This is a genomic window from Vibrio sp. SCSIO 43136 (assembly GCF_023716565.1).
Lineage (GTDB): Bacteria > Pseudomonadota > Gammaproteobacteria > Enterobacterales > Vibrionaceae > Vibrio.
Genome location: NZ_CP071849.1, coordinates 1614805 through 1672475, shown reverse-complemented (window position 1 = coordinate 1672475; position 57671 = coordinate 1614805). Strand labels below are relative to the sequence as shown.

Here is a 57671-nt window from a genome sequence, read left to right as displayed (position 1 = left end):
AAAAAAGACAGGCTAATTTGTAGCTTGTCGTTGAGGCGATCCGAGTTCACCTGTTCAGGCAACTCCCACGAGGTAGGAACCACTTGCTGCACGCCAAAGGAGTATGCTTTCTTTGTCGTCAGTTCGTCATGGATACGTAAGGTGTTAAAAATCAGGCCAATATCAACAATGCCTGAGATTATCCAACTCTGAATTTGCATTGTGTCGCTGGTGACAAGCTTTAGCGACATGTGAGGGTAAGCGTTAGCAAGGTGGGCGATGATGGTGTCTAGTTTGCCCTCCATAAGACTAGAGTCTATGGCGATGGTTAGCTTGTCGGGTACGCCTTGCAAAATACTATCTACGTTGGCATCAAAAAGTGCTGCCTCTTTTAGCATCGCAACCGCAGACTTATACAGCTGCTCACCTTCTGGCGTGACCTCAAGGGAACGAGGATGACGAATAAACAGCTCTAACCCAGTATCTATCTCTAGATTATTGAGCTGCTCTCTCACTGTGGATACGTGTTTTCCAATATGTCTGGCCGCTTGGGCCATGCCTTTGTTGTCTACGGTGGCGACAAAAGCTCTGAGCTGTTCTAACGAGGCTGGCATATTTTTCCTTGGCAATTAATTCCTTTGTAGGGGTTTCCCCTATGCTCAGCGGCTTTGAAATCGCTGATTGATAGCAATAATAGACTCATTCCAAGAGTTAATCCCCCAATTAAAGAGAGTTTTATTATGAAATCATTCAAGCTTAACAAAATCGCTACTATCGCCATCGCCGCTGTTTCTATCGCAACTGTAGCTAACACGGCCAACGCATGTTCACGCTTCACATTAGATACGCCACATGGAGTATCGACCGTCCGCTCTCTAGATTGGGGTGACCAATTAGGTAACGTGACTCAAGTGAACCCAGTCGGTATTAAAAACGTTTCTGAAGCGCCGAGCTACAAAAACGCAATGCAGTGGACAACTAAGTATCATGCGATTGCTCAGATGGAGTGGGACGTGTTCCACGGCGTTGCCTCTGACGCCATCAACTCTGAAGGCCTTGCCGCATCTTTGCTTTACATGGCGGACTCGGCACAATACATCGCAGATTATGAAGATACTGGCGCACCAGCGGTGAGTTTCCTTAACGTCATTCGCTACATCACAGAAACTTACGCAACGACTGAAGAGGCGGTGAAAGCATTCAACAACAACGAATGGCAAATTGCTTGGAAAGATGGCCTACACGGCACTCAGCACGGCGTGCATATTTCAATTCAAGATAAGTCGGGCGACATTGCACTGCTCCAGCTTAATGAAGGCGGTAAAATGGTGGTTTACCGTGGCGACGTAAACTCGGATCTGCGTGTGATGGCTAACTCGCCACTGCAACAAGACCACCGTGCTTACGTTGAGAAAGTGAATTTGGATGACCTTACAGCAAAAGGTATTCCAAGCTCAATCAGCTCACTAGACCGTAACTTACGTGGCCTGTTTAACACTAAGCATGTTGAGTTCAAACAAGATGCAAGCTGGGCACAAACTCGTGGCAAACTGCTGAGCACATACAACGCAGGTAACTTGATTCCGCAAGATCTTATCGACCCAACCAACGACGAGACTTACGCCACTTGGACTCAGTTCGTCTACAACCACGAGAGCGGTGACTTCCTATTCACCAACTACGACACACGAGCTCAGATTGGTTACAACTTCAACGACACACTGGAGTTCACTGAAACAATGTGCGCGGATACTGTGAAGCAGGCTGAGCAAGGGTTGAGTAAGGCTGTGTTTGGGGCTTGTGAGGTGCGTTAGGTGTTTGGTTTGTTGTTGGTGTGCCCTGTGATGGGGTTGGTATCCCCTCGACTTTGGTCAGGGGGATTCTTGTATCTCGTTTATGGACAAAACTGTGTCAGGGCAACTACTGAATTAGCTTTATACGGATAACTTTTTGTATGGTAATTTGCTTAATGTGTTGTCCATTATTGCTGGTGCAGGTCATGCTAGTATCAGGTGTCTTTTCCGTATGATTCTTTTCTCTAACCTGTTAGATAAGTGGAGCACAAACTTGTGATGTCTTGTATTATAAATGTACAATACAGGAAGGTGATTTTATATAGAACGAATGACAATGAAAAAGACAATTGTGCTAACTCTACTTGCTGCCTCCTTTACAACTCAAGCAGAGGTTATGACACAGAAACTTTGTGTTGATACCAACAAAGGACTACAACAAACTCTTGTTCCTCAATTACCTATAGGGGGACCATTAAACTCGCTAGTAGGCGTAATGGCCCTTTGGGATGGTCATAAGTGTGTTATGACCTACACAAACGTAATTCATACAGCTGCTACTGCTAACCAGTTTGGTGTTTCTATCGGCCAGTTTGAGCAATATGCTAATAGTCAGGAATACAAGGACTGGCAGCTACAACAGATAAAAAACAGTAATATAGCGTCAAACTTTTCAAGCAACATATCGAATTTCAAGGTTCAAGTTATTAATCGTTTTGATATGGGTAACATCAAAACGCAGTACTACACTGTGCTTGAGCGCTAATACCATTCACTAACACCACCAATGCTCTCGCTATGTCGAGGGCATTTTTTATTCCACCTTTGTCACCTAGTTCGCCAACTGGCAAACAAGCCCTGCATGGTACAAGGCTCTTGGCTTCAAAAAGCTAAACCTAGGTATAGAGCAACGAAGATGGCAATCACGGTTAAAACCACAGTTAGCCCCACAATGTGCTCTTCTAGGTACTGAAATAAGCGTATATAGACCTAATCATTGATTATGGTTAGTGCGATGTCACGAAAGAGCAATGTCCAACCTCCTGTTTTATCTTCAGTTTTGATATCGATAGGTATCAGGTTAGCTTGCATATTTATCTTCGTTACGTCAGGTGAGAACTTTCGCCAGCATGTAGGCAATAGTCGGTACTTTAAAGTCCACGATTGGTAATATATAATACAAAATCGTAGTTATGGAGCTTGATACGCTCTTAATGCCTTTAAAAATTAGCAAAACACTCACATCAACGCAGATGAACAACTATTACTCACTACTCGGAATCACACCAGAAGCTGATATCAAACTCATAAAAGCAGCCTATAAGATCATGAGCAACAAGTATCACCCTGACAAATATCAAGGGGCTGATGCTACTGAAAAAATGCAGTTGATCAATGAAGCCTATGCCACATTGTCAGACACCTCAAAGAGACAAGCCTTTGATGAACAATGGGGAGAAAGTAATAATTTCAATTCAGCTGAACCCGAAGAAAATGATTGTTACGCTGAGTTTGAAAAATCTTCTGAAGCTGATTGGAGCATGGCTGTAGAGATCTATCCAGAGCTAACTGCTAAATACGATGATCTCCACAAAATTTCGCAAGCTTTAGCGACTAGCTTTAAAGTAACAATGTTGGAGCATCGTAACTTTGAGTTACTAGAACAAGTCGCTGAACAACTAAAAAACAATTTCATTACTCGATACTTCGGTAATAACATTCATGTCCAAAATCTAGCCCTCGACTACATTTCTGACGGGAATCGAGAAGCTGCGAGAGAGTTGAATAAACTGGCAGTATTTTTTGGGCAATCTATCGACTTTGATCGTGTCGAGCAAAGTGTCGTAGATAAGTTCGGTGAACCAACGTTTAAAGTTGAAGAGCAAGAAAAATATGCAGCTTTCAAAGCAGCGCAAGAGAAAGAAAAAAGTGAAATTCTTGGAATCAAAATTATTTCGCTTATAATTATGTTACTGACATTTGTTATTTTAAGTAGGTAACTTTCTCCTACATAAATATGTGTTTAAAGTTTTGGTCCATCTTGATAAGCCAACTATAATCAGTGCTGAAGTTTCTAAAAGTAATATTGTTAATAACTGCAGCGTACGACTATAAACTTTTAGATATTAGTCCCAAAAAATAGAGAGCTTATTCCTTTTAGGTCTTTTGTGGTTGTTGCTAAAGTTATGCAAAGTCACTAGGTAAATAAGGGCATTATCGCACGATAACCACAAAAAATCACCCGTATTTTGTTTTAAACTGCGATCAAACGAGCCGATATGGCAGCAACTAAGCTTTTTCCTGTGGACTTCAAGGCTGCCTTAATTTAACTTTCATTCCTTCCGCCCTAGCTGCTTTTGAGCACTCAACAAACAGCCCTTTACGAGCCCCGTCGATTACCTGAACTCGTAGCTTTGATCTATTCCAAACCACTTCACACAAATGCATATCTCGATCATTATCATTATCATTATTACCATGGTCACGTTTAGATTTAATAGGAATACGTCAGGTTAATGTATTTAATTTTACAAATGAATAACTAACTACCGTCTGACTATATTCAGGTTGTGAATTTAGTGTAGGTTCATAAAATTTGATAGATAGAGCTTCTAAACCCCTTGCCTTTTTCTGAGAGTCAGCAAGGGCTACAAAATAAAACTTGGGCGCTGGACAACGTTTAATTGCATTTTTAAGCCTGTCGTTACAGGTACCAGTATAATTATTGTTGTATGCTGAATTTTGGTGATGATCCCAACGAGCCATAAAATCACTAGATATTCCAACATATGTTCCAAACGACCCAAAGTCCAAAAGGTAGATCACAAATGGACTTTTTTGGACTTGAGATTCAGCAAACAAAGGTGATACAGATACCGAGTGTTTATTCAAACCAACCAACCTTTATATTAGTACAGAGTCAAATTTTCTGTCTAGCTTAAATAAAATAACACAGGTTTTATATTGTGCCATTTTTAATATTCAACTCAACAGCGAATAAAATCTTCTATATAAACTACGTTTGCTTTAGTGAAAGGATTGAACGTACTATACTTGAGTCGTAGTCGTAGTCGTAGTCGTAGTCGTAGTCGTAGTCGTAGTCGTAGGTGTTCGTATTAGGTTTAGTTATGATTCCATGTAGTGACCAAAGCATGCTTTGGGGCAAAAACGAGTTAGGCTGGCTGCGATTTTTGTGAGTCGGTGTAGTTTATGCGCTCGACTTAACTTCGGTGTCACCAACCCCCTTTAGCTCCCCCTTATATAAACTTCCTCGATCAATCAGTTGCATCGAACAAGGGGGAGAATCATTTCGAGAACTTTGTGGGGGATGGGCATGAAAGCAAAGCTCTGAACTAGCTTTGAGTAGGTGAGGCGTACTAGTAGATTCTTGAGATGATCTCAGGGGATAAATCACCTAAGTCGAAACAACAAAAAAGGCAGCGAAGTAAAACTCCACTGCCCTCAAACTTTGACTCTGAATCCTCACTCAAACTGTAGCAGAGTAATAAAGTTTCATACTATAATTCCTAGCTCCCCCTCTGTTATAGAGTCAAATTTGGGGGCAGGAAAAAATAAAGTATCATACTTCGCCAGTAGTTAGACTACACAACTACTGACACTTGAGTAATAAAGATTCATACTCAATCGGCAAGGTAGCTAGTGTAGTCCTCGTCACCCTCTATATTGTTGGTAGATTCAACAGCTGTGATAGAAGACGGAATTTTTACTCGTCTAATATTTTCCACTAGAGCTTTAGGTCTGTACTCATCAACAATGATAGTTCCTGAGTCCAACATCGCCCCAAACTCTGCAATATGCTTAAAAATAAACGGTCTCGCTGTTGTCTGTTTGTTCCGAATGCTACCACTCATAAACCACTCCAGAATTTCAGCACCAACTCCATCGGTCATATTACTTACGAGCTTGTAAATAACACATAACTTTTCTTTAGTATGGTCGCTACCGCTTACTCCTCGCCCTTCACCAGCGTAGTAGATCTGGGACTTAGTGGACATATTAAATCCAGAAAAGTGCATGAACAGCTCTCGGTCGCTATTACTTTTAGAATTATGCCAGTAGACACCATGCTTTTCCCCCGCTATATCTACGTAATAGCTTTCACTTATTGCCTCAAGTAAGGGCTTTTTGCACTTAAACTTTGGCTTAAGAGCCTTAGCTTCTTTTAGCTCCTCTTCGATTTCTTCAATGTCTTCTGCATAAAAAACCTTACTTTTCTTAGCTGCTTTCAATTTATCTTTTATTGGCTTAATAATGTCATTGCGAAAGATGTATTTATCGAATTCTGAGCGGCTAAAGTGGGAGTCATTATTTTCTACAAGCATCGCTTTCAAAGCAGACGTCACAGTGTTGGAGTATGTTTCAAAAGCAACGCACCTTTCGAAAAACTCTCGCTCAACCTTTGCCTTTGAGATAGCGATGGACTTCGCAGTACTGTTTTCGATCAGATCGAAATTCGGCATCGCATTCATGCTAGTTTGCACAAAAAAAATGTAGTTATGACCATCATTGGTAATAGCTAACGGGCTACGATCATTGGTGTAATTACCATTTGAATTGCGGCGACCAATCAGACGACATGCATTCTCCCCGAGGAAATCACACAAAAGATGAAGTTCTTCTCTAGAAAGGACTTTGTACTCCATACGACATTGATTCACATCACAGCGAATATACTTCCAGCGATCCTCACACTTGCACTTACCTTTACCCCTGATCTTCCCTTTGTTCCTACAATCACGATGACAAGGGCTTCTATGAGGAAGAATGAACACAGTGCCATCTTCAATATTGGGACGATCGATTAAGAATTTCCCCTTAAGAACTTCCATTTTAAATACAATGTCACCTAGGATTTTATCTAACGCAGCCTCGTTGAGTTCACCCTCAGGGAAGATGTTAGCGAGGGTCATATTCTGAGACACTAACCCCGGGTTTGCTGCCTTGAACTGCTTGTAGGGGTCAGTTTCATTAGCCTCTTCATAATGTTCTTTGGTATCGGTTATAAGGAGGAAAATATCATCTGATCCAGTTTCGTCTGGCACATCATCAACTATCTTGATGTCGAACTTAGTTTTTTTTCTAATCTGTTCAGTGATATTAGCCGGTTTAGCTTTTTCAGATTTGTTAATTAAAAATATTCTCTTCTTGGAGAGCAGACTGTTGATTTGCCTATACTCACGTTCGATTATGCCATTGAAAGCGCTACCTGCTACATTTGCATCAAATTCATGCTCAACCAGTTCGATGGTAATAATATCACCAAGTATCTTGTTGATATCTTTTACGAAGAGATAGGCTGCGCCAGCCCGAGTTACATCAGGGTCGACATTCCCTTCGTTGTCATGAGCATAACCATTCACATTACTTTTCTTGCCTGAGAACGCTTGCTGTACGTATTCACCAGAAACTTGAAGATTATTGCCGTCTAGTGTTCTGTGAATGAAGCCAACACTGGACATATCGTAGCGAGGTTTGCCTTTCAACTGATTTGGAGTTAAATGTGCAGCTTCACGGAACAACATTGAGTTGAACTTAAGGTAAGTTGTGATTTTACCACTCTTACCAGTATCAACATTCTTTCCGGTCCATAGTAACCAATCGGAGTCAGGCTCTATGTATACCGCTTTAAGTGCAATGGTTTTTTGACCAGTCTTGCTGCCATCACTGTCTTTTACATCATAAGTGAAAGAGTCAACGACCCTGCAATACCTTTCCTCATGAATAAAGCCATTACGTACTTTTCTCTCATCTGCGCTAATAAGACTTGGTACTGAATGACACAACAACTTCTCCAAAACAAAACGAAGATTCCGGGCCTTTACATCACTTGCAGAAATATATTCTAGATTGAAGCCTTCTGGCATATCTAGCGTTCTACCCTTATCTATCATGAAATATTTACCGGATAGCTCGCCACTAGGTTTATAGTGTAATGATGCCCTGACTACACCACTACTTCGAGCTGCATTGGATACTTCAATGACTCGGTCACGATAGTCCTTATTTTCATCATCAAATCCTGCGATTTTCACATAGACAAGTTCGAAACGTTTGAAATACTCCTCAATGTCCAATGTAACCTTTATAAGGTTGCTACTTGCAGTGCGAACAGCTTTCTCTTTGGTGAAATTAACAGCCACGATTACTTCCTTTTAATAAAGTTCGAAATTTCTTTGATGTGAACTACGCGATCAGTAGTTCCGCACATGATGCCTGGTACAACCATAACCGGAGCTTTAGATCTATCATGTTCAATTGTTAAAGCATCAGATTTTCTGTAATCAACCGCTTGACCTTCTTCGTAAAACATATTGAGAAAGATGAATTTCTTAATATCTGTTTGATCAGTTAGATAATTTATCTTTTTCTTAATGTAGATTTTGGGGAGTGCAGGAGCGTTCCAAAACTTCACATCTACGTATGCCCTGTTGCCATCTCTATCTGAAATGATAAAGTCAAACTTCTCTTCAAGACCAATTTCAAGTGGCTCGATCTTGAAGCCTTTCGACGCAAGGATTGCTTCACAAGCCTGTTCAGCTAAAGCGGGTCGATAGATGTTTGTAAAAATTACTGGGGCTAGCATAAATCTTCCGGTTTCCCATTCCGTAACGAAACCATTCTTTTTGAAGTGGGCTGATACATGTGGGTTAGAAAGGATTTTTTTTAGTTTCGCAACCTTTTCATTCACTTGATAACTACTCCCACCAAGACTATCAAAGAAACGATAACTAAAGGGTTTTTCAGGTTTACCAAAATAGCTATAGCTTTTGTTATTGGCCTGGTTTTCCGGAACCTCAATATAGAACCCGGAAAATAGGGATGGTTTAGATTTGGAGGTTGGCCTTTTAAGCACATAACTCCTCCAACGCTCCCACTCATCCGCAATCTCTCTTGATGCAGCAATGTGCCTGTCTCCGGCTTTATGAAGTCCTCTTGATATTCTAGCTACCGCCTCTTCATCAAATTCAAAACCTACCTTCTCCTCAATATCATTGGCTACTTTTCTCCATAAGTTAGGTTTGATGTTGTAGAGGTATTCATCAGCCGCCTTTTCTTTAGCATTCTGAACAACTTCTATTGCTTCGTGATAGTCTTCAGAAGAACTAATGCCATCAGCGACCTCCTTGAGTAGCAAGCCAGACTTAGCCTTAGTATGGCGGCTAATTTTATTAATCTCGTAAACCTTACTCATCATGTCATCAGAAGCTCGCAGGTTATCTGATGAGGCTGCCACTTTTAGGCTTTCAGACTTGGACAACCGACTTAACGGCGCTTTTGTGGCACCGCCAGTGATGCGCTCTGTTTTCTTAACCATTGCCCTATATTCATGGCTCATGAACTCTATTGGTCGATCATCTTTTCGGATAATACTAATCAGCTTGTCTTCTCCGAAGATACGAATAACTTTTCGTTTGTTAGCTGTTCGAGCAGTTCGCCCTACTGCTTGTTCAATAACACTACGAACGGCAGCTATGTAGTCAATACTGTTACCAAAAGTCAGATGATTCTCACGACTGGACATATATGCAGAATTTAGGCTCTTCATTAGTACATCCTTGGAGTCACATTCTAAGCAAGATTTTGCCCACATATATGCATGCTTGGGGGTGATCATTCCAGCTTCTTCCATAGAAATTATGCTATAAATCAGACTCATACGAAAGGGGGTGCTGATACCGATAGTGCCGTCAGAATATGAAGGGAACATGTGGGTGGGTAGTTCAACATAGACAGTGTCCACATCGGCTTTACCGCTATTTGGAATGCTGTTACCGTATTTGTCTTTATAATTATCGACACAAATGAGACGCTTAATATCAGCGCTTTGCTTAGGATTGTAATCTGGATTTTTTCCGGCCCCAAGACTTGCATATGAAGTTAAAATGATTACCTTCTTTCTGGTATTAGCCAAGATGTCATGAATCTTATCCATTTCACCAGACTTTAGTTTTGCTGCATTAAGATTACAGAAAACCTCAACATCTACTCCGACAGCATCCGCATACTTCCTACAAGCTCTTTTTAAAAACTCTTCTTCTGCCTTGAATCCACCTATGCCTCGACTAGCAAAGCAAATCATGTAACGAGCATCGAACTTTGGCACTTCAATAAACTTTTTCATAGCTTGTAGTAGTTTACTGAGCTTAGAAACTCTGTACTCAATTGTGTCAGATTCAGCGTCACCTGAAGTATCAGGTAATCGACACATTTTCAATAAATCAGTCTTCATTTCGATTTCAGAACCAAAATTCTCTCTCACAGTTTCCCGGCTGTCTTCGAAATACTCTACTCTTACCTTTACACCATTATCTTCATAGGCTCGACGATGACAGTAAAAATCATAGATCGTTTGTGCCTGAGTTTTACTTGTTTCAAGGTATTTTTTACCCAAAATCTCTCGCAGATAGTCATGATCGAAGTCATGAACTACAGTCCCAGAGTCTAGAGTGGCGGAAATACCAATAACCTCACAGCCACGCTTTACAATATTCTCAATAATACCCGTAGCACTCATTTCAAGACCATACTTCATAGTTTCAACAGTTATTGATGAAGCATTTTTGCGCGTAACATGGTAATGATTGAAACCATTTCTATGGAAACTGTTAGTCAGGGCAGGGCGCTTAGTAACATCACCGGTATCTGTTTTTGGAACACCGTTGAAAATAGTATTCAGAATATCCTCTTCAAAGCCAACCAAGCTATACTGACTCACCAAAATTTTAACAGCAGCAGGGATTGTTAGATCATAGGGAGGACTCTCACGACTGTTCTTTACTATCTCGAATACAGCCCCCTTGAGAGATTGAAGGAAAGACTTCAATGTCTCATCTAGCATCTCTATTACATTAATAAAATCCCGACTGCTAATCTCACCTTTTGGGTCTGGAACAACCTCAAACACATTGATTATGCGATCATTTTCAGTGGCTTTATTCAGGACAATAGCCTTTCTGTCCTTCTTCGATGTTGGCTTTGCATCATTGAGACCAGAACCATCAACCACAATTGCCTGTGTGTGCCCTGGAGATTGAAACAGTTGAGCTTCTTCAGAATCACCACTGCTAAAATCAAAGTCATAGCTGTATTCCAAAAGACACTTTTCTCTAGCTTCTCTTACCCTTTCAATAGCATCGGTCATGATTTCAGCCACACCATCAACAACAGGTGAGTTTTCAAGCTGATGTACCCGGCCAGCACTTATTGCTGTTTTCAGGCGTTTAATTAACATCAACTCATGAGATTGGAGCAGACGGTTTCTAATTTTCCCTGCTTGCCGATCCATTTCGTCAATAATAAGCATATGACGATTACCACTAGATGCTGATGAAAAGTTAATATCCTTGGGGAAACTCTTCACCGGCAACAGCCATTTATCTGTTGTCATATACAAAACATCGGCATCATGATTACTTAGTCTAAAGGCTGGAAATAGCTCATAAAGGTTATCAAGGATTTCAGGGGCGATACGTTCATCTTTTTTGTTCATATCCTCGACATAGCTTCTGGCCTGAACAGATATAGCTCTAAACAACTCTCTTGCAGCATCAGAAAGCTCTTTATTGTTCTTATCTGTGGGCTTCTGATTGTCGGCTTTCAGAAGTTCTATATAACTCCGAACATTACTAAAATTGCTATTCAGACGACCAAGCAAACCAGAGTCATCATCACTATGTTCATCAAGGACTTTGATTAGCGCTTTTTTAACTGACTCTGTAGCGTCTGATGTCTGGCTTACATTGTTTTTGATAAGCACTAAGCGATTCTTTATGAATAATTTTTGGTCACCTGTCAGTTGCCTATGATTCTCAATAACACCTCGGGTCTCATTAAAAATATCTTCCACAATCGTGTTTGCATCGGTCATCACGACGATTGGTAAACCAGTAGATTTAAGTACTGTTTTCTTTTGAATTAGGCTTAAAAGATCATTAACTTTTCTCATGAAGGAAGGCTCAGTGATGCCTGCCTCCAAACATTTGTTGTACAGGGAAAGAGCCTTATTATGCAAACAGGCGACAATAACTGACATGTGTTTTGAAAAGTCGATATCATCGATGTTTTTTTTGAATGAACTGGCGAAATCAATAAGCTCTGATATTCGATAACCGTCAATAGAATTACTATCAATGTTGATTACATCATCCGCCATTTGGTGCATTGCATCCGTTATTTCATCAATTGTCCCGAAACTATGGCGGGCATAACTAATAACAGAATCCGTAATCAATGCTGCAATTGAGTATGTCTTGCCAAGCCCTGTTGGACACTTAATCATTTTTAAGAAACCGTGCTCATCTTCATTTTCGACGTCAAATACAGAATCACGATATTCATACACAGACTCTCGAATAGCCTCTGACAAGGGGCTTTCGCATGTTGGAGTCGTTACATTGTTAAAGTTATATCTAGGCATTCTTACCACTCCTTAAACTCAAAACGGCCAGAAGCGAAGTTGTCAACGAACTTCAAAGAGTCATACGGCCGTGTCATAACACCTGCTTCCTTCATAGCTTTGGAGAGAACCTTCCAACTATCGAATAATTTCATGCGGTCTTCTGCAGTCATCTTTTGGATAACAGCTACAACTTCATCATGGTGCAAGTTACTTGCAATAAGGTGGTCGAACTCTATGCGATTAGTGACCACAGGGGGCGGTGTTTTTGGTTTGTTTACTTTTAGTGAGTTTGTTCGTCTTGTTGGGAAAAAACTACCATTGGAAGTTTTTTCTCTCTTGTCGTACCGAATTTTTTTAACTTTTTCGAAACTCAAAGCTTCGCCGCCATGTGAGATACCAGTACTCTTTTGAGCGATCTCAGTGGAGCTTTTGCCTGCCTTCTTCTGATCAATAATCCATTTACGTTCACCTTTTTAACTTCGTCACGAAATTCTTTAACAAAATCATAATGGTGCAATGTTTGCTCAGTACACTTGAATAGTTGAGCCCATTTTGCATACCGAAATACAAATAGTTTCTTGCCAGTTCGATCTGAGTCAGCTTTAAGAAAATCAATGTAATCCTTGATTGCTTGCTTGATATCACCTGTTCCACGGCGGCGAGAATATTCGTTGTCTGCATTAGCACTACATGAAAGCGCCGCAGCATCAGCGAAGGTACCTTTCTTCAGAATTTCAACTTCGGACTTTTCATAGCCCAATCGCGCAATGGCCTCTTTACGGTGAAATCCATCAACAATAATAAGATCACCTACATTGAAGAGAACGCCAGTTATAGGGTTAAAGTCTTCTTTCTCCAATTCAACAACTCGGATTGGCTTCTTAAGGCCATTAAGTCTTATATTTTCAGCTAGACCGTGCAGGTAGTCTTCGCTGTACTCATTGCCTTTAGTAACAACCCTGTGTTGCAAGGATGAATCAGAGATCAGCTTTGATATCGATACATCCTTTAATATTGGATACTTCATTCCCGCCTCTATGCATTCAAAAATACAGAAAGAACAACCTACCACGAATGCAAAAAATAGCAATTTTTACAACAAAACAAAGATGAGAATTACTGCAAAGCTCAAAATCCCTATAAAATCGTAAATATCCACATAAAAACAGCGAATAAATAGTCGGAAAAAGTTGCATCCATTAAATGTTGCATATGTTTTTTTATGAAAAACCTGAATAGAAATGTTACTTACCAAATAGCTCGCATAGGGTAAGCGTATTTCTTTAGATGGGGAGTTTTTTATTAAACAATTGCAGCTAACTTTACACAAAACCTGGATGCCCTCTTTGCTATCTCATCATCCGTCAGCCCACCGTTTTTTCTGGATTGCTGATGCACAATCCAACGGTGGTTTTGCATGCAAACCAATTGGTCAAGATATTCTTTACAACCAAGTTAACTATTACCTAGCTGCACCATGAACCTATCAGCCCACTTATCTAGGTCAGCAGGGTCCAACAACCCTTTGTGCTTACATGATGGGTGGGAAACACCTTTGAAGTTACCAACGTCACAGATTTCTTCAAGGTAATCAGTAGGCCAAGAGATTGACTTCTTAACGATTCGAGTAGCAAGCTCCTTGATTTTCTCTTTCAAATCACCTTGGCTACTCAGTTGCAGCACCATCGTCGATAGTGAATCTTTGGCATCAGAGGTGTCGACTTCGATGATATGAAATACACCACCTTGGTAAGCAACCTCAACAATAGCAATACATCGAGGATTCGCATCGTCGGCTAACATATGCTTTTTGCAACGTGGAAGCTTGGGTAACTTCGCTAAGGGGAAACGTTTCATATAGAGTCCATCAAGTTTTTCTAGTCTATCCATCACATCAAAGAAGCAGTCAAACTTATTCTTATAGAGATCGGCGTCATCCGTTTCATCATTCAAAATGTCGTAATCGGCATCTGGGATAGTTCCTGTAATATCGCTGTCATTAGGGGATAAGGTCGAAGAAGCCTCCCCTGGCTCATCTTCATCTGGCTTACCACTCTTAGTGTCTTTGACCTTGTTAGTGGTCTTATTGGTCTTAAATGGGGTAACAAAAGAACACTGCACAGCATCCGTACCTAATGTCACTCGCTTTTCGTTTTGGTTGGCATCTTTTGTATCGTCAAGATCATGGTCTTCAGGACGTTCTGGACGCCATTTGTAAGTTCCACCTCCTTGAGCATAAATTTTTCGCTCAAACTTAGGATGATAGAAATCGATCTCTTCTGGCATTGAAGATGGCAAATTATCAATTCGTCTGACTTCCCAAACAAAAAAGCTATTCGTACTCCAATCATTCCACCCTGAAACTTGCAGCGTTGCCCCTGTAAGCCTTGGTGGTACAAATGAGAAGTCCCATTTTTGATATTGCCCTTGTTGGTAATGCTCGCTCATCATAGTTCGATGAATACTCTCAAATGACTCTCTAGCTTCAGGGTCCATGAGTATCCAACTTAGATAGCGTCTGCACTTCTCATCATTGTAGGCGTCAAGCGGGTAACTAGACGCTAGCGTAGCGTTTATCTGCCAATGACCATCTTGTTCTTTGATATTGAAATCTGATGATAGTCTGCCATGTTCAAGGCACACTCTCGACATGTAGTTATCGTGTAAGAACAGAACCCTGGCTAACTCAAACTGTGGCAGAAAAACTACGGCTCCATCTTTCAGTTCAATTTCAAAGCACCATTGCTCTTGGTTGCGCTCTTTTATCTTCATTGAGCCAAGCGCAGGACACTCATTTAACCGCTTTCTCATTTAACCGCTTTATCTTCCACTTTTGAGCGTCCTCAATTTTAAAGGTCAAAAGCTTACCTTTAGTGGTATCTTCCAGATTGGCACTTAAGGTTTTATGCCGACGAATCAATGGAGCACCTGAAATCCGTATAGAAGGACGCTCGACTTTTTGCGAAAAAGAAAGGTTAATTCCCCAGTAAACGTTATCCCTTTTCTTAAATAACGAACCGATGCCAAGCACTATGGCACTTTCGGGGATGTGCTTATAGTTGTAGTTACCCATATACCTTCCATCAATCCTTGTAGAAAACAGCGAGTCAATGGCATTAGACGTTCTTTACTCAAACCTGAGTTCCTGAGCAAACGCCACCGTTCAATTTGAATAGGTTGTAAATGTTGAGAAATATACTCATTGGTCAGTCGGCAGATCTGATATTGTGTGACTGATTCCGAGTACTTAAAAAGAAACTGTCGAGTGAGGGGCAGCTTGCGATACTTTCTTTCAGGCATCGCACCGATCCCCAACCTTGCGAGCAAATACGTAGCTGATAGCCGTGGAGAGAAATCATCCTGTTCATGCTCTCTAAATGTTTTGAATAAACGACGAACAAGCTTTTTATCCCTATTCGTCCAATTTACACGCTTATCCTCATAGCGAATCTCTCTTCGATATCGCTTGTTGATTTTCATAAGCCACTCATAATCATGTCGATACAGCCACATATACAAACCCTGTGAGCCATTCAACCTTGCTCGTTTGCTCCCATGAGCTTTGAGTAGAGTAAGCCATTGCAACCTTTTGCTTCGGTCCACCACGAGATCCAAGCTAACTTTTTGAGTAATCGGTTGATTCGTAGGATATTGCTTAACACTTTCAATAACCGCAGAGGCATCAGGCACTTTCCCAAAGAGGCTTGAAAGAACCACCAAGTGCTGTAGGAAACTGAACGACTTTCGATGTTTTCGCAGTATGCCCTTAGCCCAACAAGTTTCCATATCTGTTATCCAAAGATGGTTCGCAGATAGCCACCCTCGACTCCAATGAACACCTATAATCTCAGCCACCTCAAAGTGGTTAATATACGCTCCTCTATGGCAACCTGCTTGAACAGCTAAGTCACGGTAATAACAGCTCCATTGGTAAGCTGTAGGGGATGTGTTAAGTGCTATTCTTAATAATTGGTTAGCCCAATTAGCAACCCACAATGACTCTTTCTTCAACGATTCAATCGGATTGTCATCGCTCGATATGTTCGCAGGATAAAACTGATGCCGCTGTTCATGGTGAAGTGGTAATGCTGATTGAAGTAACGTTGTTTGGTGTTTCAGGCACCAAGTTACACCTGGTACTAGCCAATCTCTAGTCCAATACCTTTCACCATATTGGGTGCGTTGCTCCTCAAAGCACTTAGGACAATATTGAAGGTGCTGAGCCTGCTTCACAAGAGAGGCGACAATACCAAAAACAAGATGAATAACCCCTCTAGATTGCTCAGTCATCCACTCAATACCATCTTGTCGCTTCGCTTCACTGACAAAGGGAGCATAGATAGGAAAAAGCGTATGCTGATATATCAATGACAGCGTAGTTAGATTCAATGATGGTGGATAATGACCCGATATTTGAGATAAATGACTTGGTAAATCGACAGTTGGGATCACCTTTCTATCTTCAAAAACAGTTTCTAATAGTAACTTTGGTGAGGTTATACCTGCATGAACTCCCGCTCTTGCCACAACGCTATAAATCAGCTCTTCTGTGTAAGGAACGGGGAATCCAAGCATTTAATTCACTGCTCTCAAGTCGAGTATTTGCCCTCTTTCTTTGAGCGCACTGTAAAACGATTCTGTTTTGTTTAGCTGAGAATAAATAAAGCGTAAGTCATTACTCCCTAAGCTACCCCAATCTTTATGCTTAACCAATTCAACTTGCACTGCCTTTGGCTTTTTAAACTCCTGTAACTTCGATTCTTCATACCACTCAAGTATCAGTGGCATCATATCTCGTAATGTCAGCTTTGGCTGCTCTTCAAAGATGCGCTCAATCAGCGGCACTAAAAATTCAGATTGGCAATCCATTTGAACTAGCATGTTATAAAGACGCATAGCTTGTTCATTATTGCTAAACGGGAGTTCTGGCTCATCAGGCAGTTCACTAATCTTCTGATATAAAGTAAGTGCTTTCTTATCAAAATCAGATAAGTGAAGATCGGAGTACTTATTAATTGCTGTAGAGTCTTGCCTCCTCAAAGCATCAAGCATCGCATGTACCGGTTTTAGTTCGTCCTCATACACAGATTTCATTACATCGACCGTAATACGTTCTAGCTTTGTCGCAATTGCACGTAATTGAGCTAGCACAAATAGCTTCACTATGATATCTAGAACACCTTGAGATAATTCATACCAACAGTCTCGAACCTCATCACTAAGTACTTCATCTCGCTTATTAAGCCATTGATAGCGCCAAAGCTTATTAGTAAACGCAACCCATTCATTTCTAGCTCTTGGGTCTTTGGGGTACTGCCTCATAGGTGGCCATTCAAGAGAGCCAATACCCGTTGTTCTCCTTGCAGATTGGAGTTCAATCTCAAATAGTGGTCGAGCCTTGGGAGTGCCTACTAACACAACAGGAATCCCCACTGTATTAACTAGCTCAACGAAGAACTCTAGCATTTGCTCTCGACCTACAAATTTTTTGACTCTCAAGCGTTGAATTTCATCGATGACTAAAACGCCAATCGCCCGCTCATTTGCGACCTGTCCCATTAAGTTCAGTAAATTATCTTCCCCTAAAGTAGCCGTCCTATACTGCTTTAGATATGTAGTACCCAGTCGCCGATCGACTTCTCTGAAAAAATTCAAGCACAGACTTTTCTGAGAACCATTATTAGGACACTCAATTTTTAAGTAGCTCAGTTGATAAAAGTTGTGCTTTTCGTGATAAATAACTTGAGGGTAAGTAGCAAGGATGCGTCCCAAGGTTGAGCTTTTACCACTCCCAGAACACCCAATCAATGACAAGCAAGTAGCTGTTGTTAATACATTACTGAATCGCTGGCCTTCAGGATTACCAGCCATAATCCGCTCATAGCCTTCTTGTAAACGTTCATTTAATGATCCATCAGTTATGTTTCTGCTCACATAACCTCGACGTATCATTATCGATATTTTTTCTTCCAAGAGGACATGCTGAGAGAGGGGTTGAAAGAAATCATCGAGCAAAGAGGCAACCATATGTGCTCTTTTGCGTGGTTTAGCCCTTAAATTATCCAAAGAAAAATTAACCTTCCCCTCTAACCCCTCTTTGAGTTGCTTAATCTCCATAATCGGAGTTAAAGCTTCAATGAAAGGGTTTCCATCATATGATGGGTTGCCAGTGCTTCGATAAGAAGCTCTAACGTACTCTTGTGGTAAAGTCATTCATCATCCTCATTGTAGTGGCATAGTGAATTTGGCCACCTAATTAGAGGTGTTAAGATGCACCTCGTACACAACAGGTGGAACTATGACAAAACGTACGAGAAGAACTTTCAGTCCAGAATTCAAACTTGAAGCAGCTCAACTGGTTGTTGAACAAGGCTACTCCGTTGATGAAGCTGCCAAAGCTATGAATGTGAGCAAGTCAGCTATGGATAAGTGGGTAAGGCAACTCAAACAAGAACGGAAAGGCATTACCCCAAAGGCCTCACCGTTAACGCCAGAACAGATTGAAATTCGAGAGTTAAAGAAACGGATCGCTGAGCTTGAAGAGCACAATGAAATCATAAAAAAGGCTACAGCTCTGTTGATGTCGGACTCACTGAAAAATTCTCGATAATCGATCGACTCAAACAGAGCTACAGCATCACAACGCTTTGCAATGTCTTCGGCATCCATCGAAGTAGTTATAAGTATTGGAAGCGACGACCAAGAGCGATTCCTGTATTAGAAGTTCAAACTCGAGCGCTTGTACAAGAGGCTCATAGTGCTAGCAATGGCTTTGCTGGGGCTCGAACGATTGCTGGTATCGTAACTAATGCTGGCGTTAATTTGAGTCGCTATCGAGCAACTAAAATCATGAAAAAGCTTGTGATAGTGAGTCGACAGCTACCGAAGCACCGATATAAGAAACAGTCTCCCGAGCATGTGGAGATCCCGAATCACCTTGAGCGCCAGTTCGCTGTTACGGCTCCAAATCAGGTGTGGGTTGGTGATGTGACTTATGTCTGGACAGGAAACCGCTGGGCTTATCTAGCCGTTGTACTGGACTTGTTTGCTCGTAAACCAATTGGTTGGGCGATGTCTTTTTCGCCCGATAGTCAGTTGACGGCCAAAGCCTTAAAAATGGCTTATGAAAGCCGTGGCAAGCCGAAAGGAGTTATGTTCCATAGCGATCAGGGAACACATTACACGAGCCGTAAGTTCCGTCAGATTTTATGGCGTTATCAGATTAAACAAAGCTTATCGCGTAGAGGAAACTGTTGGGATAACAGCCCGATGGAACGCTTCTTCAGAAGCCTAAAAACAGAATGGGTGCCAGCTTGTGGCTATCGAAGCTTAACGGAAGCCTGGAACAGCATTGTTGGCTACATCATCAGATATTACAGCCAAGTCAGGCCGCATCAATACAATGGTGGTCTCACACCAAATGAGTCGGAAAGACTTTACTGGGAAACTTACAAAACTGTGGCCAATTTTAGTTGACCACTACACTCGGTTATAACTCTAATGATTGAAATTTTGAACTTTAGTAGGGCTAGATATAATTGCTTGATATCAATAGGCATTTCTTGGTTCATATCACATTGTTGCATAATGTAATTGTTGTTTATTTGTTTCTTATGTAAGATTTACTCCAAGTTTTGTTGCATATGTATCTAGCGTGCAATTGATGTATGTCAAATGAGAAAATATCCAAAAGTTATAGCTAACGAAGATACTACTTTTGGGGAGTATAGAGGCAAGGAATGTCGTTCAAAAAAATAGATTCATTCGCTTTATCGCATGATGATGAGAAGATTTACGCAGGGAATTTTGCTGGTGAGTTGCTGATAATTGATGCATCATCTTTTTCAATAGAGAAAAGGATTCAACTGCATATGGGCTCAATTCATGTTGTATCGATTCATGAATCACTGCCGTATGTTGCGACGTTGGGCAAAGACGGAACTATTTGCATATTGAAGGTGACAGATGGCAAGGTGTCACTTACCCATAAGATTGTTTCACGGAATATACGCCCTGAAGGTGATCAATTCGAAATGTCCGTGACTTCGACACAAGCATTAACTTTTCATCCTAATAAGCCCCAATTGGCAAGTGCAGGCGGTACTTCAGGTTTGTTTGAGGTGACTTTTTCTGATGAGACATATGAGGTTCTCCATTGCACTCGATTCCATGGAGGTTTCGACTTTATTACGGCACGCTATTGTGGGAGTGGTGACGAACTATTAACGTGTACTAACAGAGGGCATGTATATAAAACCGATGGCGATACATTAGTTGCCTGCTGGAACGTTGGACGTGAGCTTTCTAATCAAGCCCATCATTGGTTTGAGCATATCGAAAACAATGAGTTCTTTATTGCCAGTGATGGACGATGTGTTATTCGATTTGATTCAGTGACCGGAGCCTATACAGTTGGTGAGTTGTTTGCAATAGATCATATGGAGCATGTGACCAAGTGTAAAACCACGGGTAAAATATACGCTTCGGGGTTTTGTAAGCGGATATTTGAAATCAACCCTGAAGACTTATCGGTTGTTCGAGTGGTATTTAAAGCACCATTTAAATTTCGCTGGATTAAAGTGTTGAACGACAGCCCAGATATCATGATTGCACAGAGCAGAAATGGGATTTTATATAAGCTATCCGTTTCTACTGGTGAGGTTATTGACTTAATTAAGGAAACCCCATTTGCACTTTGGTCTGCAGATGCGATGAATAAAAGTATCTATATAGGTGGTGAAGGGGCAAAACTATTTCGATTAGACCCTGAATCGCTGAATGCCTTCGATAATAAGATAAATTTTTCCGTAACTAGTACAGAATTACCTATCAATCCAGACGACTACATTAAGCGACTGAGTTGTTGTGAAGCCACAAATGAAATAGCGCTTGGACTCTCAACAGGTCAACTCCTGATCATAGAAAACGATGAAATAAAGTTTAACGTGGACCTAGGCTCAAATATAAGAGATTTGGATTTTAGTTATGACGGAAAGCTCTACATTTGTTGTGAAGATGGCTCTATCTACCGGTTTGTTCAAGGCGATCTAAGTTTGCTACTCAAAAGAGATATGCCGGCTTGGGCACTGTCTATTTCCCCAAATGGACAATACCTTGCTGTTGCAGATCGAATTAAAAATGTGTTTATTTTCAACACGCTCAGTGATGAAGTTTTCCTTGTAACTGACTCCCATCGGTTTACTCAAAGAATAAATTGGGTCGATGATGAAACGTTTCTCGCATCAAATAGCAGTAAAGTGATTCGATACAAATTAGAAAATGGACTAAACCAAATAACCCATACTCTTATTTCCGACAATTGGACGAATACAGTAGAAGACTTCGCGTGGGATAAAAACAAAAATTACTTATTCACTATAAATTATACTAAACAAAGTGAAATATACGATTTAACAACATCAGAAAACGTAGCATCTTCATCGGCTAGTTTTGATTATCTAAAAGGTGTTTATTACTTAGAACCTGAACGATTTGGTATTGCGTATACAGGCGATTTCCTAACTTTCGGACGGGATGGAGTAATTAGTTACAATCGTATTCATGATGAAACGATTGTAGTGATAGATAGGCTCAATCTATTGAATACAGATCCAAGGATCAACTCTTCTAGGGTTGAGAGAACATAAACGACAACAAAGGAGACTTAACATGAAAGTACGCGGCGATATTTAATCACTAATTTTTGGCGACACTCGTTGTCGCCAAATTAGGAGGTATGATGATTGATACATATAAAAAAGCAATAAAGATCATTCCAATAAATACAATCAAACTTTTCTTTGGCCTCACCATTGTATTTCTGGGCTTAGCATTCAAGAATTTCTACAGTTTAATACTACTGGGATTGTTTGAATTAGACATTTCTACGATCGGTTATTTCCTGTCGATTATAGGATTTGGATCCTTGGTAGGTACAATGATTTCAGGCTATATCCTAAAATTCAGCGAGCCAATCAGAGCAATACAAATTGCTGTAGTATTGTGTATTGCGTCGACTAGCTTGGTGCTCAGTAGCTCTCATTATTACGCTGCTGTATTTGGTATGTTTGTTTTCAGTACTTTTGCTTCTGGGCTTCGCCCTGCGTTACAGACTTACCTGTCAGATCTGCAGAACGAGGAAATTAAGAAGACTGCATACAGTTTATATCGAGTTTTCATTAGTATAGGTAGTGCATTGGGATTAGTCATTTGTGGTGCTCTGGCTGATTTCAGTTACACATTAACCCTGTGGTTTGTCGTGGTGTGCTTCGGTTTATCCTTATTTTATTTCGTGACTCAAGATTTTTCATTTGAAAAGACCTCAAAGCCGAAAAAAGAAAAAGTGGAAACCAAATCAACATCACCTTTGAATCTAGAAATCTTAACGACAATTGTGTGCACCTTCTTGTTCTCGTTTTCTATGTTCCAGATTTACAGCTTCTTACCAATATATTTAGTGGAACACTTGGGATTATCGAAGTCGTTTTTTGGATCCCTTTCAATACTAAATTTATTTATTGTATTGTTTTTGCAGATGAAAATTACTGAGCTATTAGCCAATAGAAGCAATGAGTTTGGAATGATGTTGGGTGGTCTAGTGATGTTTTCATCTTTTGGTATTTTGTCTTTAGGCTTTTCTTCACAAATGAGCATCATTCTACAATACTCATTGTGGTCGATCAGCATTTGTATGTTCTATCCATCAGTGCTCACCAAGCTGTCTTCATTGGCCACTCAACACAATAAACCTTCATCAAGCTTAATGATTAAGCATCAGTTTACCATCGATATAACACTGATCGTAGGGCCTGTTATCAGTGGGTTTGTAATTTCTCAATTTAGTATGATTGGTCTTTGGTACGTATGCGGCCTCGCTTGTGTTATCTCTATTTTGCTGTGTTACAGCATACTAAAAGGAGTGGAGCAAAAAAAATCAGCAAAAGAAGCTGCTTAGTTTTTAGACTTAAATGGATTTATTTAATGGTTTATGAAAATTTTCTAATCAAAACAGATTACAACGAATTCGATTCTGACTTTAAAGAAATGGAACGCAAAGTCTTGGCATTATTTCCACTTCTCGAGCGTTTTAAGTATGAGTCAGTACGTACACCTGTTCGTCAAGTAGTTAGCGGATCTAGTGGACCCGCAATATATGCAAAAATGGAAAACGAGAGCGTTAGTGGCTCAGTAAAGGGAAGAACGGCATACTGCCTAATTATCAAAGCGATTGCCTTTAGCAATTATACAAAGGACTTCCATTTATTGGAGTATAGTGGTGGAAATCTGGCCATCGCTTTGTCAAAAATTTGCAAAGCTTTGAATATTAATAATACGTTGGTGGTCAGTTCTGCATTGCCTAAGAGTGAATTCACAAAGCTACAATTAAACGGCAGTGATGTTGTATTGGTGCAGTCGGAACGTGGTTTTTGGGGAGTAATGGAAGAAGCCTTTAGGATTCATGAAGAACACCCTGAGTATTTATTTACATACCAGCATCAGGAGCGCCTCAACACTGCATTTCATCAGGCAACAACGGCACAGGAAGTAATAGATGATCTTTCATTGGATCACAGCACTCCGATTAAGTTTGTTGCTTCAGCGGGTACAGGAGGCACTTTTGCAGGGTTCTATAACGCATTGTCTTCCAGCAATGTCCCCTGTGAGTATTGGCTCAATATGCCAGAGGAGCTGAAGTACAAAGATCCCCGTCCACCTAACAGTAGCCCTAAGTTTGGCGGCTCTGGCGGGCTTGGTTGTGGAAGAGGTCAACCTCTATTAGTCGATATTCCTATCACCGGTCAATACACTGCTTCCTATTCAGAAGCCATGGCAGCGAAGCGAGCATACTTTGAGTTGACTGGGGATCTCATAGGTTCATCTGCGGCAGCGAATTGGCTGACCTCCCTTAAAATCGCTTCTGATTGTGAGCCTGATGATACTGCGAGCAAGATACTCACGGTTTTCCCATGTGGAGGAACTCGAGAGGAAAACGAGAGCGCTTTAGGTAAAGAATATGATTTGGCTTACCAAGATATATTGAACAAATTTGAAATTAAGGTGTTGGAGAGTAACTACTAATGAAATTGTGTATTGTGAGTGGAAGCCATCGAGACGGCTCTCAAAGTGCCAAGTTGGCGGCTGAAATTGAGCGCAGTAGATATGTGGCAGATAAGTTTAAGAGTGTAGAAGTACTCGATCTTTATCAACTTAGTTTACCTTTATGGAATGAAGGTGTTTGGAGTAAAACGCCAGAGTGGGAAAAGTGGGAGGTCGTTGCTTCAACAGTAAGTCAAGCTGACGCGTTTATCTTCATCACACCCGAATGGGGTGGCATGGTACCACCAGGACTGAAAAATTTTCTATTGCTTTGTGGGCTTGAAGAAGTTGGACATAAACCGGCACTCATAGTGAGCATTTCTGCTAGTAAAGGGGGGACAAACCCCGTACATGAGTTGAGGGCGACGGCATATAAGAACAACCACATTTGCTTTATTCCAGACCATGTCATTTTAAGACACATCGACAGGGAGGCCAAAACGCTCATTGATGATACAAATGACGATATTTTTGACTATCACATTTCACTCCTCTCACATTACTCAAAGGCACTTCAAGGAGTGCGAGCCAGTGGCGTTGTGTGTAGTGAAAGATTTCGATACGGCATGTCTTAAGCAAAACAAATGGTCTTGATGTAAAAGAAGGACGATATAGAGCACTTCGGGGCGGGAGGTGAACGTAAACATGGCTAACTTTGCACTGCTTTTCTTCCCCCCAATAAATCATAGAGAGTTAAAGCATGAAAATTAGACAAAGTGTAGTCATACCGATCACAAACCAAAAAATACCAGCAACTTTTTATTCTTTTGATGCCTTTGACGCTTCAAATGAGCATCTATTAATTGTGGTTAAACCGAAAAACGGTAAGGGTACCGAAGAGCCTATCCTTCGAATTCACTCAGAGTGCCTGACTGGAGATGTCTTCCAATCGAGCCGTTGTGATTGTGGTCCACAACTATATGAAGCATTAGATCTCATTGCTAGAGAGGGCGGAATAATTGCGTATCTCAGACAAGAGGGCAGAGGCATTGGTCTCTACAACAAGCTTGAGGCTTATAAACTCCAAGATCAAGGTCATGACACTTACGATGCGAATAGACTATTGGGCTTTGGAAAGGACTTAAGGTCTTTCGACATGGTTGCAGGGATGTTAAAGGCGATTAACGTCAAAAAAGTCAGGCTCTTATCTAATAACCCTAAGAAACTTAAAGCGCTATCGTCCAACGGGATAGAGGTGACAAATCGCATTTCAACATCGGTTTTCATTACGTCTGAAAACAAAGAGTATCTTCAGGCTAAAGAACTAAAAGACAACCATATTTTTTCATCTCCTATCCCTCTAAATTAAAAAGGTTTTATATGTATCATACATCACCTCTTAGCGGTATCAGTGTTTCAAAAAATGGGTATTTGGCCAGTGCCGGATATGATAATCGAGTTATCCTGTGGGATGAAAATACTCATATACCGGTGGATGTTGGATTTCATGATCATTTGGCCAACCAAGTATGCTTTTCGAATAACAGCAAGTTATTGGCATCTTCGAGTAGTGACTACTCCGCCCGTATTTGGGATATACCGTCGATGAACTTACTCGCTGTATTACATCATGACGACGATGTTGAAGGAATCAGCTTTAGTCCAAATAATCAGCAGATCGCTACAGCCTCAAGAGACAAAAAAGTGCGAGTTTTCTCAGTTCAAGGAGCACTGATTCATGAGCTTTCTGGGCATGAAGAGGATGTCCTCACGGTCGAATGGTTATCAGATACCATTGTTGTCTCGTGTGGTGATGACAGTACTTTACGCTATTGGGATATAGAGAAAGGTACACTGCTTGATACTATATCACTTGGTGGGATGGAAACGGATACTTTATGTGTGACTTCTCAAGGTCAAATCGTCTCGGGAAATGATGATGGTGAATTGGTCTACTTTGAAAAAGATGGTAGCGAGATATCGCGCATCAAAGGCCATAAATCTGGGATCAAACGTTTAGTGTTGAATCAAAAAAGAATCATAAGTTTGAGTTACGATCGAACCTTCAAGATCTGGGAAATCTCCGAGGGTAAGATTCTACATCTGACGGAAGGCCAGATCCCTAATATTGTTTGGCCCCGCTCGTGTGCGTTTATCAATAATGATCAAGTAGCCTTCGTAACATTTGGTGACCGTTACGCCATCTACTCAATAGAGCATAAGAAGTGGGACACAGCGGCTATCAAGCCGACACATGGTATCAATGGCTTATACCCAACAAGTGATGGTTGCTACACGGTAGGAGACTCAGGGATCGTAAAGCTTGGTGATAGAGTGATCAATCAAGTCCCTTCACTGTGTAATTTCATTGTTTCTAAATATGGTATGGTAATTTGTGGTGGGCAAGATGGAGCAATCTACAATGCATTGACTTCGGAGGTCATTTATCAACATCATTCACCGCTGAATTGTTGCCAACTATTTGAATTTAAAGAAGATCGATATGCAGTCGTTGGGGCATATACCGGAGAATTGATTTTCTTAAAACTCAATGAACGCAATCAATTGGTCTATTGGTGTAGTTCGACCAATCACAGTAATGCGATCAAAGATGTCATTTTTGACAATGGAAAAATTTTTACAGTCTGTGCTGATACAACTGTCTTAGTTATGGAATGTGGAAAAGACCTAAAGTTATCACCAGTTTTGGAAGGTAGACATGAAAAAATCGTTAATGGTGCTACCGCTATTTCGGGTCAGTTCGTATCAATCAGCAGGGATTTGACCATGCGTTTTTGGGGGAGTTCACCTCAAGTTATCAAAACCCCCCATAAGAATTCAATTAAGTGTATTGCCTCAGATGGAGAGTCTTGGTTAGTCACTGGCGACTATCGAGGAACAGTTTGTTGTTATAGAGTAGTGGACCAATCATGGCATAAGCAGAAAATCAGTTCTTCGGGTATATCATCAGTGGCCTATGATGAATATCAATCCGTTTTCCTTGCGGCTTCTTACGATGGTAAAGTGCACACAATCAATCCTAACAATTTAGCGAAGGTGGGATAATGGATTTCAGATCAACAGGGCTGCTCATCAATGAGATGAATTCTCGGGAAGCTATGGGGCTCCCAGATTCCTTTGTGGACACAGAGCTCGACTGTTTAAGACAAGAATACGACGTATTGAAATCACTGACGCAAGACGAGCTACTGCTCATCATTGAAGGTCCTATGTCTCCGCCTGCAGTTCGCTATGCTGCAGGACTTATCTTAGCGTTAAAGGGGGATCCGAGAATTAACAGCTTGTGTCCACAAATGATCACTGTGGAGGGTGCCACCGTGAAGCTAGGATTGCCTTACGATAAGGTTGAACGTGTTGTTGAGAAATATCAACAATATGGTGTAATTAGGGATTGGATAGAAAAGGAATGTCCGGAACATGAAGTAGAGTTGACTACTTTTGGGATTGGAAAATACTGTGTAACGAATCAGGAATATTTAGAGTATCTCAAAGATACTGGGAATAAGTTACTTCCAACCTCTTGGGCATTTGGTGTATATCCCATGCATTTGTCTAATCACCCAGTCCACACAATATCAGCCGAGCAGGCTGATGCATATTGCGTTTGGTTGAGTGAAAAAACAGGTAGAGCTTTTCGCTTGCCAACCGAAGCTGAATGGGAGTATGCGGCAGGGGGACCTGATGGATTAGAGTATCCCTGGGGAGATCAATACTTGACAGGCAAAGCCAACACTGTCGAAGAAGGTTTGCTGCGCACTACACCAATTGGCATGTATGCTAGTGGAGCTTCACCGTTTGGAGTTATGGACATGTCGGGTAATGTGGAAGAATACACGTCATCTGAATATGTACCGTATCCAAATGGGGTGATGATTGAAGATGATTTATTGATTTCAGAAGGTCAATATCGTGTTGCCAGAGGTGGTAGTTTTACTCGATTTAAGGACTTAGCAAGAACACGACGTCGGCATGGATGGTACAAGAAAGATATTTATGTTATGGGATTTCGATTGGCTGAGAGTCTTTAGGGATGGAAGGCCTCGGATATTTAAGTGATAGAGTTTCAATTTCTTCCATTGGAGTTCAAATTGAAAAGGGTTGTCAAATTCTAGCTGTCGGTAAATTCGATGGCTTTCAGAATCCGGTGTTCTCTTGTAGTGGTCAACAAAAATTGACCACAGCTTTAGAAGTTTCCCAATATAATAGCTCTGATTCATTGAGCATTAAACCACCACTGGATTGATACTTACTTCGCCTGTTGGCATATCGATAATGGTACTCCTTTAGGAAATTATTCTGAATGTTGAGTATATAGGTAACAGGGCAGATCTTGTCTTTTGACAATCATTACTTATCGTAAGGAAAACCTGTAATAACAACGTGTTAATTAACAATGTCGCTAACTTAAAATGGGGCAAAAATTCGCTAGAGAAAACAGCAAAAAGGCAGCGAGATCGAATCTTCGCTGCCTTTTGAGTATGATACTTTATTCCTTAGTATGATACTTTAATACTCAGTATGAAACTTTATTACTCTTGTACAAAACGAGCAAGCACCCGTCACCAATTACTCCACTGTTACCGCTTTAGCAAGGTTACGTGGCTGGTCAACATCCGTACCTTTAATCAGTGCTACGTAGTAAGAAAGTAGCTGCATTGGGATGGTGTAGTAGATAGCGGCTGTGATTTCGCTTACATGTGGCAGAGTGATGATCTTCATGGTCTCATCGGCTTCAAAGCCTGCGTCTGCATCGGCGAATACGTAAAGTAGGCCGCCACGTGCACGTACTTCTTCAACGTTTGATTTCAGCTTCTCTAGTAGGTCGTTGCTTGGTGCTACTACTACCACTGGCATGTCTGCATCGATAAGCGCTAGTGGGCCATGTTTAAGCTCACCTGCTGCGTATGCTTCAGCGTGGATGTAAGAGATCTCTTTTAGTTTTAGAGACGCTTCCATTGCGATTGGGTAGAACTCGCCACGGCCTAAGAATAGGGTGTGGTGTTTGTCAGCGAAATCTGGTGCTAGGGCTTCGATTTCTTTTTCGAAAGATAGTGCAGATTCGATCTGCTTAGGTAGAGCGTGCAGTGCTTCTACGATCTCTTTTTCTTTCTCTTTACTGATGCGATCTTGCTCTTTACCCATTGCTGTTACCAGCATCAGTAGCGCAGAAAGCTGAGTGGTGAATGCTTTCGTTGAAGCAACGCCAATCTCTACACCTGCGCGAGTCATGAAGGCAAAATCAGACTCACGAACCAGCGAAGAACCAGCCACGTTACAGATGGTCATTGCCGCCATGTAGCCTTTCTCTTTCGCTAGACGAAGTGCTGCTAGCGTATCCGCAGTTTCACCTGACTGAGATAGAGTGATCAGTAGGCTGTTTGGACGAGTCACAAACTTGCGGTAGCGGAACTCTGATGCGATTTCTACGTCACAGCTTACGCCTGCGATGTCTTCAAACCAGTAGCGTGCTGTCATACCTGCGTTGTATGAAGTACCACACGCAACGATTTGAACATGCTCAACTTTACCTAGGATTTCAGCAGCGTTAACACCGATAGCATCTGTGATCACAGAGTCTGCTGTGATGCGGCCTTCCATAGTGTTGATAAGCGCCGTTGGTTGCTCGTAGATCTCTTTTTGCATGAAGTGGCGGTATTGGCCTTTGTCACCCGCATCGTGTTCAGCGTTTGATTCGGTGATTTCACGCTCAACACGCTCGCCAGTTTCATCAAATACTGTCACTTCACGACGAGTGATTTCTGCTACGTCGCCTTCTTCTAGGTACATAAAGCGGCGAGTAACGTTTAGCAGGGCGAGTTGGTCAGAAGCAAGGAAGTTCTCACCCACACCGAAACCAATACAGATTGGGCTTCCAGAGCGAGCTACCACGATACGAGAGGGATCTTTACGGTCAAGCGCAACCGTACCGTAAGCACCTTCTAGCTGTTTCGCTGTTTTTTGAACTGCTTCTAGTAGCGTTTCTGAAGTGCGAAGTTCCCACTCAACCATGTGAGCGATAACTTCAGTATCTGTTTGTGAGGTGAATACGTAGCCACGAGATTGAAGCAGCTCACGCAGCTCTTCGTGGTTTTCGATGATGCCGTTGTGAACTACTGCAATATCACCAGACATGTGTGGGTGGGCGTTCGCTTCTGATGGTTCACCGTGAGTTGCCCAACGTGTGTGTGCGATACCTGTGCCACCTACAACGTTTGCTTCGTCTACTGCGTCTGCCAGCTCTTGAACTTTGCCAAGGCGACGAACACGAGTCAGGTTGGTTTCGCTATCCACCACTGCTACACCCGCTGAGTCGTATCCGCGGTATTCTAAGCGGCGAAGGCCTTCAACCAAAATTTCAGCAACGTCTCGTTGTGCTACAGCACCTACGATTCCACACATGGGTATACTCCTTAATTGTTTTGTTCTTCCCTAGCCATCTTTTCATTTAAGGCAGCAAGCAAAGGCCTTATCGGATGGGAAGTAAATATGAAACTGTCTTAGTATTCTATATTAGGCGCAAATCACGCTTACGCCATGTTGTTCAATTTGGGCTTTATGCTCAGGGTCAAGTTGTTGGTCGGTGACCAATACATCGATTTGTTCCCAAGCCAGCTCTAGATTTGGGATCTTGCGACCAACTTTGTCTGACTCGATCATGACGATCACTTCACGCGACACTTCTGCCATGACTTTGCTTAGGCCAAGTAACTCATTAAAAGAGGTGGTACCCCGCATGAGATCTACGCCATCAGCACCGATAAATAGTTGGTCAAAGTCGTAGGCGCGCAACACAGATTCGGCCACTTTGCCTTGGAAAGACTCAGAATGGGTATCCCAAGTTCCGCCCGTCATGAGCAGGGTTGGTTCACTTTCCAGTTCATTAAGTGCATTAGCGACATTGAGCGAGTTGGTCATGACTACCAAACCACGTTTGTCGTTAAGCTGCTGGATAAGCGCCGCTGTGGTGCTGCCACTGTCGATGACGATGCGGTTGTGGTCACGAATAAGCGCTGCTGCTGCTTTCGCAAGATTAACCTTTCGGTTTGAAACTTTTCCGCCAATATCTTCGTTAAAGACTTCGGTCGGGATGGCCACCGCACCACCGTAACGACGCAGCAATTGGCCGTTGTTTTCAAGCGATGCGAGATCTTTGCGAATGGTCACTTCTGAGGTTTCAAACTTTTGTGCTAGCTCGTCGACGCTCACTTCGCCTAGTTCGTTGACTAGGTTAGAAATCGCCAATCTTCTCAGTTGTGTGTTTCGTTTTGCCATCAGTGCTTCTGTTTAAGTTTCGATTTGAAAGTGATTATGGGTTAGTCGAAACATTATGTCCAATTTTTTCTTGAAGTAATTGAAGGTAAATTGAAGGAAAGTTTCGTTTTGAAAGGAAGCGGTAAGAGTTGTTCGCTTTAGCTGCCATGCGCTAGGCTTACCGATATTGTTTTTGTGTTTGGAATAGCGGATTGATCCCTACTGATAAGAGCCTACTTATGAAAAGAACAGTAAGATTTCTCATAGCCCCTTTAATTGCTACCGCCAGTTTGGTGGGGTGCAATACTAGTCAATCCGATAGCAAGGAGCGTGAGGTATCTGATAGTACCCAGTTGTCTGCGGAGACGCTGGCTTTAGGGATTACTTCGGTGCCGCCCCAGCTCACTCATACTTATAGTAAAGCGTTGAAGTTCGATCGTTACACCAAGGTCACTGCACCCAACGGAGAAGCAATTCACATTGTTTCGCAAGATGGGTTGTCAGATAACCAAATCGTGCGTGCTCGCTCGATATTGCAGCATTACTTGAAAGACTATCCGGGCTCTATGTATGGAGCCGATAAGTCTGAGGTGGCCAACAAGATGGCAGATAACGGAGCGATACTCTTACTGCTTAACGGTAAAGACGATGGCTCCAACCCTGCGGCGGAGTTAAATGGACAGCCTCTCTACCACGATGAAATTCAGGTGGAAGGCGGTGATTGGTACATCCAACAAAACTATGAACATAGAGATGCCTCTTTTGAAGAGATTTTGCATTTGGTGCACGACACTGGCATTGGTATAGATCAAGGTGGAACCGCAGGTGCTTTGCCAGCTTATCAAGCCCAAATCAGACGGGCTCAAGTCGTCGCACTGTCTAATAATCTTTGGGGGATCGGTGAAGAGAATCAAGCTTGGATAGCAGAGCTTAGCGAGGAGAACAGCCTAACTCAGGAATATCTGGCCTCGGTTATCGACGCCTATTACGGTCTGTGGGGCGCATGGAGTGAAAGCAATACCCATAGTATGTGGGGCATTTATGTGGCGAAAACTCGGGCAGAGATTTCGTCAGAGGATCGACTCGGCGCTGAGCTAATGGACCATAAGTTCTTCCATCCTTACCTCACCTATAACGCTCGCATTGATGCGAGTTTTAACGGTGACTTTAGCCTCAAGTACGACTCAGACAAGCCTTACACCCACCATTCCCAATACTTGAAAGACGTAACCCTTACTGGTGCAAACAATTCGAATGTGATCGTGAATCAGTATGACAACCACATTACGGGAAACAGCGGGGTGAATAAGGTGTTCTTCTCAGGAAAAGCCTCAGAATATTCCATCACTACAAGCGACGATGGTCAAACCACGGTGGTAGATGGAGTCGATAAGCGTGATGGGAGGAATGTGTTGGTGGGTGTTGAGCAATTAGGGTTTATTGATTCGGTTGTTTCTTTGTAGAGATGAGGAAGGAAGAACGTATCTTGTTTTTTTGAGGAAGTAGATTACTCGTAGAATTGTCAAAGCTAATCCATTGGATTACAGTTTTACTCATGCACACAATCGTCGAATTGCCGGAATATAAAAAGCGAGTAGAGAAGCTTCTTTCTGATGAGGAGAATAAGCAGATCATTACTTATCTAGCAGAACACCCCAAATCAGGGGGGTATTGATGCAAGGTACAGGAGGCGTTCGAAAGCTGAGATGGGCAAAGGATGGTAGTGGCAAAAGTGGTGGTGTTAGAATCATTTATTATTAACACAGTGATGATATTCCTTTGTTCATGCTTTCTCTTTTCGGTAAAAATGAAAAGGCGAATTTGACTAAAGCGGAATGTAATATTTTGAGTAAGTTGACAACAATGCTTGTTGATCACTGTAGGGGGCAATCATGACTAGTGCATTCGAAAGTATTCAACAGGGGCTATTAGAAGCTATTGAGTTTGCAGAAGGTGAAACTAAAGGTGCAACAGTTCATAAGTTTGCACCTGTAGATGTAAAGGCTGTCCGCAAGAACGTGGCAATGACACAAGCAGAATTTGCTTCAACTTTTGGTATAAGTTTAGGTACGCTTCGTCACTGGGAGCGTGGTGATAGAACGCCGCGAGGCCCAGCTCTAGTCTTACTTAATGTCCTAGCTAAAGATCCTCAAGCGGTAATTAAGGCGCTTTCCTAACCTGCATTCCTCTCACGAATATACTCAACAATATGTCGGATCTGGCTTATTGAGTGTCGTCTTCCCATATAATACGCAAACATGGTGCGAGTGACGGGCTGGTGGTTCGGGACTGTTAGCATTGCGACTTCTGGGTCTTTTATGAGCTCGGTGGGCAGCATGCCAATAAACTTGCCGCTTTTAACGGCGTGATATGCCAGTTCCAAATCATCGACGACCAAACTTGGCTGCGGCTCAAAGGTGATGTCTTTGTTTTGCTCGTCTTGGTATAGCCATTGGCTAGCAGGCAACGAGACCACGGCTGGCAGTGTGGAGAGCTTTTCGAAACTTAGGTTTAATGAGTTAAGTTGATGAGCATCGATAAACGCTTGGGTTGCGCACAGCGCATAGGGTATATCCCACAAACGTAGCGCAATGGCGGAGGAGTCGACCAGTGGGCCGACACGAAAGGCGAGATCAACATTTTCTTGGACTAAGTTAAGCTTGACGTTGGATAGAGAGAGTTCAAGTTGTAGCTCCTCATGCTGAGAAGCAAAATCAATTAACCAGTGACCAAGAAAATCGAGGCCTGCACGCACCGGCATTGAGACGGAAAGTGTGCCTTTAAATCGCACTTCCTCATCGATAGCGGCGTCAACTGAATCACTCAGCGAGCCTAACAGCGGAGCACAGTCTTTATATAATTGCATGCCACGGTGAGTGACTTTGACTTCACGGGTGGTGCGATGCAGCAGATGCAATTACAGAGTTTGCTCCAACGCATCAAGACGTCTGCTGACGGTACTGTGAGGGATGCCTAGATGCAATGAAGCTTGCTTGAGACTACCTTTCTCGACAACGGCGCAAAACACGCTCAGATCATCAAATACTCTTTTCATCCCTGATATCCAAAGTTGTTTCGGTGAGTGCAAGCTTAAATGATAACTGAGTGGACTTAATTCTGGTAATCCCTTGGCTGATTTAGAGTCTATCTAGCCAATCGATCACGTCTTTTAACGAGTCACAGACTGTCGTTTTGTGTCCTATTTCTGGTAGTGGCGGAAGTAAATCGGGCACCATGATGACATGGCAACCAGCGGCGTGACCCGCTTTAACACCGTTGTTCGAATCTTCAAGCACTAGACAGTGGTCTGCAGGAAGTCCGAGATGCTTGCAAGCCAGTAAGTATCCATCGGGTGCGGGTTTACCATGCTCTACATCTTCAGCGGTGATCAATAGGTCAAATTGGCTTAAGTAGGGCGTATTGGCAAAGTTGTGTTCTACATCGTCTCGCTTAGATGAGGTGATGATGGCGGTTGCTAAACCTTTGGCTTTAATTGCATTGAGTAACTGGGTAAACCCCGGTTTTAAGGCAATGCCTTGTTGACGTTGTTGGTGGAAATGGCGGTCTCGTTCAGCGGTGAATTTTGCCATGTCGATGTTGGGATGAAAGTGCTGTGCAAGCATTTGTTCGCACTCCGCATCTTTCACGCCAATAAACTGCTGATAAAAAGTATCGGTTAAGTTGAGGTTTTGCTCGGCGGCGGCGTGTTGCCAACTGAGCTTATAGATGGACTCGGTATCAAAGATCAGGCCATCCATATCGAAAAGTACGGCTTTCAACATAGGTTACAGGCTCTTGTTGGTGCCCAATCCATGGGCGTGTGGGAATTAGAATGGGCTCTCTTTGCCCAGCTCGTTGCAAATCTCAACGATGGCGAGAGATAACCCTGATTTGATGATCTGCTGCTGACGTTGCAGTTGCAGTTGGTAGAACTCTAAATCGATGTCGTCATCAGGCTCGGCGACCTCTAGCTGCACCATGCCCATCTTCTTGACTAAATTCAGTTTTTTGATTGGAGTGAGCACGTTTGGATCGGTGAATGCGTACTCTTCTACGTCACTATTTAAGTGGTGTTTGAGTTTGATGATGTCTTCGATATCGTGATAGATATCATCGGGCAAAACGCCTAATCCATACAGCAACTTCAAACGTACTGATAAATCTCCCAGTGGCCCTGAGTCATGCAAAAGCGGGCCTACAACGGATTGCACGGCGAAATCATCTTTACGGAAGATCCTTTGCACCAATCCATCGATTGCGTCGTTAAACACGTCGACAGATGCGATGAAAAAACCACGTACTGATGGTGCGCTGTTTAATCTCTCAATTATCTGGGTTTCGTTAATGTTATCTGCCATAAACTGAACACGTATTAATAATTATAAGAGGGGAGCTAAGCTCCCCTAGGTCTATCAAAGTAGGTAATAAAGTGTCTCAATCTGAGCCACTTCTACACTATCTTCAGCCAGCCCTGTATAGGTGGCTAGGGTCTTCTTCACGCCAACATCGGCAAGCGATTTTTGCAGTTCGACTGCTTGTGGGTCACTATCGCTGGTGTATTTCAATGCGGCGGCAATGCCTTTCAAAAGTGTTTTGTTTTCAGTGCCATATTCGATTGTACCGAGTAATGGCTTCACTAATCTATCGTTTGCGCCCAATTTGCGAAGTGGCTGACGGCCAACACGGTCAACTTCATCCACTAGGAATGGGTTAGCAAATCGGCCTAGGATTTTCTCGATGTATGCGTTGTGCATGTCTCGGTCGAATCCGTAGCGTCGGATCAATACTTCTCCGCTCTCCATCATTGCCTGTTTTACTTCGGCTTGGATGGCTGGGTCTTCTATCGCTTCACGAATAGTGCGGTGGCCTTTCAAGCAACCCAAGTAAGCGGTGATGCAGTGACCCGTATTCAGGGTGAACAACTTGCGCTCTACAAACGCCATTAGGTTGTTGGTTTTCTCCATCCCTTCAATTTCAGGGATCTCGCCTTTGAATTGCTGTTCATCAACAATCCACTCGCTAAAGCTTTCAACGGTGACTTCTAGTGGGTCATCGTTCGCCGCTTCTGCTGGTGGCACGATGCGGTCTACTGCTGAATCAACAAAACCTACTAGCTCGTCAGTCTTTTGGTGTAAAGACTCATCAAGATGTTTGTATACCTCACCTTTTAGGTGAGTTGTGCCTCGAACCATGTTTTCACAGGCAATGATATTCAGTGGCGCATTATTGCCCGCTTCAAAGCGCTTGGTGATGCCAGTTGCAATGGTTTTAGCAATGATATCAAGTACGTTTGGCCCAACAGCTGTAGTGACCATGTCGGTTTTTACGATACGGTCGATAACGTCTTCGCTGGCCGAGTTCACAGCCGTAACGTGGTTAACGGTATCGATATGGCATTCAGTGCCAACTACTTTAACTTTGTACTCTTGTTTATGGCTTAGCTGGTCGACGAGCGGTGCATCAACATCTGCGAATGTGACCTCAACGTCGGCATCTGCCAACAGTTTACCGATGAAGCCGCGACCAATATTGCCAGCGCCAAAATGAACTGCGTTTTTCATAACTATTACCTACCAATGTCTAAAAATGATGACTAAATGAATCTAGAATGAGGTCAACTGTATCGGGGGTGACAGCTGACCTCTATTTGCTCAGGAGCAAATTTGATGGCGTGATTAAGCCGCTTGTTGGTTGCCCAAGATGTTTAGAATGGTCTCGACATCATTGGTGCTGGTTAGCGTTTCAATCGCCTCTGGATCATCCAGTGCATTGGTAATGGTGGTGATAACTTGAATGTGTTCATCGTTTTTCGCTGCAATGCCAATCACCAATTTTGCTACGTCGTCTTCGTCTTCAGTAAACTGAATACCAGACGGGTATTGGCAGATGACAATGCCGGTTTTCTTGACGCGGTCTTTCGCTTCTACCGTGCCATGTGGTACTGCAATTGACTCACCAAGGTAGGTTGGAACTAGCTCTTCACGAGCAAACATTGCATCTACATACTCAGGTTCTGCGTAACCAAGCTCGACCAGTTTGTTGCCTGCAAAACGAATTGCTTCTTGTTTGTCCGTAGCCTTTAGGCCAAGGTGAATATTTTCTCGTTGGATTTTGAATACTGGAGCTTGCTGCTGCTCAAAACTATCGTCGTTTGCAGCCACTACAGATACTTTTACCTGTGGAGTGAGTTGGTCTTCGTTCGCTGCGGTTTGGTTTTGCGCCGCAAGCAGTTTAGTGACTAGGGTGTTGTACATTTCACTGTCTAGGAAGTTCGTCAGTGAGATGTGGTGTGCATTTGGAGCGTGTGTACGTGCACGGTCAGTCAAATCTTTATGCGTAATCACGATGTCAGCGTTCTCTGGTAGGCTGTTGATAGCAAGGTTAGTGACGTTGATTTTAAGACCTGCGTCCTGCACTTTCTTGCGCAGCATGCTAGCGCCCATTGCACTAGAGCCCATACCTGCATCACAAGCTACGATAATGCTGCCAACAGTGGCTAGGTTAACGTCGCCTTTGTTCTGGCTAGCAACAACAGCATCGTTTTTACCGCCTGATTTCATGTCTTTCATTTGTGATGTGGCTTTTTCAAGCGCTGAGCCATCACCATCTTCTTCAGTTGAGTTCTGAGTTTTCATCAGTAGAGAAGCCACTGCGAAAGAAACGGTCGCTGACGCTGCAATCGATGCTAGAACACCTACGATAGACGCTTTTTGAGTCATCAGTAGTACGGCAAAGATAGAACCAGGAGACGCTGGAGAAACAAGACCTGCATCAAATACGGTTAGTACAAACACACCTGTCATACCACCTGCGATAGCTGCAAGGATAAGACGAGGGTTCATTAGGATGTATGGGAAGTAAATCTCGTGAATACCACCGAAGAAGTGGATGATAGTCGCACCACCGGCAGTCTGACGAGCAGTACCTTTACCAAACACCATGTAAGCTAGCAAGATACCTAGACCCGGACCTGGGTTCGCTTCGATTAGGAAGAAAATCGATTGACCAAGCTCTGTTGATTGCTGAATACCTAGTGGTGAGAAGATACCGTGGTTGATCGCATTGTTTAGGAATAGGATCTTCGCAGGCTCGACAAAAATAGAAGTCAGAGGAAGAAGGTGTGCATCGACCAAGAAGTTAACGCCCGCCGCAAGACCGCCAGAAAGTACTTTAACAAATGGACCGATCAGGAAGAACGCTAGAATTGCACACACCATGCCGATGATGCCTGCTGAGAAGTTGTTAACCAACATCTCGAAGCCGCTTTTGACTTTACCATCAACGTAGTTGTCGAATTTTTTGATTGCCCAACCGCCCATAGGACCAACAATCATGGCACCCATAAACATTGGGATGTCTGTACCGACAATAACACCCATGGTAGTGATAGCACCCACGACCGCACCACGGTCACCACCGACCAATTTACCACCGGTGTAACCGATAAGTAGCGGAAGTAAGTAGGTGATCATAGGACCAACCATAGAGGCTAGTGTTTCGTTAGGTAGCCACCCGGTTGGAATGAAAAGCGCAGTGATGAAACCCCACGCAATGAAGGCGCCGATATTCGGCATAACCATATTGGATAGGAAGCGACCAAAATTTTGTATCTTGATCTTAGCATCTGGTGATATCATGTTAGTACCCCGTTTGATGTTCTGTTGAATAGTGTAGTAGTAACGGTTCGCCAAAACCGTCTGGTTGCTTAAGACACAATCAATTTACCACAGCTTTTCAATTGCGAACTGATAACGGGTTTTTCGTGACCTCAGTCCTGTTATTTGGGGCGTACAAGCACTTTTTAAGTGACCCTTCTATCATTTTGACACTGTAATTAAATTACGGAACGCCAATCCGGAATTTGTCAAATCTATTCTTGTTGATCTGCATCTGCTTTTTACAAAACTATTTTAAAAATTAATTGTGACTCAAATCACTCTTGGTTTCTTTTTGAAGTCGAAATAAATGCTCGGACAGATCAATATCACGTTTTGTGCGAGTGTCGACTTCGTGTCTAACGTGATCTTTGTCACTTGTGTATTTTTGTAACGATTTATAAATTAGTATGTAAAGGCAAATGTGTGGCTGTGTTGACCGATTTTTGAACTATTTTCGGTGTCGTTTACAGCATAAGCACTCGACCCAATTCGCACTTTTCAATGAGTTAGCTCTTTTTTCTCGTGCCACACGTATACTCTAGTAACACCTTGTTGCTGGCGAAAGGCGCTTACCTATGGATACACCACTGGTTCAATTAATTCAGGCGAATAAACTCTTTGTTGATGGTAAAGAGTCTCATACTGTTTTGAATAACCTAGACTTTTCTATCAATAGTGGCGAGACCATTGCTCTAACTGGTGCGAGTGGCAGTGGCAAAAGTACCTTACTCAACCTAGTTGCAGGATTTGAGCCTTTAACCTCTGGGTCGCTCTCCCTGCTAGGCCGTAACACTGATCACTGGCGGGACGAAGAGTGGTCTTCCTTCCGCTTTGGGCAGCTAGGAGTTGTCTTTCAACAGTTTAATCTGCTCACTCCTTTGAATGTTCGCCAAAATATTGAATTTCCGCTCAATCTTAATCGATGCCATTGGGACACTTGGTGCGATCATTTGGTGGATGCTCTAGGCATTGGTGCATTACTTGAACGCCACGTGGCCTCTTTGTCTGGCGGTCAGCAGCAAAGAGTGGCAATTGCTCGAGCCCTTGCTCACCAACCCAAGCTTTTGCTCGCCGATGAACCGACAGGAAACCTCGATGAGCAGGCAGGGCTAGAGGTCATGCAGCTACTGACAGAAATCGCGCAGCAAGGCAATACGTCGGTGCTTCTGGTGACGCATAGCCCTGATTGCGCTGCGTTTATGCAAGCACATTACCAACTGGTCGGTGGGAAGTTGCATGCGACAGACTAGTCATTTCCTTCATCATATCTGGCTGAGCTTAAAGCTGTTTGCTTGCCACTATCGTCAAGCACCGCTTCAGGCGGCTTCGATCCTTATTGGTATTGTTTTAGCCGTGACTTTGTTTGTTGCTGTGCAAGCGATAAACCTCAACGCCAAACGTAGCTATAGTGAATCGGCCGAACAGCTCAGTGCTCAAGCGGCAGCTTTGGTGATCCCTTCATCCGGTCAGCGTCATTTACCAGAGTCAGTCTATTTTGCGCTTCGACAGGCTGGAGTGAGTGGAGTGCTTGCGGTGTTGGAAGGGCGGGTACGAGATCAGACAGGACAAACTTGGTCTGTACAAGGCAGTGATTTGGTGGCTGCCGTGACGTCTCAGATCAAGTACCGCCAGAGTAACCCAAACGCTGGAAACCAAGAATCTTCTCCAGCTTTGTTTAGTGCTGAGCTACCATTGGCAAAGCTGCTTTCGGGCGATGCACTGGTGTTAATGAGCCGCTCACAATATGAATCACTCCAGCATCGGCAGGGCTTTGAATTAGATGGCATGCCAGTGGAGATCGTTGCTGTGCCCGATGCTTGGCAACTTGGCAGCCGAGTACTGATGGATATCGGCTTTGCTCAGCAACTACTGAATAAGCCTGGTCAATTGAGTTACATCGCGGTGTTTGATGCCAAGTCCCAAGCTCAGATTGAAGATTTGCTCGATGGTCGTGCTCAGTGGAGTGTCAATACTCAAAGCAGCGATCTTGGCTCTCTTACGGATAGTTTTCACCTTAACCTAACCGCAATGAGCCTATTGGCATTTTTGGTTGGGTTATTTATTGCCTATAACGGGGTCAAATACAGTTTGCTCAAGCGAAATCGTCTTTTGGTCCAAGTACAACAAGTGGGTGTCGGCGCTAAATGGTTAATGAGTGCACTGCTGATCGAGTTGGCGATATTGGTCCTGATTGGCGTCTCATTGGGGTTTGTCTTGGGTATGCAATTAAGCCATTGGTTGCACCCAACCGTGGCATTGACTCTAGAGCAGCTCTATGGCGCTACATTGTTACCTGGCAGTTGGGAGTGGCAGTGGTGGTTTCAAGCCTTGGTGTTAACGCTGCTTTCGACGTTATTGGCTTGTTGGCAGTTCTTCAAATCTCAAATCAATCAGCCGCTTTCATCTCATGGTGGTTTCTATGCTAGGCCGCAGGTGCTTAATCAAAATCGACTGTTTGTTTTAGGTTGCCTGTTCGCTGTGGTGGCTGCCATCGGGCTTATCAGCAGTGCGCATTTTCGCATTACTATGGTTTGGCTTGGGGTTTTAGTATGCGCAGTACCGCTGTTTTTGCCTAAGGTGCTGACAGTGCTTGCACTTTGGTGTGAGAGGCGGAGCCGAGCAGGTCTTATCCAATATCTTTTTGCTGAGTTAAGAGAGCTCATCGCACCGCTTAGCCTTGCCATGATGGCGCTGCTGCTAGCAGTGACAGCCAATATCGGCATGAACACTTTAGTGGGCAGTTTTGAACATACATTGAAGCAATGGCTGGAGCAGCGTCTCCATGCTGATATCTACATCAGCCCAGCTCAAGGGCAGATGATGGAAGTGATGCAAGCACTGACAAATTTTGATGGCGTAGAAGAGGTCTATACCCAATATTACTTACAAGAAAAAGTACAAGGGTTGCCAACCTTGCTTGGTACCAAAGACCCTATCACACTCGAACAGACCATGGTGTTTAAGCACCAGCTAGATAACTTTTGGCCTCGCTTTTATCAAGGAGAGCTAGCCGCAATTAGTGAGCCAATGGCAATCAAGTTAGGCTTGAACTTATCGGACTCACTTCAGACCGATGCTCTTAAAGGACATTCAATCAAGATAGGAGCGATATTCTACGATTATGGCTCGCCGAATGGTGAAATGTTAATCGCCCCTAGCTTATGGCAAAGCTTAGGTTTTACTGATGTACCGTCCAGTCTAGGGATGAAAGTGAATGCCGACCAAACGCAGGTGTATCAGCAGCTTCAAACCCATTTTGAACTCCACTCAAGTCAGCTTTATGACCAAGCAAAAATCAAAACCATTGCCTTAGAGATTTTTTCGCAAACTTTTGCTGTGACGAGTGCGCTTAATGGGGTCACCTTGATGGTGGCCGTGATTGGATTGTTTTGTGCTTGTTATATGTTGCTGGATGCGCGTAAAGCATCCGTCGGGCGTTTGTACGCTTTGGGCGTGAGTCGCAACAAGCTAATGGCACTGGTGTGTGGACAAATCACTATGCTGTTGGCGTTTACTTTGGTGATTGCGTTGCCGCTGGGTGCGGTGATCGGCTATGTGTTGACGGACATGATCACCTTGCGAGCGTTTGGCTGGAGTCTGGACTATTTGTGGAGTTGGTTAGACGCATTCACGATAGCGATGGCAACCATATTCGCCGCTGTGCTCGCCACGATTTTACCTCTGTGGAAGTTGGTTAGAAGCCCGGTAGTCTCAAGCTTACAAAGCGAGGTGTTGTGATGATTAAGCGTTTAATGGCAACAGCGATGCTGATGGCGCTTGTAGGTTGTGAGCCAGAGCCAAGCACCGGTTTTGGCTCATGGATGGGGGAGAGTGACTCCCTTTTTACCCCTGTCACTGCGGATAGGGGCTTAATCTTTCCTCAAGACCACCAAGCCCATCAAGATTTTCGCCATGAATGGTGGTATCTGACCGCCAACCTGATTGATCAAGATGGCATGCCATTGGGCATTCAGTGGACTCAGTTTCGAGTCGCCATTGCTAAGCCAACTTCGGCAAAAACTGAATGGGCTGGACAACAGATATACATGGCGCACAGCGCAATAACGACAGTAGATAAACACTACGCCGATGAAAAATGGTCCCGCCAACACCCTGAGCTGGCGGGTGTGTCCTCTTCTCCGTTCAAAGTATTTCTAGATGATTGGCAGTGGCAATCTCAATCTGAAGAGATGTTTCCCGCTACGCTTAAAGTGCAATCAGACAGCTTTGGTTATTCCCTGTCGCTCACCACTCAGTCACCGTATCAAAAACAGGGTGAGCAAGGATTTAGCTCAAAAAGTGCCAATGGAGAAGTGGCTTCTTATTACTACAGCCAGCCATTTATCCACGTGGAAGGTGAGGTGACGATTGATGGTTTAATCAAACAGGTGACAGGTGTTGGATGGATTGATCGAGAGTGGAGCTCGCAGTTTTTACTCGACTCACAACAAGGTTGGGACTGGTTTGCACTCAAACTTAATGAAGAGACTCGGCTGGTGGTGTTTCAACTTCGTGATATGACAAATTCAGCGCCTAATTACTATTACGCCAATTTGATGTTTGCCGACGGCAGCGCAAGACGCATGAGTAGTCACCAGATTGAGCTGACACCTATTGCCTTTACCGAGATAGATGGTCGAGATCATCCTACCCACTGGACATTGAACATTCCAAGCGAGGATATTGCACTAACCATCGATGCGCTCAACCCAATGGCCAAAATGCCACTTACGGTGCCTTACTGGGAGGGCCCTGTGAAGATAGAAGGGTCACATCAAGGTGTGGGGTATATGGAGTTGACGGGGTATTGAGGCGATTGAATTCCTCCCCACCTGCAATACAGGGTGGGGAGGGTTAAAGTATTTTATTTATTATCGTACGACTTAATCAGTACTGAGGTATCCATGCGCCCAAGTCCTTGTTCTTGTAGGGACTGGTATTCGCTATCTACCTGCTTGGTGAGTGGGAGGTCTAAGCCAAATTTTTGCGCTTCGTCCAGGCAAATCCCAAGATCTTTACGCATCCAATCGATGGCAAAACCAAAATCAAACTTGTCCGCTGCCATTGTCGAGGCGCGGTTTTCCATCTGCCATGAACCCGCCGCACCATGCTTAAGCACATCGACCACGTCATTAATGTCTAGCCCAGCTTTTTGCGACAGCAAGATGGCTTCGCTCAACCCTTTTAACACCCCAGCGATGCAGATTTGATTGACCATTTTGCAGCGCTGCCCTTGGCCGTGACCACCAAGCAAAGAAATTTGTCGAGCGTAGCTATCAATCACAGGAGAGGCGGCTTCAAATGCCTGCTGCTCGCCACCACACATGACGGTGAGTGCGCCATTTTCTGCGCCTGCTTGACCACCAGAGACTGGAGCATCAATAAAGTGAATGCCGAGTTCCTGACAGGCAGTAGCGAGTTCTTCTGCAAGTTCGGCTGAGGTGGTGGTATGGTCGATCAAAGTCGCTTCTTTTGCCATTCCTGCAAGTACGCCATCTTCGCCAAATACCACGCTGCGAACGTCGTTGTCATTGCCGACACAAAGACAAACAACTTGGCAATCTTGAGCCGCTTGTTTTGGTGTCTCAAAGTATTCGCCCTGAAATTCTTCACTCCATTGCTTTGCTTTTGCTACGGTGCGGTTGTATACGTGAGTTTCATAGCCTGCCTTGGATAAGTGCCCAGCCATTGGGTATCCCATGACGCCGAGGCCGATAAACGCTACCTTTTTATTCGCTTCCATGCCTATCTCCTTAATTCTTATTAATAATTGTTCGAAGCTGACTGTAACTGGCTAAAGTGCCCAATGTCAAAGCGCTATTGGGCCATACTTTTGAGGTGATCTGACCTACGATGACCGCACGGATTGGGTTGGTTGCTTTTTGAACGTTTCTCATGAAATTTGTTCATACTGATAGTGAGCAGCTTTCAATGTAAAATGATACCGATGTGTTCCACACTGCTTAGAATAAATAGACGTATGGATGTCCAAATGAAAAAGTTGGTGATTTTAGATGGTGGGATGGGAAGAGAGCTCAAGCGCATGGGCGCTCCCTTTTCGCAGCCTCTGTGGAGTGCTCAGGCATTGATTGAGTCGCCACAGCATGTATTAAAAGCGCACCACAACTTTATTCAGGCAGGTGCTGAGATCATCATCGCCAACAGTTACGCATGTGTGCCTTTTCATTTGGGTGAGCAGGGCTTTGAGCAGCAAGGTGCGACACTCGCGACACTCGCAGGTCAATTGGCTCGCCAGTCCGTAGAAGAGAGTAGCACTGCGGTAAAGGTGGCAGGTTGCATCCCTCCGGCGTTTGGTTCTTATCGACCTGATCTGTTTGATCCACAAACAGGTGAGGCGATCTTTGACACCTTATATCAAGCGCAGAAACCCTTCGTCGATCTTTGGCTTGCTGAAACGATTTCAAGTGTGGCGGAAGCTCGAAGCATTGCGAATGTGCTCAAGACGTCAGACAAGCCTTGTCACTATGCGTTTACCTTACTGGATGAACAAGAGCATGATGCTAAGTTGCGTTCTGGCGAGTCGATTAAACAAGCGTTGATGACCCTGTTAGAGACCAATGCACAAGGCATCTTCTTTAACTGCTCCGTACCAGAGGTAATGGAATCCGCCATCAGACAGACAAGATCCTTGCTCGACGAGTTGGGGCAAGACATGGATATTGGAGTTTATGCCAATAGCTTTACTCCTATTCGGTCTGACCATAAAGCGAATGAAGCGATTCAAGCATTGCGCTATTTCTCACCGCAAGAGTACTTGGATTTCGCCAAAGCATGGCATCTAGCTGGTGCAAACATCATTGGTGGATGCTGCGGAATTTCTCCCGAGCATATTGAGCGGCTTTCTCAGTGGCAACAAAGCTTAAAAGGCGATTGATTGGCATTTTGCTACCGATCTAAGTAAGAAACTTTATACGCCCCACCCTCGGATGGGGCGTTTTTTATGCTCTCAAATCGCCTATTAACACAGTTATTTGTATGATTTATGTGATTGATACGGCAATTCCGAAACTCTATAAAACGAGGTTATGGATGTTGTGATCGCGCTTGAACAACCCATTAAAGTCTCTTTTGTTTTTGTTAATGCTGGGCATACTGTATGACAATAACACAATAAATGGATTTGCTAACGATGAACAAAAAGCACCTACTTACTGGCTCTATCCTCCTTGCTCTTTCTACCACTGCATTTGCTGAAGTGGCAAATAACGGTGTTGATTACCCTGTACCTGCGGATAACTTTGATATGCGTAACTGGAAGATCACTATCCCTTCGGACATCAATGAAGATGGCAAGGTTGATGAGATCGAAGGTGTGGCGATGCTAAGCTACTCACATAAAGATTTCTTCCACCTAAACAAAGATGGCCACCTAGTTTTCCAAGTGCAAAACCAAGCCATTACGACCAAAAACTCTAAGAACGCTCGCTCTGAGCTGCGTCAAATGCCTCGTGGTGCTAACTTCGATAACATTTTGACCGATGGCAAGCTAAACCAGTGGGCACTATCAAGCCACCCGGATGCAAAAGAGTACAGCGCTGTCGGCGGTACGCTGGAAGCGACACTGAAAGTGGATCACGTCTCTATGAACGCTAAGTACCCAGAAAAAGGTCCTGCGCACTCGGTCGTTGTGGGTCAAATCCATGCGAAAAAGCATAACGACCAAATCAAAGCTAAAACGGGTTACGGCCACGGTAATGAACCAATCAAGATTTTCTATAAGAAATTCCCTGGCCACAAAATGGGTTCAGTATTCTGGAACTACGAGCGCAACCTAGCTAAGAAAGATCCAAACCGTATCGATATCTCGTACCCTGTATGGGGCAACACGTGGGAAAACCACGCAGAACCAGGTGATGCAGGTATCGCACTAGGTGAAGAGTTCAGCTACAAGATCGATGTTCAGGGCACTATGATGTACCTAACGTTTGAAACTGCTCGTCACGACACGGTGAAATACGAAATCGACCTCAGCAAAGGTCAAGACGAGCTTGATTTCCCAACAGGCTACGCAAAAGATGACTTCTACTTTAAAGCGGGTGCTTATGGTCAATGTAGTGTAGCTGACAGCCACCCAGTATGGGGAACAGGTTGTGCGGGTACTGGTGACTTTGCTACCGACAAAGCGAATGGCGACTACAACAGCGTGACATTCTCTGAGCTAAAGCTGAACGGTAAGTAATTGCTGAACTAGCTTTATCTAAGCTGATTGATATTGGCCCACCTATCCTAGGTGGGCTTTTTAGTCTCTGAGGTTTTGAGTGCTAGCGTTGACTGTTTGGTATTTGAGCTTTCAAGGGTGAATACACCCCCTGCCTCCCATTTCACAACAGGAAAAATTGACGCTAAAGCAGTGCAATGTAGAGTCATAGATAAGGTCAGCCAAATAAAGGAAAGTTTACTATGTCAAAGAGTACCAAGCTTCGTAATGAAGATAAGTTGGTTAAAAAAGCACTAGAAATTGGTTCCCAGATGGCAAAAATGCAAGGATTTAACTTGCCAACTTCACCACAACCGACGTTTGTGAAAGGCGTTTACCTGTTTCTCGTTGATGCCAAGCAAATCACTCCACTTCCTGCAGATAAACAAGATGGTGCAAACATTAAGCACCGCTTAGCAATGTGGATGCATGGCGTATTACCTGATAATGATCCATTAAAATAAGTTTAGGAGAGTCAATGGAGTTTCTCGCTGCAACGCCAGCGCATTATGAGCAAATTGGACAGTTAATTTCTTCACCGGAGGAGCTCTATAAAGTAAGCGCGGTGGCGAGCTTTCCTTGGGATGTCGTTCAGATAGCAGAGATTGCCCAGCAGCGCCTTCAGTTGACAGTCGCAATCGACGAGGGAAGGGTCGTGGCCTTTGGTAATCTTTATGATGTTAAACCCACCGAACAGGCCTTTATTGGTAACGTGATAGTCGCTGATAGCCACAAAGGTAAAGGCATAGGTAAAGCGATGATAGAAGTTTTGAGTGCCAAGTGCCGAGAACACTATCAAGTAGCACCGAGTTTATCGGTTTTTAACTACAACACTCCAGCACTTATGCTGTACCACAAGCTCGGCTTTGTGCCTTATGGCTGTGAACCTAGAGTTTCCCAGACCGGGGAAACCGTGATGCTGATTCACATGCGTCTTTCATCGTGACCTAATTTACTGGCATAGTCTTCACTGGGTAAGATCCTTTTTCTGGCAAAACTTTTTGCCACGTAATATAAACCGCTAAGTCAGACTTAGCGGTTTTTTTTGTCACAAAAGTGAGAAATCGCAACAATAACGCCAATGTTCTCTTGGACCATCAGATAGTTGTAAGTAATCGCTCACAAACACTCTATTACTAGCTGTTATATTTAATGGGTAAGTTGTAAATAAGGCGAGGGATATTTGCCAACATGAAAAAGAGTGGATTTACCCTAATCGAGTTAGTGGTTGTGATCGTGATTTTAGGGATACTCGCTGTGGTGGCAGCGCCTAAGTTTCTCAATTTGCAGCAGTCTGCGAGGGTATCAACCCTTCAAGGAGTTGCCGCAGCATTTGAAACTACCATTACTCAGGTGATTGCGAAAGCATACATAAAAGGGCTTTCTCCAGCGTCGACCAATCCCCCAGGAGGTCAGGATGATTACATCATTGATTTTGGGTTTGGTTCGGTGGAAGTGGATTGGGGCACCTTGTGCCCAGAAAGCGAAGGTGAGTCTGGGGATGCGTTAACCATGCTCGACTTCTTGACCATTGACACGACAGAAACTCTAACATCGGCACAAGGGAATCGTCATACGGTCGTGGGGTATCAGCATAGTTTTAGTCAAAGCGAACTTGATAGTACCAACATTACTACACTACCGAGCGGGTGTTACGTGATTTACGACTCTTTTGGAGGCCGAGGCAGCAGTACATGTCCAACAGAAGGGTGTGTCTGTACGGTGCGAGTAGAGTCGACAGACTGTTAAACACCAAAAGGCCTAGCATTTCGCTAGGCCCTTGGTAACTAAGCTTTCATTTGTATCAATTGGATGCTCGAATTAGAAGCTGTACTTGATACCAACGCGAGTCTTAAGCTGACGATCGTTTTCTGCTGAAGAACCGTAATCAGACGTCCATAGTTCCATGTATGGAGTGATGTCGTCGAATTGGTAGCCAAGTTTGATACCAGCATCCCATTCCCAGTTCTTGTCATTCGCTAGACGAACGTTGTCGTAGTTGTGGTTGTAGTTAGCTTCCCAGCTTAGCTTCAGGTTCTTAAGGTCATCTTTGAACTTGTAGCCACCCGTTAGAGTGATCTTACCTTGCTGGATAGTTTTGCCAGCACGTTCGATCTTATCGTCAGAACCCGCTGCAGAAGTTGTGCCAGCAGAAGAGTCAAAGTTTTGGAACTCATGACGGTAACGAAGTGCTGTAGTTAGGCCGAAGCTAGAAGTGTAACCTACGCGGAACTGAGGCTTAAACGTAGTTTTGTTTGAGCCAAATGTTACTGGCATACCTGGTTCAATGTACCAACCGTCACCTAGTTTGTATTGTACGGTTGCGCTGAACTCTGAGTCACCACGAGACACGCCGTTCCAGAAATCTTGAGAGCCATCGTCGTTTTGTTCACTTTGGAACTTTTGCTCAACACTTAGAGAAAGCTTCGCTGCGTCGTCGAAAATCTTGGTGCTGTCGCCGATTTTGATGCGGTGAGCGTAATCTTTATCTTCGTGCTTGTATTCTGCACGGTAATCAAGAGAGGCTGCAGAAGCGGCGCCAGCAAGTAGGGTAGAGGCAACTAGAGCTGCGATAGTGGTAACTGCTTTCATGAGTAAGTCCTAATCGTTTTATAGTTGTAGATACTGTGTATCCATACTTTTCACTAATGCTTTATTTAATATTGCATTAATGTATGACAAATATAATAGGTTGTTCTCGGGCTCAGTTCTGTGAGATTTGTCATAAAGCGCTTTAGGTCAATTTTGGTACTTATAAAACTGTTAACTAACTTGAAAAAATAAACGGAACCCGTGATAAAAAAGAGATTATGTTCACGCTATTTGCCTAAAAATCACCGGTTTGTGTGATATTGATATTGCGAAAACGCTCCTCTATCCCTTAAAAATTATGCGACTAACTCAAATGTCTTGATCGCGATCAAACCTTGCAGGGTAAGGGTTTGAGTGTCATGGGTGTGAAGTTGTAGGCGTTTGGGTTCAAGTAAATCCCAGCTATGGTTGTGCTCATATTCTATGTAGAGGGTGCTTTCAATATATACGATGTAAAAGAGGGCTTTTATCTCCGTATTTATTACAAACTGCTAGGTGGATAGAGGCAAAAACTAGGCTGGGGATTATTAAATAGCGAAGGCTATCGGTTTATCCGAATGTTGAAGAAACCACTTTTTAATTGTGTGATTATATTGCAATAAGTTTCGAGGCAGTGACGCTTTGAAGATTGCCCGACAATGGGAATGTCGGGCAGCACTTGGGTCAATATTCGATGCCTTTGCGTGCTTTGAATCCTTGCTGAAGTCCATGTTTGACGTTATCTAAGCGCGATACCGTATCTGCAAGTCCCTTGAGTTTTCGGTGTGCAGCTCGCCCAGTAAGGATTACTGATTGATGCTCAGGGCGATTCTCGATGGCTTTAACCATCTCATCTACACATAAATGTTTGCGTGCTACCGTATAGGTCACTTCATCGAGCAGCAGTACATCGATTGATGAGTCTTTCAGAAAGGACAAGGTCTGAGTCCACACTTCTTTTGCTCGGGTGCGTTCAAAGTCAGCACAATAGCCGTCTTTAAAGGAGCAGCCAGTATTCATGGTAATGATGGGGACATTGAGGCTCTCAAGTAGATTTCGCTCCCCACATTCTGCATCACCTTTGAGAAACTGAACTACAGCACAACGTTGTCCGTGCCCTAGCGCTCTAAAAATCATGCCAAAGCCAGAACTAGATTTTCCTTTTCCGTTACCTGTTAGGACGAGCACTCGGCCTGAATCTTCTGTTGCGAGGTCGGATTTAACGTGGACCTGCTTTTTAATTCGTTTATGTCTTGCGGTTTGAGCGGAGAGTTTTTGTTGTTCGTTGAGCATGGTTCGTTGTCTAAGAATTGGTTTGCACAAATAGTAACGACAAAGCGTTAGTTGCGAAAGCTAAAGCACTTAAACTTTGAATATAAAAAAAGCGGCTACCCTTCGGTAGCCGCTTATCTTTCAGGAAAAAACTTGGGGGAGCTTTAACCGTTTGGATTAGCTGTTAGATGCTGGTTCTAGCTTCTTTTCAACATCACCGTCGACTGCTTTAACAAGTAGCATACCGACACCACCAACGATTGCACCACACAGAACAAACACTAGGCGACCCCACATTGGGTTAGGTAGTAGTGCCATTAGACACACACCAACACCTGCTACTGCGATTAGTTTACCAAGCATTTGACGCTGTTTGTTGTCCAGTTTCTTCTGCTCTGCAGACTCAGATACAAGTGGAGTCTCTAGGTTGCCGAAGAACTTGTCTACGTCCGCTTGACGCTCTTTAGTTAGAGGCTTGTAGAACAGTGTCGATAGGATGAAGAAACCACCAGTTAGAGTAATGTGACCGATTAGACCAACTGCTACTTTAACATCAGACCACTCACGCTTAGTTAGCTCTTCTAGACCGAAGATAGAAGAGATAGTGTCTGCTGTGATTACGAAACCAACCACGTAAGATACGATACCACCCACAACTAGCGTACCCCAACCAGCCCAGTCTGGAGTCTTCTTGATGAAGAAGCCAAGGAATGCAGGGATAGTCATTGGGAAGCCGATTAGGGCACCAACATACATCATGGTATCGAACAGGCTCAGACCCTTAAGTGAGTTGATGAACTGTGCGATGAAGATGATTGCTAGACCGAATACCGTAGAAACAATCTTAGATACTGTTACTAGCTCTTTCTCAGATGCTTCGCCTTTACGAACGATTGGCTCGTAGAAGTTCTTAACGAAGATACCTGAGTTACGGTTTAGACCTGAGTCCATAGAAGACATTGTTGCTGCAAACATTGCTGCTACTAGTAGACCTACCATACCTGCTGGCATGTACTCTTGTACGAAGTATAGGTAAGCGAAGTCAGCCGCTTTTTTGCCTTGCTCTGGGTAAGCTGCTGCTAGGTCTACACCTTGACCAGCAATGTACCAAGAAGGCATGAACCAGATGAATACACCACCAAGCATTAGCACACATGCTAGAAGTGCAGCTTTCTTAGCGTTCTTCGAGTCTTTCGCTGCTAGGTAGCGGTAAGAGTTCAGCATATTGTTGGTGATAGAGAACTGCTTAACGAAGATGAAGAATGCCCAGATGCTGAAGATGCTTAGGTAGTTTAGGTTGTTACCAGACAGGAAAGAACCGCCTTCTTGTACTGGGAAGTTGTTAACGATTTCGCCAACACCGCCGCCTTGTACTACAGCTACTACAGCACAGGTTACTGTTACTGCCATGATGATAACCATCTGCATGAAGTCAGATGCGATTACCGCCCATGAACCACCTGTTACCGACATCGCTAGTACTACTAGGCCAGTTACCCAGATAGTGACGTTCATGTCGAAACCGAAGATACCAGATGCGATGATAGCTAGTGCGTTTAGCCATACACCCGCAGATACAACGCTGTTAGGCATAGAAGACCAAGTGAACACTTGTTCGTTGGTTGTACCAAAACGCATACGGATTGCTTCAATTACCGTTACAACGCGTAGCTGACGGAACTTAGGAGCGAAGTACGCATAGTTCATGAAGTAACCAAATGCGTTCGCTAGGAAGATTACCGCAACAGCAAAGCCGTCGTTGTACGCTTTACCCGCTGCACCGGTGAACGTCCATGCACTAAATTGTGTCATAAATGCGGTTGCACCAACCATCCACCAAAGCATGTTACCTCCCCCACGGAAGTAGTCACTGGTAGTATTGGTGAATGTACGGAACATCCAGCCTATCGCTATAAGGAATAGGAAGTAGACGCCAACAATAAGAGTATTGAGTTCCATCTGTAGACCTTTTGATTGTTGTTTAAATGAGTAAGTCCATATTAGCCGTTTGATGCCCTATTTGTACTACAATAACTCCATAACGTGACTGATGACCCAGTATTAGCCCTTCTATTAATCATACAAGTGATCGGGATCGAAGTTTGTATTTGTGTATAAATTTGTAAAATTTAGCTGCAAAACCTAGATGTGACGGCGATCATTTTATCAAATTTAGTCGAATGATGAATGTAAATCGTAAATTTGTGTTAAATTCAACCACAATTCAGTATTGACTATGCAAATGAGTTAGCATGATTATTTGTAATACTTAAATATTTTCTTGAGGTTGATTGCAACTCAGTTCAAAGATTTAACCCCACACTATTGCAATGCTTTGTACCATTGTGTTTGGCCAAAGTTCGGCTTACAGCCCCCTGTTTTATTGGGAAAAGATAATTAATCAAACGCAGCAAGATACTTTTTTAGTTCACTTTGCCCGGTTCTGGTTATCTATACTCAGTAGTGATATTTAAAGGGGGATGACTGAGCTGGAAGAGAAACTCAAGGCACTAAAAAACAAAGGAATACAACTTTTTAGCTATTAAGTATGACAAAAATACGCTGTTTTGTTGTTGGCATGAATCGGTTTCATGAGTGCGACTTGCAGTAATCAAGAGATCACAGATTCATGATTAGCTTTCATACAAGCTCACAATTCTTTAGCTTTATCACTGAGTGAATTACAGCCTCAACGTTACTGTAAAACACAGAATTTAGGGAAGAAGGATAAAGTGATGACTCGTATAGTTTTTGCATTGACGCTGCTATCGTTGGCAACCAGCTCTGCAGAGAGCGCTCAAGAAATGATTCAAAATGGCAGCTTCAATCAAGGCACAGATGGCTGGTGGTTCACAGGGGCGGACGTTGCGACAAAAAACGGGGAAGCTTGCGTAACAATAACGCACCCAGGGGCAAACCCTTGGAACGTTATCCTAGGTCACTCCGGCATTGGCCTGGCTCACGGAGAAGGCTATCAAGTAAGTTTTGATGCTTTTGCAAGTGCGCCTACCCAGTTTAAAGCGCTTATTCAACACCAAGGCCCTCCTTATACTCACCACTTTGTTAATGATACTCAGCTAAGTACGTCGAAACAGCGTTTTGAGTTTTCTTTCACCCAACAGGGTGACAGTGACGCAGCGGCCGAGTTTCAGTTCCAAATGGGGGCGCAAAAACCGGCAACCATTTGTGTGTCTGATGTATCTGTGAATGGCACACCTTATCGGGAGACTTTCACGACCAACGTAATCCGCCAAAACCAGTTGGGCTTTCTGCCAAAGGCTGACAAGTTTATCTACTTACAATCAGACAGCGTCGAGCCGCAACGCTGGGTATTGCAAACTGCTGACGGTATCAACATCGATATGGGGAGAAGCGTACCAATAGGTAAAAACAGAGCTTCCGGTGAAAACCTGCACCAGATAGACCTATCTACTTATACGTCGCCGATGAAAGGCTTAACCGTCAAGGTAGGTGAAGCTACTAGTTACCCTTTTGATATCAGAGATGATATTTACAGCCAACTCAAATACGATGCTTTGTCCTATTTCTATCAAAACCGCAGTGGCATTGAGATCGAGACTAAATATGTGCAAAGGGAAGATCTAGCAAGGCCTGCCGGACACTCTAAAGATGTGGCCAGTTGTTTTGACAAAACCGATGAGTGGGGAAATCGCTGGCCCGGCTGTGACTTCTCGATTGATGCAACCGGGGGCTGGTATGATGCGGGCGATCACGGCAAATATACGGTAAACAGTGGCATTAGCACTTGGACATTGCTCAATTTGTATGAGCGTGGTCATCATCTAGGGGGAAATGGTGCGCCTTTCCAAACTGGTGTTAAAATACCTGAGATGGATAGTGACGTGAATCCTCTATTGTCCGAAGCCCGTTGGAACATAGAGTTCATGCTTGCAATGCAGATCCCAGAAGGTAAGCAAGTTGCCGTACCTATTGGCGATCAGTCTGGATCAAAAAAGCTGACATTAGAAAAACACGATGTTTCTTATATGGCATTTCACAAAATTGCCGACGGTGAGTGGACTGGTATGCCGCTTCCACCGCACAAGAGTCAACAAAAGCGTTATGTTGGACACCCGACAACAGCTGCCACCCTAAATCTTGCGGCAATTGGTGCCCAGTGTGCACGCATTTGGCAAAGTATCGATGATGCATTTGCCAACCGCTGCTTAACTGCTGCCACCCGAGCTTGGGATGCTGCGCTTAAACAGCCGCAAATCTATGCCTACAATAACTTTACAGGCTCTGGCCCTTATGATGATAAGCGGTTATCTGATGAGTGGTATTGGGCTGCGACCGAGTTGTTTATTTCAACAGGCGAAGACAAATACCTAAGTGTAGTCAATCAATCTAAACACTACTTGGAGACCCCAAACGGCGACCTTGCGACTCCAGGAGATATGTATTGGCAGTATGTTGCTCCTTTAGCCACGATCAGTTTGGCGGTCGTACCAAGCAAGCTTGGCGAAGACGTTCAAACCCAAGCTCGAAGCAAAGTGATCGACACCGCCAAGTATTATCAAGCTCAAGTGGCAAAAGAGGGCTATCGTATACCCTATTCCGTGGAGCAATACCCTTGGGGTTCGAACTCTAACGTGGCTAACCGTGGAATATTCCTTGTGTATGCGTCCGATTTTACTGGAGAGCTATCTTTTATTAAGGCAGCGGCCAGTGGTATGGATTACCTTTTAGGGGCGAATCCGATGAGTATCTCTTATGTCACTGGATACGGCGAGAACTCGGCGCAAAATCCACACCATCGATTTTGGGCACATGCTGCTGACGCTCAATCACCTATGCCTGCACCGGGCGCTCTAGTGGGGGGCCCCAACTCGATAAACTATAGTGATTCAGTGGCTGCAAGGCTTAAAGGTAATTGCGTCGGTCAAACTTGCTACCGAGACGACATCTCTGCATGGACGTTAAATGAGATCACGATTAACTGGAATGCCCCTTTGGTGTGGCTTGCCAGTGCATTGGATGAAGGGCAGTTGAACTAAGCAATATTGCTTTGTTCAACTCTGTTTCGGCGATAATTCCTAACGGAACTTGCTTAATGACTCAAACGATAAAGCTGCCCGATGGTGGCTTTATTATTAGGGTTGATTCGTTTTTGTTGAGCAAGCAGTAGTTCTGCGGTAGCGACTGCATCAATCAGGGCATTGTGGTTGTTGTATTCAGGCAAACCGTAACGCTCACGAGTGGCAGACAGGGTAACGTCGGTTTCATCTTGCTGATTGATGCCTTGTGCTAAGCGCTTCTCGATGCACATAGTATCAATCCACAATAGTGGTAAGTGCTGATAACCAAAGTTGGCGTGCAGGTAGTGGTTGATGAAGTTTTCTTCCATGACACAAGCATGTGCCACCAATATTTTATTAGCGGCAGCTTCAAAAAATGCCGTCATTGCACTATTGATCGACACCCCTTCTTCGCTCAGCATTTGCGGGGTGATGTGATTGATCACTGCGGTTTCAGGGCGTACCTGTGAGTCGCTGTCAATGTAGACATGCCTGGCTGAAGCTAGGTCAATCTTGCCATCTTTTACTTCGACCCATCCCATCGACAAAATAAGGTCTTGGTTGTAATCAAAGCCAGTGGTTTCTAGGTCAAGCACAATATAATTCTGCTTGCAGCCAAAATCTGAGGCATCAGGTGTCGGCTCATGCACGAGGTGAGCAAGTACTTTTGGCAAGCGAACATTGCCCAAATACTGCTTTCTCTGGCGTTTGGCTCGTTCTAATGGGTGGAAATAGTCAAGTAGTGCTTTCACTGTTTTATCGGATCCCAAATCGTACTTTTGCGGCTTCTTGCATGTCAGCAATCATTCGGAACGCATCTTTCAAGTGTTTACGCTCAAAGCTTCCGAAGCGGTCAGGGTTGATATTGTTATTCGGTTCTTCGCCTTTCTTCAGGGCCTCTAGCTGATGGCTAAAGCGGAATGACAAGATAAACTGGTATGCCCGTAAAATATTCTTGTAAGAATCTTCACTTAACACGCCTTTCTTATATGCTGCGGTAAATCGCTCGTCAGTCGAAGAACGGTCACACTCAACCGCCAGACCATAGATTCGAGCCAAATCGATAATCAAGGTAATCGCATACTTTTTGATATTGAGAGTCTGTTTGTTCTCACCGGATTTTTCCACCACTAGCTTATTAAAGATGCCAAGAGGTGGGTTGGTATTTACGGCGTCTCGCACCAAGATCCCTAAGAACTCACGGTTATTGCGAATATTGGCGTGAAGTTCATCACGTAGGATCTCTTCGTACTCACGATTGCCATAAATGGAGCGGATTTCTAAGAACACACTAATGTTGAGTAGGCGTTCATACTCAGGATTTGCCACCCACTTTTTGTAGTAGTTTTTCCAGACAGACAGTGGTTGGCACCATTTTGGTGTTGCCGCCATATACTTACCAGGACAAAGCGG

The 57671-nt window shown here is 43.5% G+C and carries 46 protein-coding genes (2 of these 46 only partly in view); 22 read left to right on the top strand and 24 right to left on the bottom strand.

The window, feature by feature from the left end:
* Positions 1–593, bottom strand: partial view of a LysR family transcriptional regulator gene (locus tag J4N39_RS22370; protein WP_252025106.1) — the 5' portion only. It extends 286 nt beyond the left edge of the window; 593 of the gene's 879 nt are visible here — the first part of the coding sequence; its start codon is at positions 591–593; its stop codon lies off the left edge, out of view.
* 126 nt (positions 594–719) lie between these two features.
* On the opposite strand from J4N39_RS22370, the gene J4N39_RS22365 reads away from it, so the two are divergent.
* From J4N39_RS22365 to J4N39_RS22355, 3 genes are all read left to right on the top strand, one after another.
* Positions 720–1793: a linear amide C-N hydrolase gene (locus J4N39_RS22365; RefSeq protein ID WP_252025104.1), complete on the top strand. Its 1074-nt coding sequence runs from the start codon at positions 720–722 to the stop codon at positions 1791–1793.
* A 316-nt stretch (positions 1794–2109) separates the two neighbouring features.
* Positions 2110–2538: a hypothetical protein gene (locus J4N39_RS22360; RefSeq protein WP_252025102.1), complete on the top strand. Its 429-nt coding sequence runs from the start codon at positions 2110–2112 to the stop codon at positions 2536–2538.
* A gap of 427 nt (positions 2539–2965) precedes the next feature.
* Positions 2966–3772 (top strand): J domain-containing protein, encoded by an 807-nt coding sequence (locus tag J4N39_RS22355; protein WP_252025100.1) that lies wholly within the window; start codon positions 2966–2968, stop codon positions 3770–3772.
* A gap of 508 nt (positions 3773–4280) precedes the next feature.
* Here the strand turns inward: J4N39_RS22355 and J4N39_RS22350 are convergent.
* From J4N39_RS22350 to J4N39_RS22310, 9 genes are all read right to left on the bottom strand, one after another.
* Positions 4281–4664 carry a hypothetical protein gene (locus tag J4N39_RS22350; protein ID WP_252025098.1) on the bottom strand — a complete coding sequence of 128 codons (384 nt, stop codon included), beginning with the start codon at positions 4662–4664 and terminating at the stop codon, positions 4281–4283.
* A 749-nt stretch (positions 4665–5413) separates the two neighbouring features.
* Positions 5414–7933: a hypothetical protein gene (locus J4N39_RS22345; RefSeq protein WP_252025096.1), complete on the bottom strand. Its 2520-nt coding sequence runs from the start codon at positions 7931–7933 to the stop codon at positions 5414–5416.
* Between the two features lie 2 nt (positions 7934–7935).
* Positions 7936–12210, bottom strand: a complete 4275-nt coding sequence (locus J4N39_RS22340) for a hypothetical protein (protein ID WP_252025094.1) — start codon at positions 12208–12210, stop codon at positions 7936–7938.
* A 2-nt stretch (positions 12211–12212) separates the two neighbouring features.
* On the bottom strand, positions 12213–12566 hold the full coding sequence (locus J4N39_RS22335) for a hypothetical protein (protein WP_252025092.1): 354 nt from the start codon (positions 12564–12566) through the stop codon (positions 12213–12215).
* Entirely contained in the window at positions 12563–13219 is a 657-nt protein-coding gene (locus tag J4N39_RS22330) for a ParB N-terminal domain-containing protein (RefSeq protein ID WP_252025090.1), read from the bottom strand. The genes J4N39_RS22335 and J4N39_RS22330 overlap by 4 nt, the downstream gene beginning before the upstream one ends.
* Before the next feature lie 428 nt (positions 13220–13647).
* Positions 13648–15003 carry a Tn7-like element transposition protein TnsE gene (locus J4N39_RS23085; RefSeq protein WP_503064122.1) on the bottom strand — a complete coding sequence of 452 codons (1356 nt, stop codon included), beginning with the start codon at positions 15001–15003 and terminating at the stop codon, positions 13648–13650.
* Positions 14984–15265, bottom strand: a complete 282-nt coding sequence (locus tag J4N39_RS22320) for a hypothetical protein (protein WP_252025088.1) — start codon at positions 15263–15265, stop codon at positions 14984–14986. Before J4N39_RS22320 ends, J4N39_RS23085 begins: the two co-directional genes overlap by 20 nt.
* A complete protein-coding gene (locus J4N39_RS22315; RefSeq protein ID WP_252025086.1) occupies positions 15223–16767 on the bottom strand; it encodes a TnsD family Tn7-like transposition protein in 1545 nt (514 codons plus the stop codon). The genes J4N39_RS22320 and J4N39_RS22315 overlap by 43 nt, the downstream gene beginning before the upstream one ends.
* Positions 16768–18405, bottom strand: a complete 1638-nt coding sequence (locus J4N39_RS22310) for an AAA family ATPase (RefSeq protein ID WP_252025084.1) — start codon at positions 18403–18405, stop codon at positions 16768–16770.
* 85 nt (positions 18406–18490) lie between these two features.
* Between J4N39_RS22310 and J4N39_RS22305 the strand changes: the two genes are divergently transcribed.
* From J4N39_RS22305 to J4N39_RS22270, 8 genes are all read left to right on the top strand, one after another.
* A protein-coding gene (locus J4N39_RS22305; RefSeq protein ID WP_252025082.1) for an IS3 family transposase occupies positions 18491–19668 on the top strand; the annotation gives its coding sequence in 2 pieces (ribosomal slippage) (positions 18491–18758 and positions 18758–19668; 1179 coding nt in all).
* A gap of 263 nt (positions 19669–19931) precedes the next feature.
* Entirely contained in the window at positions 19932–21839 is a 1908-nt protein-coding gene (locus tag J4N39_RS22300) for a WD40 repeat domain-containing protein (protein ID WP_252025080.1), read from the top strand.
* 89 nt (positions 21840–21928) lie between these two features.
* The gene (locus J4N39_RS22295) at positions 21929–23146 is read left to right on the top strand and encodes an MFS transporter (protein ID WP_252025078.1); all 1218 of its coding nucleotides are present in this window, start codon (positions 21929–21931) and stop codon (positions 23144–23146) included.
* Between the two features lie 26 nt (positions 23147–23172).
* Positions 23173–24270: a pyridoxal-phosphate dependent enzyme gene (locus tag J4N39_RS22290; protein ID WP_252025076.1), complete on the top strand. Its 1098-nt coding sequence runs from the start codon at positions 23173–23175 to the stop codon at positions 24268–24270.
* Positions 24270–24863, top strand: a complete 594-nt coding sequence (locus J4N39_RS22285) for an NADPH-dependent FMN reductase (RefSeq protein ID WP_252025074.1) — start codon at positions 24270–24272, stop codon at positions 24861–24863. The genes J4N39_RS22290 and J4N39_RS22285 overlap by 1 nt, the downstream gene beginning before the upstream one ends.
* A gap of 125 nt (positions 24864–24988) precedes the next feature.
* Positions 24989–25597, top strand: a complete 609-nt coding sequence (gene ribA / locus J4N39_RS22280) for a GTP cyclohydrolase II RibA (protein ID WP_252025072.1) — start codon at positions 24989–24991, stop codon at positions 25595–25597.
* 11 nt (positions 25598–25608) lie between these two features.
* A complete protein-coding gene (locus J4N39_RS22275; protein WP_252025070.1) occupies positions 25609–27294 on the top strand; it encodes a WD40 repeat domain-containing protein in 1686 nt (561 codons plus the stop codon).
* The gene (locus J4N39_RS22270; RefSeq protein ID WP_252025068.1) at positions 27294–28277 is read left to right on the top strand and encodes a formylglycine-generating enzyme family protein; all 984 of its coding nucleotides are present in this window, start codon (positions 27294–27296) and stop codon (positions 28275–28277) included. Before J4N39_RS22275 ends, J4N39_RS22270 begins: the two co-directional genes overlap by 1 nt.
* Before the next feature lie 538 nt (positions 28278–28815).
* Here the strand turns inward: J4N39_RS22270 and glmS are convergent.
* Together glmS and J4N39_RS22260 are read right to left on the bottom strand one after the other, a co-directional pair.
* Positions 28816–30648: a glutamine--fructose-6-phosphate transaminase (isomerizing) gene (gene glmS, locus J4N39_RS22265; RefSeq protein ID WP_252025066.1), complete on the bottom strand. Its 1833-nt coding sequence runs from the start codon at positions 30646–30648 to the stop codon at positions 28816–28818.
* A gap of 111 nt (positions 30649–30759) precedes the next feature.
* The gene (locus tag J4N39_RS22260) at positions 30760–31521 is read right to left on the bottom strand and encodes a DeoR/GlpR family DNA-binding transcription regulator (protein WP_252025064.1); all 762 of its coding nucleotides are present in this window, start codon (positions 31519–31521) and stop codon (positions 30760–30762) included.
* Positions 31522–31739: 218 nt separating this feature from the next.
* Here J4N39_RS22260 and J4N39_RS22255 point away from each other — a divergent pair, with 218 nt between their 5' ends.
* Both J4N39_RS22255 and nadS read left to right on the top strand, forming a co-directional pair.
* Positions 31740–32963 (top strand): hypothetical protein, encoded by a 1224-nt coding sequence (locus J4N39_RS22255; RefSeq protein ID WP_252025062.1) that lies wholly within the window; start codon positions 31740–31742, stop codon positions 32961–32963.
* A gap of 429 nt (positions 32964–33392) precedes the next feature.
* A complete protein-coding gene (nadS, locus tag J4N39_RS22250) occupies positions 33393–33677 on the top strand; it encodes a NadS family protein (RefSeq protein WP_252025060.1) in 285 nt (94 codons plus the stop codon).
* On the opposite strand, the gene J4N39_RS22245 is transcribed toward nadS, so the two are convergent.
* The 6 genes from J4N39_RS22245 to J4N39_RS22220 form a co-directional block, all read right to left on the bottom strand.
* On the bottom strand, positions 33674–34417 hold the full coding sequence (locus tag J4N39_RS22245) for a LysR substrate-binding domain-containing protein (protein WP_252025058.1): 744 nt from the start codon (positions 34415–34417) through the stop codon (positions 33674–33676). The two genes, nadS and J4N39_RS22245, sit on opposite strands and share 4 nt — an antisense overlap.
* A complete protein-coding gene (locus J4N39_RS22240; protein ID WP_252025056.1) occupies positions 34418–34555 on the bottom strand; it encodes a helix-turn-helix domain-containing protein in 138 nt (45 codons plus the stop codon).
* Between the two features lie 82 nt (positions 34556–34637).
* A complete protein-coding gene (locus J4N39_RS22235) occupies positions 34638–35282 on the bottom strand; it encodes an HAD family hydrolase (RefSeq protein ID WP_252025054.1) in 645 nt (214 codons plus the stop codon).
* A gap of 45 nt (positions 35283–35327) precedes the next feature.
* On the bottom strand, positions 35328–35858 hold the full coding sequence (locus tag J4N39_RS22230; RefSeq protein ID WP_252025052.1) for an MltR family transcriptional regulator: 531 nt from the start codon (positions 35856–35858) through the stop codon (positions 35328–35330).
* A gap of 54 nt (positions 35859–35912) precedes the next feature.
* On the bottom strand, positions 35913–37061 hold the full coding sequence (locus tag J4N39_RS22225; protein WP_252025050.1) for a mannitol-1-phosphate 5-dehydrogenase: 1149 nt from the start codon (positions 37059–37061) through the stop codon (positions 35913–35915).
* Positions 37062–37175: 114 nt separating this feature from the next.
* Positions 37176–39137, bottom strand: a complete 1962-nt coding sequence (locus tag J4N39_RS22220) for a PTS mannitol transporter subunit IICBA (RefSeq protein WP_252025048.1) — start codon at positions 39135–39137, stop codon at positions 37176–37178.
* A 596-nt stretch (positions 39138–39733) separates the two neighbouring features.
* Between J4N39_RS22220 and J4N39_RS22215 the strand changes: the two genes are divergently transcribed.
* From J4N39_RS22215 to J4N39_RS22205, 3 genes are read left to right on the top strand one after another with little or no spacing between them, the layout of a single operon-like run.
* Positions 39734–40408 (top strand): ABC transporter ATP-binding protein, encoded by a 675-nt coding sequence (locus tag J4N39_RS22215; protein ID WP_252025046.1) that lies wholly within the window; start codon positions 39734–39736, stop codon positions 40406–40408.
* The gene (locus J4N39_RS22210; RefSeq protein ID WP_252025044.1) at positions 40395–42896 is read left to right on the top strand and encodes an ABC transporter permease; all 2502 of its coding nucleotides are present in this window, start codon (positions 40395–40397) and stop codon (positions 42894–42896) included. Before J4N39_RS22215 ends, J4N39_RS22210 begins: the two co-directional genes overlap by 14 nt.
* Positions 42896–43969, top strand: coding sequence for a lipocalin-like domain-containing protein (locus J4N39_RS22205; RefSeq protein WP_503064115.1), 1074 nt, complete (start codon positions 42896–42898; stop codon positions 43967–43969). Before J4N39_RS22210 ends, J4N39_RS22205 begins: the two co-directional genes overlap by 1 nt.
* 53 nt (positions 43970–44022) lie before the next feature.
* On the opposite strand, the gene J4N39_RS22200 is transcribed toward J4N39_RS22205, so the two are convergent.
* Positions 44023–44901 (bottom strand): NAD(P)-dependent oxidoreductase, encoded by an 879-nt coding sequence (locus J4N39_RS22200; protein ID WP_252025042.1) that lies wholly within the window; start codon positions 44899–44901, stop codon positions 44023–44025.
* A gap of 249 nt (positions 44902–45150) precedes the next feature.
* On the opposite strand from J4N39_RS22200, the gene J4N39_RS22195 reads away from it, so the two are divergent.
* The 5 genes from J4N39_RS22195 to J4N39_RS22175 all read left to right on the top strand — a co-directional run bounded on the left by J4N39_RS22195 (position 45151) and on the right by J4N39_RS22175 (position 49125).
* Positions 45151–46053: a homocysteine S-methyltransferase family protein gene (locus J4N39_RS22195; RefSeq protein ID WP_252025041.1), complete on the top strand. Its 903-nt coding sequence runs from the start codon at positions 45151–45153 to the stop codon at positions 46051–46053.
* A 255-nt stretch (positions 46054–46308) separates the two neighbouring features.
* Positions 46309–47358 carry a polysaccharide lyase family 7 protein gene (locus J4N39_RS22190; protein ID WP_252025039.1) on the top strand — a complete coding sequence of 350 codons (1050 nt, stop codon included), beginning with the start codon at positions 46309–46311 and terminating at the stop codon, positions 47356–47358.
* A 221-nt stretch (positions 47359–47579) separates the two neighbouring features.
* Positions 47580–47840 (top strand): DUF5062 family protein, encoded by a 261-nt coding sequence (locus J4N39_RS22185; protein WP_252025037.1) that lies wholly within the window; start codon positions 47580–47582, stop codon positions 47838–47840.
* A gap of 14 nt (positions 47841–47854) precedes the next feature.
* Entirely contained in the window at positions 47855–48322 is a 468-nt protein-coding gene (locus J4N39_RS22180) for a GNAT family N-acetyltransferase (protein ID WP_252025035.1), read from the top strand.
* Between the two features lie 245 nt (positions 48323–48567).
* Complete coding sequence (locus tag J4N39_RS22175) at positions 48568–49125, top strand: type II secretion system protein (protein WP_252025033.1); 558 nt, start codon at positions 48568–48570, stop codon at positions 49123–49125.
* A gap of 72 nt (positions 49126–49197) precedes the next feature.
* Here the strand turns inward: J4N39_RS22175 and J4N39_RS22170 are convergent, their stop codons facing one another.
* From J4N39_RS22170 to J4N39_RS22160, 3 genes are all read right to left on the bottom strand, one after another.
* The gene (locus tag J4N39_RS22170) at positions 49198–49968 is read right to left on the bottom strand and encodes an oligogalacturonate-specific porin KdgM family protein (protein ID WP_252025031.1); all 771 of its coding nucleotides are present in this window, start codon (positions 49966–49968) and stop codon (positions 49198–49200) included.
* Between the two features lie 663 nt (positions 49969–50631).
* A complete protein-coding gene (locus J4N39_RS22165; RefSeq protein ID WP_252025029.1) occupies positions 50632–51240 on the bottom strand; it encodes a cob(I)yrinic acid a,c-diamide adenosyltransferase in 609 nt (202 codons plus the stop codon).
* Between the two features lie 156 nt (positions 51241–51396).
* A complete protein-coding gene (locus tag J4N39_RS22160) occupies positions 51397–53178 on the bottom strand; it encodes a sodium:solute symporter family transporter (RefSeq protein ID WP_252025027.1) in 1782 nt (593 codons plus the stop codon).
* Positions 53179–53954: 776 nt separating this feature from the next.
* Between J4N39_RS22160 and J4N39_RS22155 the strand changes: the two genes are divergently transcribed.
* Positions 53955–56237 (top strand): glycoside hydrolase family 9 protein, encoded by a 2283-nt coding sequence (locus tag J4N39_RS22155; protein WP_252025025.1) that lies wholly within the window; start codon positions 53955–53957, stop codon positions 56235–56237.
* Between the two features lie 53 nt (positions 56238–56290).
* Here the strand turns inward: J4N39_RS22155 and J4N39_RS22150 are convergent, their stop codons facing one another.
* On the bottom strand, positions 56291–57010 hold the full coding sequence (locus J4N39_RS22150) for a 3'-5' exonuclease (RefSeq protein ID WP_252025023.1): 720 nt from the start codon (positions 57008–57010) through the stop codon (positions 56291–56293).
* 4 nt (positions 57011–57014) lie between these two features.
* A protein-coding gene (locus J4N39_RS22145; protein WP_252025020.1) for a putative nucleotidyltransferase substrate binding domain-containing protein crosses the window boundary here: on the bottom strand, positions 57015–57671 show its 3' portion. It continues 1209 nt past the right edge of the window; only the last 657 of its 1866 coding nucleotides appear in the window; its start codon lies beyond the right edge, outside the window — the gene reads right to left on this strand; the stop codon is at positions 57015–57017.

Excerpts from the sequence above, each read along its gene's own strand:
- J4N39_RS22365 (WP_252025104.1), top strand. The coding sequence starts at position 720 with ATGAAATCATTCAAGCTTAACAAAATCGCTACTATCGCCATCGCCGCT.
- J4N39_RS22360 (WP_252025102.1), top strand. The coding sequence starts at position 2,110 with ATGAAAAAGACAATTGTGCTAACTCTACTTGCTGCCTCCTTTACAACT.
- J4N39_RS22355 (WP_252025100.1), top strand. The coding sequence starts at position 2,966 with ATGGAGCTTGATACGCTCTTAATGCCTTTAAAAATTAGCAAAACACTC.
- J4N39_RS22340 (WP_252025094.1), bottom strand. The coding sequence starts at position 12,210 with ATGCCTAGATATAACTTTAACAATGTAACGACTCCAACATGCGAAAGC.
- J4N39_RS22330 (WP_252025090.1), bottom strand. The coding sequence starts at position 13,219 with ATGAAGTATCCAATATTAAAGGATGTATCGATATCAAAGCTGATCTCT.
- J4N39_RS23085 (WP_503064122.1), bottom strand. The coding sequence starts at position 15,003 with ATGAGAAAGCGGTTAAATGAGTGTCCTGCGCTTGGCTCAATGAAGATA.
- J4N39_RS22320 (WP_252025088.1), bottom strand. The coding sequence starts at position 15,265 with ATGGGTAACTACAACTATAAGCACATCCCCGAAAGTGCCATAGTGCTT.
- J4N39_RS22315 (WP_252025086.1), bottom strand. The coding sequence starts at position 16,767 with ATGCTTGGATTCCCCGTTCCTTACACAGAAGAGCTGATTTATAGCGTT.
- J4N39_RS22310 (WP_252025084.1), bottom strand. The coding sequence starts at position 18,405 with ATGACTTTACCACAAGAGTACGTTAGAGCTTCTTATCGAAGCACTGGC.
- J4N39_RS22300 (WP_252025080.1), top strand. The coding sequence starts at position 19,932 with ATGTCGTTCAAAAAAATAGATTCATTCGCTTTATCGCATGATGATGAG.
- J4N39_RS22295 (WP_252025078.1), top strand. The coding sequence starts at position 21,929 with ATGATGATTGATACATATAAAAAAGCAATAAAGATCATTCCAATAAAT.
- J4N39_RS22290 (WP_252025076.1), top strand. The coding sequence starts at position 23,173 with ATGGTTTATGAAAATTTTCTAATCAAAACAGATTACAACGAATTCGAT.
- J4N39_RS22285 (WP_252025074.1), top strand. The coding sequence starts at position 24,270 with ATGAAATTGTGTATTGTGAGTGGAAGCCATCGAGACGGCTCTCAAAGT.
- ribA (WP_252025072.1), top strand. The coding sequence starts at position 24,989 with ATGAAAATTAGACAAAGTGTAGTCATACCGATCACAAACCAAAAAATA.
- J4N39_RS22275 (WP_252025070.1), top strand. The coding sequence starts at position 25,609 with ATGTATCATACATCACCTCTTAGCGGTATCAGTGTTTCAAAAAATGGG.
- J4N39_RS22270 (WP_252025068.1), top strand. The coding sequence starts at position 27,294 with ATGGATTTCAGATCAACAGGGCTGCTCATCAATGAGATGAATTCTCGG.
- glmS (WP_252025066.1), bottom strand. The coding sequence starts at position 30,648 with ATGTGTGGAATCGTAGGTGCTGTAGCACAACGAGACGTTGCTGAAATT.
- J4N39_RS22260 (WP_252025064.1), bottom strand. The coding sequence starts at position 31,521 with ATGGCAAAACGAAACACACAACTGAGAAGATTGGCGATTTCTAACCTA.
- J4N39_RS22255 (WP_252025062.1), top strand. The coding sequence starts at position 31,740 with ATGAAAAGAACAGTAAGATTTCTCATAGCCCCTTTAATTGCTACCGCC.
- nadS (WP_252025060.1), top strand. The coding sequence starts at position 33,393 with ATGACTAGTGCATTCGAAAGTATTCAACAGGGGCTATTAGAAGCTATT.
- J4N39_RS22240 (WP_252025056.1), bottom strand. The coding sequence starts at position 34,555 with ATGAAAAGAGTATTTGATGATCTGAGCGTGTTTTGCGCCGTTGTCGAG.
- J4N39_RS22235 (WP_252025054.1), bottom strand. The coding sequence starts at position 35,282 with ATGTTGAAAGCCGTACTTTTCGATATGGATGGCCTGATCTTTGATACC.
- J4N39_RS22230 (WP_252025052.1), bottom strand. The coding sequence starts at position 35,858 with ATGGCAGATAACATTAACGAAACCCAGATAATTGAGAGATTAAACAGC.
- J4N39_RS22225 (WP_252025050.1), bottom strand. The coding sequence starts at position 37,061 with ATGAAAAACGCAGTTCATTTTGGCGCTGGCAATATTGGTCGCGGCTTC.
- J4N39_RS22220 (WP_252025048.1), bottom strand. The coding sequence starts at position 39,137 with ATGATATCACCAGATGCTAAGATCAAGATACAAAATTTTGGTCGCTTC.
- J4N39_RS22215 (WP_252025046.1), top strand. The coding sequence starts at position 39,734 with ATGGATACACCACTGGTTCAATTAATTCAGGCGAATAAACTCTTTGTT.
- J4N39_RS22210 (WP_252025044.1), top strand. The coding sequence starts at position 40,395 with ATGCGACAGACTAGTCATTTCCTTCATCATATCTGGCTGAGCTTAAAG.
- J4N39_RS22205 (WP_503064115.1), top strand. The coding sequence starts at position 42,896 with ATGATTAAGCGTTTAATGGCAACAGCGATGCTGATGGCGCTTGTAGGT.
- J4N39_RS22200 (WP_252025042.1), bottom strand. The coding sequence starts at position 44,901 with ATGGAAGCGAATAAAAAGGTAGCGTTTATCGGCCTCGGCGTCATGGGA.
- J4N39_RS22195 (WP_252025041.1), top strand. The coding sequence starts at position 45,151 with ATGAAAAAGTTGGTGATTTTAGATGGTGGGATGGGAAGAGAGCTCAAG.
- J4N39_RS22190 (WP_252025039.1), top strand. The coding sequence starts at position 46,309 with ATGAACAAAAAGCACCTACTTACTGGCTCTATCCTCCTTGCTCTTTCT.
- J4N39_RS22185 (WP_252025037.1), top strand. The coding sequence starts at position 47,580 with ATGTCAAAGAGTACCAAGCTTCGTAATGAAGATAAGTTGGTTAAAAAA.
- J4N39_RS22180 (WP_252025035.1), top strand. The coding sequence starts at position 47,855 with ATGGAGTTTCTCGCTGCAACGCCAGCGCATTATGAGCAAATTGGACAG.
- J4N39_RS22175 (WP_252025033.1), top strand. The coding sequence starts at position 48,568 with ATGAAAAAGAGTGGATTTACCCTAATCGAGTTAGTGGTTGTGATCGTG.
- J4N39_RS22170 (WP_252025031.1), bottom strand. The coding sequence starts at position 49,968 with ATGAAAGCAGTTACCACTATCGCAGCTCTAGTTGCCTCTACCCTACTT.
- J4N39_RS22165 (WP_252025029.1), bottom strand. The coding sequence starts at position 51,240 with ATGCTCAACGAACAACAAAAACTCTCCGCTCAAACCGCAAGACATAAA.
- J4N39_RS22160 (WP_252025027.1), bottom strand. The coding sequence starts at position 53,178 with ATGGAACTCAATACTCTTATTGTTGGCGTCTACTTCCTATTCCTTATA.
- J4N39_RS22155 (WP_252025025.1), top strand. The coding sequence starts at position 53,955 with ATGACTCGTATAGTTTTTGCATTGACGCTGCTATCGTTGGCAACCAGC.